This is a genomic window from Kitasatospora sp. NPDC093550, assembly GCF_044764985.1.
Lineage (GTDB): Bacteria > Actinomycetota > Actinomycetes > Streptomycetales > Streptomycetaceae > Kitasatospora.
Genome location: NZ_JBIWJF010000014.1, coordinates 57672 through 112114 on the forward strand (window position 1 = coordinate 57672; position 54443 = coordinate 112114).

The 54443-nt window shown below is 73.2% G+C and carries 54 protein-coding genes, 2 tRNA genes and 1 riboswitch (2 of these 57 cut by a window edge); of the genes, 37 read left to right on the plus strand and 19 right to left on the minus strand.

What is annotated here, in order from left to right; all coding sequences use genetic code 11:
- Nucleotides 1-488, plus strand: the end of a protein-coding gene (locus tag ACIRD3_RS22760) for a xanthine dehydrogenase family protein molybdopterin-binding subunit (RefSeq protein ID WP_402219530.1). The gene continues 1840 nt to the left of window position 1, outside the view; 488 of the gene's 2328 nt are visible here — the last part of the coding sequence; the start codon falls outside the window, past its left edge; the stop codon is at nt 486-488.
- Between the two features lie 65 nt (nt 489-553).
- Here ACIRD3_RS22760 and ACIRD3_RS22765 read toward each other — a convergent pair.
- Nucleotides 554-625, minus strand: a tRNA-Cys gene (locus tag ACIRD3_RS22765).
- 85 nt (nt 626-710) lie between these two features.
- Nucleotides 711-776: riboswitch (guanidine-III (ykkC-III) riboswitch) on the plus strand.
- Between the two features lie 43 nt (nt 777-819).
- On the opposite strand from ACIRD3_RS22765, the gene ACIRD3_RS22770 reads away from it, so the two are divergent.
- Both ACIRD3_RS22770 and ACIRD3_RS22775 read left to right on the plus strand, forming a co-directional pair.
- Entirely contained in the window at nt 820-1134 is a 315-nt protein-coding gene (locus ACIRD3_RS22770) for a DMT family transporter (RefSeq protein WP_402219533.1), read from the plus strand.
- A 90-nt stretch (nt 1135-1224) separates the two neighbouring features.
- Nucleotides 1225-2664, plus strand: coding sequence for an MFS transporter (locus ACIRD3_RS22775; protein WP_402219535.1), 1440 nt, complete (start codon nt 1225-1227; stop codon nt 2662-2664).
- A gap of 3 nt (nt 2665-2667) precedes the next feature.
- Here the strand turns inward: ACIRD3_RS22775 and ACIRD3_RS22780 are convergent, their stop codons facing one another.
- The gene (locus ACIRD3_RS22780) at nt 2668-3987 is read right to left on the minus strand and encodes a hypothetical protein (RefSeq protein ID WP_402219538.1); all 1320 of its coding nucleotides are present in this window, start codon (nt 3985-3987) and stop codon (nt 2668-2670) included.
- 413 nt (nt 3988-4400) lie between these two features.
- Here ACIRD3_RS22780 and ACIRD3_RS22785 point away from each other — a divergent pair, with 413 nt between their 5' ends.
- The 3 genes from ACIRD3_RS22785 to ACIRD3_RS22795 are packed head-to-tail and all read left to right on the plus strand — an operon-like array spanning nt 4401 to nt 8937.
- Entirely contained in the window at nt 4401-5045 is a 645-nt protein-coding gene (locus tag ACIRD3_RS22785; RefSeq protein ID WP_402219541.1) for a class F sortase, read from the plus strand.
- The gene (locus ACIRD3_RS22790; protein ID WP_402219544.1) at nt 5042-6364 is read left to right on the plus strand and encodes an alpha/beta hydrolase; all 1323 of its coding nucleotides are present in this window, start codon (nt 5042-5044) and stop codon (nt 6362-6364) included. Before ACIRD3_RS22785 ends, ACIRD3_RS22790 begins: the two co-directional genes overlap by 4 nt.
- Nucleotides 6331-8937: a bifunctional lysylphosphatidylglycerol flippase/synthetase MprF gene (locus ACIRD3_RS22795; protein ID WP_402219547.1), complete on the plus strand. Its 2607-nt coding sequence runs from the start codon at nt 6331-6333 to the stop codon at nt 8935-8937. Before ACIRD3_RS22790 ends, ACIRD3_RS22795 begins: the two co-directional genes overlap by 34 nt.
- A 44-nt stretch (nt 8938-8981) precedes the next feature.
- Here ACIRD3_RS22795 and ACIRD3_RS22800 read toward each other — a convergent pair whose 3' ends face one another.
- On the minus strand, nt 8982-9407 hold the full coding sequence (locus tag ACIRD3_RS22800; protein ID WP_402219549.1) for an SsgA family sporulation/cell division regulator: 426 nt from the start codon (nt 9405-9407) through the stop codon (nt 8982-8984).
- A 308-nt stretch (nt 9408-9715) separates the two neighbouring features.
- Here ACIRD3_RS22800 and ACIRD3_RS22805 point away from each other — a divergent pair, with 308 nt between their 5' ends.
- From ACIRD3_RS22805 to ACIRD3_RS22815, 3 genes are all read left to right on the plus strand, one after another.
- The gene (locus ACIRD3_RS22805; protein ID WP_402219978.1) at nt 9716-11548 is read left to right on the plus strand and encodes a DEAD/DEAH box helicase; all 1833 of its coding nucleotides are present in this window, start codon (nt 9716-9718) and stop codon (nt 11546-11548) included.
- A gap of 360 nt (nt 11549-11908) precedes the next feature.
- Nucleotides 11909-12559: an IclR family transcriptional regulator gene (locus ACIRD3_RS22810; protein WP_402219552.1), complete on the plus strand. Its 651-nt coding sequence runs from the start codon at nt 11909-11911 to the stop codon at nt 12557-12559.
- Nucleotides 12560-12663: 104 nt separating this feature from the next.
- Nucleotides 12664-13470, plus strand: a complete 807-nt coding sequence (locus ACIRD3_RS22815; RefSeq protein WP_402219555.1) for a S16 family serine protease — start codon at nt 12664-12666, stop codon at nt 13468-13470.
- Nucleotides 13471-13496: 26 nt separating this feature from the next.
- Here ACIRD3_RS22815 and ACIRD3_RS22820 read toward each other — a convergent pair whose 3' ends face one another.
- Nucleotides 13497-13979, minus strand: coding sequence for an Lrp/AsnC family transcriptional regulator (locus ACIRD3_RS22820; RefSeq protein WP_402219558.1), 483 nt, complete (start codon nt 13977-13979; stop codon nt 13497-13499).
- Nucleotides 13980-14247: 268 nt separating this feature from the next.
- Here ACIRD3_RS22820 and ACIRD3_RS22825 point away from each other — a divergent pair, with 268 nt between their 5' ends.
- Nucleotides 14248-14835, plus strand: a complete 588-nt coding sequence (locus ACIRD3_RS22825) for a VOC family protein (RefSeq protein WP_402219561.1) — start codon at nt 14248-14250, stop codon at nt 14833-14835.
- Nucleotides 14836-14871: 36 nt separating this feature from the next.
- Here ACIRD3_RS22825 and ACIRD3_RS22830 read toward each other — a convergent pair whose 3' ends face one another.
- On the minus strand, nt 14872-15414 hold the full coding sequence (locus ACIRD3_RS22830; RefSeq protein ID WP_402219564.1) for a hypothetical protein: 543 nt from the start codon (nt 15412-15414) through the stop codon (nt 14872-14874).
- 133 nt (nt 15415-15547) lie between these two features.
- Here ACIRD3_RS22830 and ACIRD3_RS22835 point away from each other — a divergent pair, with 133 nt between their 5' ends.
- The 4 genes from ACIRD3_RS22835 (at nt 15548) to ACIRD3_RS22850 (ending at nt 21222) form a co-directional block, all read left to right on the plus strand.
- Nucleotides 15548-16252: a response regulator transcription factor gene (locus tag ACIRD3_RS22835; protein WP_402219567.1), complete on the plus strand. Its 705-nt coding sequence runs from the start codon at nt 15548-15550 to the stop codon at nt 16250-16252.
- Between the two features lie 17 nt (nt 16253-16269).
- Nucleotides 16270-17685: a sensor histidine kinase gene (locus ACIRD3_RS22840; RefSeq protein ID WP_402219981.1), complete on the plus strand. Its 1416-nt coding sequence runs from the start codon at nt 16270-16272 to the stop codon at nt 17683-17685.
- Nucleotides 17686-17977: 292 nt separating this feature from the next.
- Nucleotides 17978-19552 (plus strand): cellulose binding domain-containing protein, encoded by a 1575-nt coding sequence (locus ACIRD3_RS22845; protein ID WP_402219570.1) that lies wholly within the window; start codon nt 17978-17980, stop codon nt 19550-19552.
- A gap of 257 nt (nt 19553-19809) precedes the next feature.
- A complete protein-coding gene (locus tag ACIRD3_RS22850) occupies nt 19810-21222 on the plus strand; it encodes a glycosyltransferase 87 family protein (RefSeq protein ID WP_402219573.1) in 1413 nt (470 codons plus the stop codon).
- A gap of 164 nt (nt 21223-21386) precedes the next feature.
- Here the strand turns inward: ACIRD3_RS22850 and ACIRD3_RS22855 are convergent, their stop codons facing one another.
- The gene (locus tag ACIRD3_RS22855; protein ID WP_402219576.1) at nt 21387-21803 is read right to left on the minus strand and encodes an SsgA family sporulation/cell division regulator; all 417 of its coding nucleotides are present in this window, start codon (nt 21801-21803) and stop codon (nt 21387-21389) included.
- A gap of 389 nt (nt 21804-22192) precedes the next feature.
- Between ACIRD3_RS22855 and ACIRD3_RS22860 the strand changes: the two genes are divergently transcribed.
- Nucleotides 22193-23758 carry an RDD family protein gene (locus tag ACIRD3_RS22860; protein WP_402219578.1) on the plus strand — a complete coding sequence of 522 codons (1566 nt, stop codon included), beginning with the start codon at nt 22193-22195 and terminating at the stop codon, nt 23756-23758.
- 110 nt (nt 23759-23868) lie between these two features.
- Complete coding sequence (locus ACIRD3_RS22865; protein WP_402219581.1) at nt 23869-24645, plus strand: RDD family protein; 777 nt, start codon at nt 23869-23871, stop codon at nt 24643-24645.
- Nucleotides 24646-24681: 36 nt separating this feature from the next.
- On the opposite strand, the gene ACIRD3_RS22870 is transcribed toward ACIRD3_RS22865, so the two are convergent.
- Entirely contained in the window at nt 24682-24966 is a 285-nt protein-coding gene (locus tag ACIRD3_RS22870; RefSeq protein ID WP_402219584.1) for a hypothetical protein, read from the minus strand.
- A 222-nt stretch (nt 24967-25188) separates the two neighbouring features.
- Between ACIRD3_RS22870 and ACIRD3_RS22875 the strand changes: the two genes are divergently transcribed.
- From ACIRD3_RS22875 to ACIRD3_RS22895, 5 genes are all read left to right on the plus strand, one after another.
- Nucleotides 25189-25935 carry an endonuclease V gene (locus ACIRD3_RS22875; protein WP_402219587.1) on the plus strand — a complete coding sequence of 249 codons (747 nt, stop codon included), beginning with the start codon at nt 25189-25191 and terminating at the stop codon, nt 25933-25935.
- 94 nt (nt 25936-26029) lie between these two features.
- Entirely contained in the window at nt 26030-26500 is a 471-nt protein-coding gene (locus ACIRD3_RS22880) for a hypothetical protein (protein ID WP_402219590.1), read from the plus strand.
- Nucleotides 26501-26539: 39 nt separating this feature from the next.
- Complete coding sequence (locus ACIRD3_RS22885; RefSeq protein WP_402219593.1) at nt 26540-27949, plus strand: hypothetical protein; 1410 nt, start codon at nt 26540-26542, stop codon at nt 27947-27949.
- A gap of 86 nt (nt 27950-28035) precedes the next feature.
- Nucleotides 28036-29229 (plus strand): type VII secretion-associated serine protease mycosin, encoded by a 1194-nt coding sequence (mycP, locus tag ACIRD3_RS22890; protein ID WP_402219595.1) that lies wholly within the window; start codon nt 28036-28038, stop codon nt 29227-29229.
- A 95-nt stretch (nt 29230-29324) separates the two neighbouring features.
- Complete coding sequence (locus ACIRD3_RS22895) at nt 29325-29924, plus strand: DinB family protein (RefSeq protein WP_402219597.1); 600 nt, start codon at nt 29325-29327, stop codon at nt 29922-29924.
- 57 nt (nt 29925-29981) lie between these two features.
- Here ACIRD3_RS22895 and ACIRD3_RS22900 read toward each other — a convergent pair whose 3' ends face one another.
- Nucleotides 29982-30422, minus strand: coding sequence for an RNA polymerase sigma factor (locus tag ACIRD3_RS22900; RefSeq protein WP_402219598.1), 441 nt, complete (start codon nt 30420-30422; stop codon nt 29982-29984).
- Nucleotides 30423-31025: 603 nt separating this feature from the next.
- Nucleotides 31026-31679: a hypothetical protein gene (locus ACIRD3_RS22905; protein WP_402219600.1), complete on the minus strand. Its 654-nt coding sequence runs from the start codon at nt 31677-31679 to the stop codon at nt 31026-31028.
- A 256-nt stretch (nt 31680-31935) separates the two neighbouring features.
- Here ACIRD3_RS22905 and ACIRD3_RS22910 point away from each other — a divergent pair, with 256 nt between their 5' ends.
- On the plus strand, nt 31936-32940 hold the full coding sequence (locus ACIRD3_RS22910; RefSeq protein WP_402219603.1) for a hypothetical protein: 1005 nt from the start codon (nt 31936-31938) through the stop codon (nt 32938-32940).
- Nucleotides 32941-33025: 85 nt separating this feature from the next.
- Here ACIRD3_RS22910 and ACIRD3_RS22915 read toward each other — a convergent pair whose 3' ends face one another.
- On the minus strand, nt 33026-33616 hold the full coding sequence (locus tag ACIRD3_RS22915) for an isochorismatase family protein (protein WP_402219606.1): 591 nt from the start codon (nt 33614-33616) through the stop codon (nt 33026-33028).
- Nucleotides 33617-33906: 290 nt separating this feature from the next.
- Nucleotides 33907-35241 (minus strand): nicotinate phosphoribosyltransferase, encoded by a 1335-nt coding sequence (locus ACIRD3_RS22920; protein ID WP_402219608.1) that lies wholly within the window; start codon nt 35239-35241, stop codon nt 33907-33909.
- 140 nt (nt 35242-35381) lie between these two features.
- Here ACIRD3_RS22920 and clpS point away from each other — a divergent pair, with 140 nt between their 5' ends.
- The 7 genes from clpS to ACIRD3_RS22955 all read left to right on the plus strand — a co-directional run bounded on the left by clpS (nt 35382) and on the right by ACIRD3_RS22955 (nt 40320).
- Nucleotides 35382-35675 carry an ATP-dependent Clp protease adapter ClpS gene (clpS, locus tag ACIRD3_RS22925; RefSeq protein WP_402219611.1) on the plus strand — a complete coding sequence of 98 codons (294 nt, stop codon included), beginning with the start codon at nt 35382-35384 and terminating at the stop codon, nt 35673-35675.
- 56 nt (nt 35676-35731) lie between these two features.
- On the plus strand, nt 35732-36304 hold the full coding sequence (locus tag ACIRD3_RS22930) for a DUF2017 domain-containing protein (RefSeq protein ID WP_402219613.1): 573 nt from the start codon (nt 35732-35734) through the stop codon (nt 36302-36304).
- Nucleotides 36305-36631: 327 nt separating this feature from the next.
- The gene (locus tag ACIRD3_RS22935) at nt 36632-38074 is read left to right on the plus strand and encodes an amino acid permease (RefSeq protein ID WP_402219616.1); all 1443 of its coding nucleotides are present in this window, start codon (nt 36632-36634) and stop codon (nt 38072-38074) included.
- A 100-nt stretch (nt 38075-38174) separates the two neighbouring features.
- The gene (locus ACIRD3_RS22940; RefSeq protein WP_402219619.1) at nt 38175-38606 is read left to right on the plus strand and encodes a Mov34/MPN/PAD-1 family protein; all 432 of its coding nucleotides are present in this window, start codon (nt 38175-38177) and stop codon (nt 38604-38606) included.
- Between the two features lie 139 nt (nt 38607-38745).
- A complete protein-coding gene (locus tag ACIRD3_RS22945) occupies nt 38746-38865 on the plus strand; it encodes a putative leader peptide (protein ID WP_317621128.1) in 120 nt (39 codons plus the stop codon).
- A gap of 118 nt (nt 38866-38983) precedes the next feature.
- Nucleotides 38984-39262 (plus strand): MoaD/ThiS family protein, encoded by a 279-nt coding sequence (locus ACIRD3_RS22950; RefSeq protein ID WP_030257420.1) that lies wholly within the window; start codon nt 38984-38986, stop codon nt 39260-39262.
- 89 nt (nt 39263-39351) lie between these two features.
- Nucleotides 39352-40320 carry a PLP-dependent cysteine synthase family protein gene (locus tag ACIRD3_RS22955; protein ID WP_402219623.1) on the plus strand — a complete coding sequence of 323 codons (969 nt, stop codon included), beginning with the start codon at nt 39352-39354 and terminating at the stop codon, nt 40318-40320.
- A gap of 86 nt (nt 40321-40406) precedes the next feature.
- Here the strand turns inward: ACIRD3_RS22955 and ACIRD3_RS22960 are convergent, their stop codons facing one another.
- Nucleotides 40407-40865 carry a type II toxin-antitoxin system PemK/MazF family toxin gene (locus ACIRD3_RS22960; protein ID WP_402219625.1) on the minus strand — a complete coding sequence of 153 codons (459 nt, stop codon included), beginning with the start codon at nt 40863-40865 and terminating at the stop codon, nt 40407-40409.
- Between the two features lie 185 nt (nt 40866-41050).
- Here ACIRD3_RS22960 and ACIRD3_RS22965 point away from each other — a divergent pair, with 185 nt between their 5' ends.
- Complete coding sequence (locus ACIRD3_RS22965; RefSeq protein WP_402219628.1) at nt 41051-41242, plus strand: MerR family transcriptional regulator; 192 nt, start codon at nt 41051-41053, stop codon at nt 41240-41242.
- Nucleotides 41243-41491: 249 nt separating this feature from the next.
- The gene (locus ACIRD3_RS22970; RefSeq protein ID WP_402219631.1) at nt 41492-42238 is read left to right on the plus strand and encodes an MBL fold metallo-hydrolase; all 747 of its coding nucleotides are present in this window, start codon (nt 41492-41494) and stop codon (nt 42236-42238) included.
- Nucleotides 42239-42342: 104 nt separating this feature from the next.
- On the opposite strand, the gene ACIRD3_RS22975 is transcribed toward ACIRD3_RS22970, so the two are convergent.
- Nucleotides 42343-43257 carry a branched-chain amino acid transaminase gene (locus ACIRD3_RS22975; protein ID WP_402219634.1) on the minus strand — a complete coding sequence of 305 codons (915 nt, stop codon included), beginning with the start codon at nt 43255-43257 and terminating at the stop codon, nt 42343-42345.
- Between the two features lie 228 nt (nt 43258-43485).
- Between ACIRD3_RS22975 and ACIRD3_RS22980 the strand changes: the two genes are divergently transcribed.
- Entirely contained in the window at nt 43486-44511 is a 1026-nt protein-coding gene (locus ACIRD3_RS22980; RefSeq protein ID WP_402219637.1) for a response regulator transcription factor, read from the plus strand.
- 18 nt (nt 44512-44529) lie between these two features.
- Here the strand turns inward: ACIRD3_RS22980 and ACIRD3_RS22985 are convergent, their stop codons facing one another.
- The 4 genes from ACIRD3_RS22985 to ACIRD3_RS23000 form a co-directional block, all read right to left on the minus strand.
- Complete coding sequence (locus ACIRD3_RS22985; RefSeq protein WP_402219639.1) at nt 44530-45816, minus strand: LLM class flavin-dependent oxidoreductase; 1287 nt, start codon at nt 45814-45816, stop codon at nt 44530-44532.
- Nucleotides 45813-46865 carry an LLM class flavin-dependent oxidoreductase gene (locus ACIRD3_RS22990; RefSeq protein WP_402219641.1) on the minus strand — a complete coding sequence of 351 codons (1053 nt, stop codon included), beginning with the start codon at nt 46863-46865 and terminating at the stop codon, nt 45813-45815. The genes ACIRD3_RS22985 and ACIRD3_RS22990 overlap by 4 nt, the downstream gene beginning before the upstream one ends.
- 433 nt (nt 46866-47298) lie before the next feature.
- Nucleotides 47299-48570, minus strand: coding sequence for a PTS transporter subunit EIIC (locus tag ACIRD3_RS22995; protein WP_402219644.1), 1272 nt, complete (start codon nt 48568-48570; stop codon nt 47299-47301).
- Nucleotides 48571-49116: 546 nt separating this feature from the next.
- A complete protein-coding gene (locus ACIRD3_RS23000; RefSeq protein ID WP_402219647.1) occupies nt 49117-50406 on the minus strand; it encodes a PTS transporter subunit EIIC in 1290 nt (429 codons plus the stop codon).
- A gap of 403 nt (nt 50407-50809) precedes the next feature.
- Here ACIRD3_RS23000 and ACIRD3_RS23005 point away from each other — a divergent pair, with 403 nt between their 5' ends.
- The 4 genes from ACIRD3_RS23005 to rdgB all read left to right on the plus strand — a co-directional run bounded on the left by ACIRD3_RS23005 (nt 50810) and on the right by rdgB (nt 53076).
- Nucleotides 50810-51043 (plus strand): glucose PTS transporter subunit EIIB, encoded by a 234-nt coding sequence (locus tag ACIRD3_RS23005; RefSeq protein ID WP_030060521.1) that lies wholly within the window; start codon nt 50810-50812, stop codon nt 51041-51043.
- 110 nt (nt 51044-51153) lie between these two features.
- The gene (rph, locus tag ACIRD3_RS23010) at nt 51154-51879 is read left to right on the plus strand and encodes a ribonuclease PH (RefSeq protein ID WP_402219650.1); all 726 of its coding nucleotides are present in this window, start codon (nt 51154-51156) and stop codon (nt 51877-51879) included.
- 170 nt (nt 51880-52049) lie between these two features.
- Nucleotides 52050-52439: a hypothetical protein gene (locus tag ACIRD3_RS23015; protein ID WP_402219652.1), complete on the plus strand. Its 390-nt coding sequence runs from the start codon at nt 52050-52052 to the stop codon at nt 52437-52439.
- A 31-nt stretch (nt 52440-52470) separates the two neighbouring features.
- Nucleotides 52471-53076: an RdgB/HAM1 family non-canonical purine NTP pyrophosphatase gene (gene rdgB, locus ACIRD3_RS23020; protein ID WP_402219655.1), complete on the plus strand. Its 606-nt coding sequence runs from the start codon at nt 52471-52473 to the stop codon at nt 53074-53076.
- A gap of 75 nt (nt 53077-53151) precedes the next feature.
- On the opposite strand, the gene ACIRD3_RS23025 is transcribed toward rdgB, so the two are convergent.
- A tRNA-Leu gene (locus ACIRD3_RS23025) sits at nt 53152-53238 on the minus strand.
- 13 nt (nt 53239-53251) lie between these two features.
- Nucleotides 53252-54112, minus strand: a complete 861-nt coding sequence (locus ACIRD3_RS23030; protein ID WP_402219658.1) for an HNH endonuclease signature motif containing protein — start codon at nt 54110-54112, stop codon at nt 53252-53254.
- A gap of 214 nt (nt 54113-54326) precedes the next feature.
- Here ACIRD3_RS23030 and ACIRD3_RS23035 point away from each other — a divergent pair, with 214 nt between their 5' ends.
- Nucleotides 54327-54443, plus strand: the 5' portion of a protein-coding gene (locus ACIRD3_RS23035; RefSeq protein ID WP_402219660.1) for a chitinase C-terminal domain-containing protein. The gene runs 2337 nt beyond the window's last position; the window shows 117 of its 2454 coding nt (coding positions 1-117); it begins with the start codon at nt 54327-54329; the stop codon falls past the right edge of the window.

A 54443-nucleotide genomic window follows, 5' to 3' on the forward strand; every position in this document is an offset into this window, starting at 1 on the left:
GCCGCCCGCACCCCACCGAGCCGCTGGACGACGCCGGGCACGGTGACGCCTTCGTCTCGATCTCGTTCTGCGCGATGCGCGCGGTGGTGGACGTGGACATCGAGCTGGGCGCCGTGCGGGTGGTCGAGATGACGGTCGCCCAGGACGTCGGCCGGGCGCTGAACCCGCGGCAGATCGAGGACCGGATCGAGGCGGGCGTGGCCCAGGGCGTCGGCCTGGCGCTGCTGGAGGACCTGCGCACCGAGGGCGGCGTGCTCCAGAACCCCTCGCTGACCGGCTACCGGCTGCCCACCGCGCTGGACACCCCGGAGGTGCGGATCGCCGCGCTGCTGGAGGAGCGCGACGTGGTCGCGCCGTTCGGTGCCAAGGCGGTCGGCGCCGCGCCCGCGGTGGTCGCCCCGGCGGCCGTCGCCGCGGCCGTCCGCGCCGCCACCGGTCTGCCGGTCGGTCGGCTGCCGATCCGGGCGGAGGACGCCGTCACGGCCTGAGCGGGGAAATGCGAAAAGGGAATTGCCGGTCGACTTCCGAGTCGACCGGCAATTCCCTTTCTCCGAGGCCGTGGCGGGAATTGAACCCGCGTGCACCGCTTTGCAGACGGTCCCCTGAGCCACTCGGGCACACGGCCAGTGAATTCATGGTGGCGGATCCCGGGGGGAGGGGTCAATGACGTTGTGTAAATTCTGTATGGCAATGTGTGCTACGGTCGAAGAGCGGTGGCGGCATTCTCGCCACCCCGGACGAGCGCGTCGTACCCGGTCACGACAAGACGGCGCAGTTCAGCGGCGATCCGGCCGCTGTGGACTGCGGAGGTACGTCGTCATGGCCTGGCTCGTTCTGATCGTCTCGGGTCTCCTGGAAACCGTCTGGGCGGTCGCCCTGGAATCGTCCAAGGGCTTCTCCCGCCTCGTTCCCACCCTCGTCTTCGGCGTCGCGCTGCTGTTCAGCATGGGCGGTCTGGCGTACGCGATGCGCACCATTCCGATCGGCACCGGGTACGCGGTCTGGGTCGGCATCGGCGCGGTCGGCACCGCGCTCTACGGCATGGCCGTCCTGGGCGACGCGGTGACCGTGGCGCGGATCGCCTGCCTGCTGCTGATCGTCTCCGGCGTGGTGGGCCTGAAGGTGCTGCACTGAGGCCTGGGCCTGGGCCTAGGCCTCCGGACGGAGCCGATCAGCGACTCCGGTCAGGGGTCATCGCGGCGGACGGCTCTTACGATGTCATCCATGACCACAGCCTCCCCCACCTCGGTCGACTCCGTACCGATACCCCTGGACGACGACCCCGGCGGCGGGGTGCTCGGCGGCCGCTACCGCGCGCTGACGCTGGGGATCGTCTCGGTGGTCCTGGTGATCGCCTTCGAGGCGACGGCCGTCAACACCGCGATGCCGACGGCGGCCCGCCAGCTGGACGGCCTCGGGCTGTACGCCTTCGCCTTCTCCGGCTACTTCACCACCACGCTGTTCGCCCTGGTCGTCTCCGGCCAGTGGTGCGACCGGCGCGGGCCGCTGCGACCGCTGTTCACCGGCATCGCGGTGTTCGGCCTCGGCCTGCTGGTGGCCGGGACGGCGCCCGGGATGTGGGTGTTCGTGGCCGGGCGGGCGATCCAGGGGCTGGGTGGCGGGCTGGTGATCGTCGCGCTCTACGTGGTGGTCGGCCGGGCCTATCCGGAGCGGCTGCGGCCGGCGGTGTTCGCGGCGTTCTCCTCGGCCTGGGTGCTGCCGTCGATCGTCGGCCCGCTGGTCGCCGGGGCGGTCACCCAGCACCTCGGCTGGCGCTGGGTGTTCCTGTCCGTCCCGGTGCTGATCCTGCTGCCGCTGGCGGTGATGGGCCCGGCGCTGGCCCGGTCCGAGCGGGAGCACCCGGCGCCCAGGGGCGCGGACTTCGACCGTCGGCGCACCCGGCTGGCCGCGATGGCCGCGGTCGGCGCCGGGCTGCTGCAGTACGCGGGCCAGCGCCGCGACCTGATCGGGCTGCTCCCCGGGGTGGTCGGTGCGGCGCTGCTGGTGCCGGCCGTCCTCGGGCTGTTGCCGGAGCGGACCCTGCGGGCCGGGCGGGGGCTGCCGACGGTGATCCTGCTGCGCGGGGTGGCGGCGGGGGCGTTCTTCTCCGCCGAGGCCTTCGTCCCGCTGATGATGACCAGCCAGCGCGGCCTCTCGCCGACGCTGGCCGGGCTCACCCTGACCAGCGGCGGGCTCACCTGGGCGCTGGGCTCCTGGCTGCAGGGCCGGCCGGGGGCCGAGCGCTACCGCGCGGCGATGATCCGGGGCGGCTTGGTGCTGAGCGCGGTGGCGATCGGCGGCGCCGCGCTGGTGCTGGTCCCCGCGGTGCCGGCCTGGGTGGCCGCGGTGGCCTGGGGCGTCGGCGGCCTCGGACTGGGACTGGCCATTTCGAGCATCAGCGTGCTGATGATGAAGCTCTCCCCGCCACAGGACGCCGGCGCCAACTCGGCCGCGCTGCAGATGAGCGACGCGCTGGGCACCGTGCTGATGACCGGCCTGGCCGGGGTCCTGTTCGTGGCGCTGGGCGGCGGTTCGATGGCCGCCGCCCACGCCGCGGGCGAGGGCGGGGGTTCGCCCGGGGCCTTCGCGGTGGTTTTCCTGACCGGTGCCGGGGTGGCCCTGCTGGGAGCGCTGCTCTCCGGCCGGGTCCGCGGCCGGGCCTGACGGTCAGCCGGCGGTGGCGGTGGCGGTGGCGGTGGCGGTGGCGGCGGGCACCGGCGGCGCCGCCGGGGTGCCGAGGAAGGACTCCCAGCCGCCCGCCGGGGACTGGCCCGGGGCCAGGGTCTGCAGCTTGCGCAGCACCGCCGGGTCCTGGGCGTCCAGCCAGTCCACCAGCTGGCGGAAGGAGACCAGCCGGACCTCGGGCTTGCCGGCGATGGCCTTGAGGGCGTCCTCGACGGCGTTCATGTAGATGCCGCCGTTCCACTCCTCGAAGTGGTTGCCGATGATGTACGGCGCCCGGTTGCCGTGGTAGGCGCGGTCGAAGCCCATCAGGTAGGCGTCGCGGGCCTGGGCCTGGAAGCCCGGGTGGAGCGCCGGGTCGGCCTTGGTGTTGGGGCCGCACTGGTTGTACATGATGTTGTAGTCCATCGAGAGCACCTGGAAGGTGTGCCCGGGGAAGGGGATGGACTGCAGCGGGAGGTCCCAGAGCGCGCCGCCCTGGATCTTCTGCGGCCACACCTGGGTGCCGTTGCCGCTGCTGTCGTAGCGCCAGCCGCGCTTGACCGCGGTGGGCAGCAAGTTGCGCTGGCCCTCCAGGCAGGGGGTGCGGCTGCCGATCAGCTCCTTGCGGTAGTCGAAGGGCAGCGAGGGCAGGTCGGTGAAGCCGGTGTTGGTGCGCCAGTTCGTCACGAAGTCCATCGCCTGCTGGATCTCGCTGTCCCACTCCTCCGGGGACCACCTGCCGACGCCGGTGGCGCCGCAGAAGTGGCCGTTGAAGTGGGTGCCGATCTCGTGGCCCTCCAGCCAGGCCGCGTGCAGGTTGGACAGGGTGTCGCGGATGTGCTGGTCGTTCAGGTAGCCGATGTCGGAGGCGCCGACCTTGTGCTGCGGCGGGCGGTAGAGGTCCTTCTTGGACTCGGGCAGCAGGTAGAGGCCGCTGAGGAAGAAGGTCATCTTCGCGTCGTGCTCCTGGGCCAGCCGGCGGAAGCGGGCGAACAGGCCGTTGTCGAGTTCGCCGGCGCCGTCCCAGGAGAAGACCACGAACTGCGGCGGGCGCTGACCGGGCTGCAGCCGCTCGGGGACGGGCTGGTGCGGCTGGGCGCCGGTGTCCGAGGTGGAGCCGTCGCCGATCAGGACGGCCTGCGGCTTGGGCACCGGGGCGGGGGTGGGGGTGGCGCTCTGCCCGCCGTCCGCGCCGCTGGTGGGTTCGGCGGAGCCGGTCGCGCGCTCCCCGCCGGTGGCGTGGTTGCTGCCGCAGCCGGCCGTGAGCGAGGCAGCGGCGGCGGCGCCGGCCGCCAGCAGGGTGCGGCGGGAGAGAGCGTCCATGGTCACTCCGTTCATCAGGCGTTCAACGGCGTCCGGCAGCGTGCGGGAGTGCGGGTCCGGTCGGACATCCGGATGGTCGAACCCGTGACCGCGTCAGCATGGCATGTGGGCGGAGACGGTCGAAGAGGCGCAGCGAACGGTCATAAGTGATCGCTCGAACGACGCAACCGAATCCGTCCGTCAAACCGTCGGTAGGTCGTGTCGGGCGTGGGTCCCGCGGTGATCGCCGGTGGGGGGAGGTCGTCGCGTTCCGCGACCGGGCGCACACCCGGCGCAGGGAAGCCGTCGGCAGCCCTGCCGATCGGCGGGTGTCAATACGACCATCGTATGGACGTGCCTTACAGTCCGATCCGGTTGAATTGTTCCCAGGAAACTCCCAGGAATCGGGATTCCGTCGGCAGAGGGGAGCGCCCGTGGGCGTCCAGCAGAGCAGGGGCCCCTGGCCGGGCACCCTGGCGGCGGGTGCCGCGCTGGTGCTCGGTGCCTGGCTGCTGCACGACGGGGGCTCGCCGGTGCTGCCGCCGGCACCCGGCGCCGGCCAGGCCCAGGCCGGCATCGCGCCGGTCTCCGTCGTCCCCCCGCTGGGGCCGTCCGCGCCGACCCGGATCCGCATCCCGGCCGTCCGGCTGGACGCCCCGGTCGCCGCGCTGGGGCTGGACGCCGAGGGCCACCTGCAGGCCCCGCCCGAGGCGGACCGCAACCTGGCGGGCTGGTACCGGGGCGGCGCGAGCCCCGGCCAGCGCGGCACCGCGATCCTCGCGGGGCACGTCGACAACAAGGCCGGTCCGGCCGTCTTCTACCATCTGGGAGCGCTCCGTCGGGGGGACCGGATCGAGATCGCCCGGGCGGACGGCGCCACCGCCGTCTACCAGCTGTACGCCATCGAAGTGCACGACCGAAAGGACTTCCCGGACGATCGGGTCTACCGTCAGGCCACTGACGCGCAGCTGCGGGTGATCACCTGTGGCGGCGCCTACAGCGCGGAACACGGCTACGAGGGCAACGTCGTCGCCTACGGGTTCCTGGCCGACACCACCCTGCCGGGCAAAGCCGCATGACCACGCTCACCCTCGCCACCCGCTGGAACCCGATCGACTGGCCGCTCACCGAGGGCCCGATCCCGCACGCCGTCCTGCTGGCCGGATGGGCGGCACTGTTCGCGCTCGCCGTTGGCCGCGGCCGGAGCTGGTGGCGGTTCCGCCTGCCCGCCGCGCTGTTCACCGCCGCCGCGCTCAGCCTGCTCCTCGAGGTCGTCGTCGACGGCTGGTGGCACCCCTTCCCGGAGGGCACGCCCGAGTACGTCACCTGGTGGATAGCCATCGCCCTGCTGGGGTTCTGCCTGGCCGGCTGGCGGCTCCGCCGGCTCACCTGGCGGCGGCGCGGCCTCGCGCTCGGCCTGAGCGGGCTGGTGCTGCTGATGGCCGCCTCCGAGGTCAACATCGGCTTCGGGCAGTTCCCGAGCGGGCGCGTGATGCTGGCGCCGTGGCTGACCAAGACCGACGGACTGGTCCCCATGGCCGACCGGACCGTGGCCGCCCCGGCGGACAAGGTGCTGGACGAGGTCTGGCAGCCCCCGGCGGACCTGCCCGCCAAGGGCACCGTCTCGGTGGTGTCGATCCCCGGCCTCCGGTCGGGCTTCAAGGCCCGGGACGCGTACGTCTACCTCCCGCCCGCCTACCAGGCCAACCCGCGGCCGCTGCTCCCGGTCGTCGTGATGCTCACCGGCCAGCCCGGGGCGCCGGGGGACTGGGTGCTCTCCGGGCAGATCAACGAGGTGCTGGACGCTTTCGCCGCCAAGCACGGCGGGCTCGCGCCGATCGTGGTGATGCCCGACCACAACGGCTCCACCTGGGGCAACTCGCTCTGCATGGACTCGAAGATCGCCAAGACGCAGACCTACCTGGCGTCCGACGTCCCGTTCTGGATCCACCAGAACCTGCAGACCGCCACCGGCCGCAAGGCCTGGGCGATCGGCGGCGCCTCGATGGGCGGCACCTGCGCGCTCCAGCTCGGCGTCAACGCGCCCGACGTGTACGGCACCGTCCTGGACATGTCCGGGCAGGAGGAGCCGACCCTCGGCACCCGGGACCAGACCGTGAAGGCCGCGTTCAACGGCGACGGCAAGAGGTTCGACGCCGTCGACCCGGTGCAGGTGATGAACCGCAAGAAGTTCCCGGACACCAGCGTCGCCTTCCTCGTCGGCGAGACCGACGCGGAGTTCAAGCCGCAGATGGAAAAGGTCTACCGGGCCGCACAGGGGGCTGGGATGAAGACGAAGTTCGAACTGATGCCGGGCGGTCACGGCTGGGTCGTGTTCCGCCCCGGCATCGTCCAGCAGATCCCGTGGCTCGCCCAGCAGACCGGGCTGACCCGGTGACCGGGACGGGCACCGCCGTCGCCGTCGGCGAGAGCCGGCCGAAGTCGGAGCGGGTCGCCGCGCAGCGCGGCGCCGAGCCGGGCGCGGACCGCGCACCGGTCACCCGGACACCGGAGCCCCGCCCGCAGCGGGCGAGGCGGGCGGCCCGGGCGCTCGGCACCCGGCTGCGCGCGGCGCCGCTGACGCTGGCCCTGCTGGCCGGGCTCTGGCTGCTCGGCGCGGCCACCGGCAGCCTGCGCCACGGGCCGTCCGAACGGCTCCTGGAGCGGGTCGGGGTCGGCCTGCCCACGCTCGACGAGGGCCACTGGTGGACGCCGCTCACCTCGGCGTTCTGGTGCTCCGGCACCGGCTCGTACGTGTTCACCACCCTGCTGCTGCTCCTGGTCGGCCCGGCCGCCGAGCACCGGCTCGGCCGGCTGCGCACCCTCGCGGTGCTGGTCGGCGGGCAGATCGCCGGCACCCTGCTGGGCGCCGGGCTGATCGCCTTCGGCTCCTCGGCCGGGGAGCAGTGGACCGCCTCGGTGGCCGACCAGATCTCGGTCGGCCCCGGCGTCGGCCTGTTCGCCCTCGCCGGGGTGCTCGGCTACCGGCTCACCGTGCTCTGGCGCCGGCGGCTGCACCTGCTGGTGCTCCTCCTCCCGCTGGTGATGACGCTGTACGTCGGCCACCTGCAGAGCGTCCAGCGCTGCGCCGCCGCGGTGGCCGGGCTCGGCGTGGGCGCGCTGCTCAGCCGCGGCCGCCCGTCCCTGCGCTCGCACCGCTCCTCGCACTCCGAGACCCGGGTGCTGGTCGCGCTCTGCCTCGTCGCCGCCGCCTTCGGGCCGTTGATCGCCTCGCTGTACGACAACGCCAGCGGGCCGTTCAACACCTTCTCCGAGCTCTACTTCTCCCACCGGCTCAGCCCGGACGAGGTCGCCGACCTCTGCGCGCTCTCGGCCCACGACTGCGCCCGCGCGCACGCCGTGGTCCGGATCTTCGACACGCCCGGTCGGCTGATGGCCGCGCTGTTCCCGGCGCTGCTGCTGGTGCTCGCCGAGGGGCTGCGCCGGGGCCTGCGGTTCGCCTGGCGGGTCACCGTCGCCACCGAGCTGCTCTGGGTGGCCCTGCTGGGCTGGCTGTACCTGGACGCCGGGCCGGTCAGCCAGGACGTCGTGCAGTACTTCGTCGAGGCGATGCTGCTGCCGCTGCTGACCACCTGCCTGCTGCTGGTCACCCACCAGCGGTTCCGGCTGCGGCTGTCCGGCCGGTCGGTGCGCCGGCTGGCCGTGGTGGTCGGCGGTGCCCTGCTGCTCACCTCGGCCGCGTACGTGGGGCTCGGCCGGCTGGTGGCCGGTCAGTTCGAGCCGGGGGCGACCGTCCGCCGGCTGCTGCACGGGCTGCCCGCCCAGTTCCTGCCGCCCGCGTACAACGACCTGACGCCGGACTACCCGATCGCGGTCGGTCCGCTGGCCCGCTTCCTGGAGACCTACTGCGGTCTGGCGTTCTGGCTGGTGGCGCTGGTCGCGCTGCTGTCGGCCTTCCGCCGGCCGGTGCTGCACACCGACGCCGAGGCGGTGGCCAGGGCCAGGGCCCTGCTGACCGAGCACGGCGGCGGGACGCTGTCGTTCATCACCACCTGGGACGGCAACCACTACTGGTTCGACGAGCAGGGCCGGGCGGCCGTCGCCTACCGGGTGGTCGGCACCGTCGCGCTGACCACCGGCGACCCGTTCGGCGCGCCGGAGGACCGGGCCCGGGCGGTGGCCGGGTTCGCCCGGTACTGCGACGCGCGCGGCTGGACGCCGTGCTTCTACAGCGTCTGCGCGCAGACCAGGGAGGCCGCCGCGGAGCTCGGCTGGCGCTCGGTGCAGGTCGCCGAGGACACCGTGGTCGCGCTGCCCGAGCTGGCCTTCACCGGCCGCAAGTGGCAGGACATCCGCACCGCGCTCAACAAGGCCGGCAAGCAGGGCATCACCGCCGAGTGGTGGGCGTACCACGAGGCGCCGCTCACGCTGCGGGACCAGATCCGGGCGATCTCCGAGGAATGGGTCTCCGAGAAGGGCCTGCCCGAGATGGGCTTCACGCTCGGCGGGCTCGAGGAGCTGGACGACCCCGACGTCCGGGTGCTGGTCGCGGTCGACGAGCAGGGGGTCGTGCACGGCCTGACCAGCTGGATGCCGGTGTACGAGGACGGCGTGCCGGTCGGCTGGACGCTGGACTTCATGCGCCGGCGCTCCGACGGCTTCCGCGGCGTCAACGAGTTCCTGATCGCCTCGGCCGCGCTCGGCTTCAAGGAGGAGGGCGCGCGGTTCCTCTCCCTGTCGGGTGCCCCGCTGGCCCGCACCGGGCAGAACGAGGAGCCCACCGGGCTGCAGCGGATGCTGGACTGGATGGGCAAGGTGCTGGAGCCGGTGTACGGCTTCCGCTCGCTGCTCGCGTTCAAGGCGAAGTTCCAGCCGGAGTACCGGCCGATGTACATGGCCTACCCCGACCCGGCCGCGCTGCCCGGCATCACCCGGGCGATCGGCAAGGCGTACCTGCCGCACCTGACGGCGGCGCAGGGCGTCCGGCTGATGCGCAAGCTGTCGGGCTGAGGAGGCCGGCGGAGGGCCGTGCGGGCGCAGGACCGCCACGGCCGTCAGCCCAGGAGCTGGGCGAGGGCGCGGTCGGCGTCCAGGTGCAGGTGCTCCTCGCCCTCGGGGACGAGCAGTCGGCTGCGCCACAGGAAGCGGCGCAGGTCTCCGGTCTCGAACCGGAGCAGCGCGGTGCCCTCCGGGGCCCGCAGCTCGACCATGGTGCTCCGGGCGGGCGAGGGCCGGACGTGGACGTCGCCGACGCCGGTCGGCAGCTCGATGCCCTCGGAGAGCAGCCGGCGCGCGAAGACCCAGACCACGTCCTCGGCGTCCCGGCCCTCCTCCGTCCCGTCCAGGGAGAACTCGGCGGGGAAGGCCATCCGGACGGCCAGCGGGTCCTCCGGCAGGTAGGACAGCACCACCCGCAGGCGGGCGGAGCGGTGGGGGGAGAGGATCAGGCGGGCCTGGACGGTCTCTTCGACGGTGCGCACGGGGGGTCCCTTCGGGTCGATGCGGGGCCGCGCTCACGGTGGTGGGGTCGGCGCGGCCTCACCTGGTGAGAGCCCGGTCGGCTGCCGTGATTACCGGGTTCCGGGAGCAGGAGGACGTGATCCGCGTCACATCGATTTCCGGCCGTACGGTCCCGGCGCGGAGCCTCTCCTGGAGGCTCGAACGGCGCCGGGCCGGTAGGCTGGGCGGGTTGTCCGATCGCCGCCCGACCGCAGGACGGGGCCGCAAAACCGCCTCTGACCTGCGATGATCCCCCTCGGAGACCGTGAGTACTGCCGCCGCCTCCTCGATGCCGCTGTTCTCCGACGCCCCGGAGCCGCAGGCGCCCGCCCGGTCCGTGGGCCACGCCGCCCCGGCCGGCTCGCACCACCTCTCCCCGGCCTTCCCCGGCCGTGCCCCCTGGGGCACCGCGGGCAAGCTCCGGGCCTGGCAGCAGGGTGCGCTGGACAAGTACATCGAGACGCAGCCGCGCGACTTCCTCGCGGTCGCCACCCCGGGCGCGGGCAAGACCACCTTCGCGCTCACCCTGGCCTCGTACCTGCTGCACAACCACCTGGTGCAGCAGGTGACCGTGGTCGCGCCGACCGAGCACCTGAAGAAGCAGTGGGCCGAGGCCGCCGCGCGGATAGGCATCAAGCTGGACCCGGGGTACTCCTCCGGGCCGCTGTCCCGGGAGTACCACGGCATCGCGATCACCTACGCGGGCGTCGGGGTCAACCCGATGCTGCACCGCAACCGGACCGAGGCCCGCAAGACCCTCGTGATCATGGACGAGATCCACCACGCCGGTGACTCCAAGTCCTGGGGCGAGGCCTGCTTCGAGGCCTTCGAGCCGGCCACCCGCCGCCTGGCGCTGACCGGTACGCCGTTCCGCTCGGACACCAACCCGATCCCGTTCGTCCAGTACGAGGCCGGCAGCGACGGCATCCGCAAGTCGGTGGCCGACTACACCTACGGCTACGGCAACGCGCTCGCCGACCACGTCGTCCGCCCGGTGATCTTCCTCAGCTACAGCGGCAACATGCGCTGGCGCACCAAGGCCGGCGACGAGCTGGAGGCCCGGCTCGGCGAGCCGATGACCAAGGACCTGATCGCCCAGGCCTGGCGCACCGCGCTGTCCCCGCAGGGCGAGTGGATCCCGGCCGTGCTGCAGGCCGCCGACCGGCGGCTGAGCGAGGTCCGCAAGGCCATCCCGGACGCCGGCGGGCTGGTGATCGCCACCGACCAGACCGTCGCCCGCTCGTACGCCAAGATGCTGCGCGAGATCAGCGGCGAGAAGGTCACCCTGGTGCTCTCGGACGAGGCCGAGGCGTCCAAGCGGATCTCCGACTACGCGGCCGGGACCTCGCGCTGGATGGTCGCGGTCCGCATGGTGTCCGAGGGCGTCGACGTGCCCCGGCTGGCCGTCGGGGTGTACGCGACCTCGATCTCCACCCCGCTGTTCTTCGCCCAGGCCGTCGGCCGCTTCGTGCGCGCCCGCAAGCGCGGCGAGACCGCCTCGGTGTTCCTGCCGACCATCCCGATGCTGCTGAGCTTCGCCAACGAGATGGAGGTCCAGCGCGACCACGTGCTGGACCGGCCGAAGAAGGAGGGCGAGGGCCTCTTCGACGAGGAGGACCGGCTGCTCGCCGAGGCCGAGCGGGCCAACGACGGACCGGACGGTGCGGGCGGCGAGGAGTTCTCCTACGAGGCGCTGGGCTCCGACGCGGTCTTCGACCGGGTGCTGTACAACGCCATGGAGTTCGGCATGCAGGCCCACCCGGGGAGCGAGGAGGAGGAGGACTACCTCGGCATCCCGGGCCTGCTGGAGCCGGACCAGGTGCAGATGCTGCTGCAGAAGCGCCAGCACCGGCAGATCCAGCGCTCCAAGGCCAAGCCGGCCGAGGAGGCCGACCTGCTGGAGCTGCCCGCCGAGGAGCGGCCGGTCGTCACCCACCAGGAGCTGCGGGAGCTGCGCAAGGAGCTGAACGCGCTGGTGGCCGCGTGGCACCACCGCACCAGCCAGCCGCACGGCACCATCCACAACGAGCTGCGCCGCCAGTGCGGCGGGCCGCTCACGGCGCAGGCCACCGCCAACCAGCTGAAGGCGCGGATCGCCAAGATCCGGGAGTGGGCGAAGTAACGGTCCGGCAGGCGGTCCCGGGAGGGGCCGTCTGCCCCGGTGTGTCCGGACTTCGGACCGAGGTCGAACTTGTGCGCTGATGTGCCGGTGGATTCGGGAGGGTTTGTCCTGTTTCTACGGCGCCGTTGAAGTCGATCACGCCCGAATTTTGGACAACCACTTCCGCCGCGACATTTACTTCACTACCTTTCCCCCACGCTCTACCGCCGGGCCACCCCCGCGGGACGGCGCCGCAGGGCCGTACGGGCGTCAAGGAGGACGCCACGCGCGGCCCGAGCGCGGCCACCCCCACCTGCGCGCGACACCGACCTTGGACCGGCGCCGCGCGCCCCGCGAGCGCCGCGGAAAGGATTGCCCGTCGTGACAGCCGAGACCTCCCAGACCCTGGACCGCGGTGTCCGGGTCCTCAAGCTCCTCGCCGACTCCGAGCGTGGGCTCACCGTCACCGAACTGGCCGCCCGGCTGGCCGTCAACCGCACCGTCGTCTACCGGCTGCTGGCCACCCTGGAGCAGCACGGTCTGGTCCGCCGGGACATCGGCGGCCGCGCCCGGGTGGGCCTCGGCGTGCTGCGGCTCGCCCACCGGGTGCACCCGCTGCTGCGCGAGGCCGCGCTGCCCGCCCTGCGCAGCCTCGCCGAGGACCTCGGCGCCACCGCCCACCTGACCCTGGTGGACGGCAACGAGGCGCTGGCCGTCGCCGTGGTCGAGCCGAGCTGGACCGACTTCCACGTCGCCTACCGGACCGGGCTGCGCCACCCGCTCGGCGAGAGCGCGGCCGGCCGGGCGATCCTGGAGGCCCGCACCTTCCCCAGCCAGCGCCGACCCGAGCAGGGCTTCGTCATCACCCGCGCGGAGGAGCAGTCCGGGGCCTGCGGGGCCGCTGCCGCGCTGCTCGGGCTGAGCGGCATCGAGGGCAGCGTCGGCGTGGTGATGCTCAACGGGATGGTGCCCGAGCGGGTCGGCCCCCGGGTCGTGGAGGCGGCGACCGAGGTGGCCGACGCCCTGCGGTAGCGCCGAGGCGAGCGGGCGGGTGACGGCGCGCGCCGGAGGTGAGCGGGTGAGCCCCCGCCCCGGAGGTGAGCGGGCGGGCAGCAGGGTGTGTTTGGATTCCCCTTGTGTCCGACACCAAGCTCTCCAAGGCCCTCACCGCCCCGCGGACCCGCGCGCTCGCGCTGTGCGGGGTGCTGGTCGCCGCGCTCTTCGGCGTGGCCGCCTTCGTCCCGCTGCCGTACACCCTCACCTGGCCGGGCCTGACCGCGGACACCCTGGGCACGTACCAGGACAAGCCGGTGCTCACCATCACCGGGGCGCCGCTGCGCACCACCGAGGGCCAGCTGCGGATGGTCACCATCTCGGCGACCAACCCGGACCAGCGGAACACCTTCCTGCGCTCGATGCAGGCCTGGTTCGACCCTGCGGAGGCGGTGCGCCCGACCGACACCGTGTACCCGCAGGGCAACCCGGCGAAGGCGGAGGAGGTGACGGCCCAGCAGATGGCCGAGTCCCAGGACAGCGCCACCGCGGCCGCGCTGAGCTACCTCCACCTGTCGCCGGACCAGGTGAAGGTCAAGGTCGACCTGGGTGACGTCGGCGGCCCGAGCGCCGGCCAGATGCTGGCGCTGGGCATCGTCGACAAGCTCGCCGGCGACGGCCAGGGCGGCGACCTCACGGGTGGGCTGAACATCGCGGGCACCGGGACCATCGACAAGGACGGCACCGTCGGCCCGGTGGGCGGCGTCCCGCTGAAGACGCGGGCGGCCGCCCGGGACGGCGCGACGGTGTTCCTGCTGCCCAGGGACGAGTGCGCGGACGCGAAGGTCAACACGCCGACGTCGCTGCGGCTGGTGCCGGTCGGCACGCTCGCCGAGGCGGTGTCGGCGCTGCAGGCGCTCAAGAGCGGCGGCAGCGTCCCCGCCTGCTGACCGGACGGGCTCCGCCGCCGCCCGCCCTACTCGGCGGCGGCCTGGTCGACCAGCGGCAGGATCCGGTACGGCACCGGGTTCTCCAGCACGATCGCGGTGGACGAGCGGACGATCCCGTCGAAGCCCACGACCCGGTCGATCACCCGCTGCAGATCGGCGTTGGAGCGGGCCACGATCCGCACCATCATGTCCCCGATCCCGGTGATGGTGTGCAGCTCCAGCACCTCCGGCACGGCCGCGAGGTGCGCCCGCACGTCGGTGCCCTGGCCCTGGGAGATCTCCAGGGTGGCGAAGGCCGTCACCGGGTAGCCGATCGCCGCCGGGTCCACCTCGGGGCCGAAGCCGCCGATCACCCCCTTGGCCTGCAGCCGGTCCAGCCGGGCCTGCACGGTGCCGCGGGCGACCTGCAGTCGGCGCGAGCACTCCAGCACCCCGATCCGCGGCTCCTCGGCGAGCAGCCGGATCAGTCGGCCGTCCAGCGCGTCGATGGTGTCGTTCGTGCTGCCCACGATCGAAGTGCCTTGCGGAGCAGCAGGGTTGGGCGAGCCGGGGGAGCTCGGGGAGTGGGCGGGGGGCATCGCGGCACCGTCCTCCGGTGGGCATTCTGTACAGCGGTGCGGCCGATTCTCCCGCTCCGGGGCGCAGCTTGGCCAGGAGGAAACGGAACAGTTGCGCGCAGGCCGTCTCGGCGCCACCCTCCAGCCACGACCCCGTGCCCGGGCCCCCACTCCGGCGCCGGGGCCCCAGCGTGGTCCGTACGCCTACCGGGAGGCCGTCATGACCGACACCGCCGCCGAAGCCGTCCTGCTCGGGGCAGGCCTCCTTCCGGGCAGCGCTCCGGGCTCGGCCCCGGGCGCCGCTCCCGACCCGGGTGGACCGGGGGCGCCGGCGGTGGGCCACGCCGACGCGGTGGTGTTCGCGGTCGGCGACGCCGAGCGGGCCGCCCGCCGCTACCGCGCCGCGCTCGGGCTGCGCTGTACGGCGTACGCGGGACCGGAGACCGGTGAGCCCGATACCGTCTCGTACGTGCTCGCCGCGCCGGGGACGCGGATCGTGCTCACCTCGCCGGTGCGGGTGCTCGGCCCGCTCGGCCCGCGCGGGCGGGAACTGGCCGCGTACCTGGAGCGGTACGGGGACGGGGTGCTGGACGTCGCGGTGAGCGTGCCGGACGTCTACTACGCCTACGACTACGCGGTCGACCGCGGCGCGCTGTCGCTGGCCGAGCCGTACGAGACCCGGGACGCGTACGGCGCGGTGGTGCTGGCCACCATCGGGGTGCCGGGCGGGACCAGGCACACGCTGGTCGACCGGGCCGGCTACGCGGGGCCGTACCTGCCGGGGTTCGTGCCGTACGACGGGTTCTGACCGGCGGGCGGCGCGGGCGGGGCACGGCGACGACCCCTAGCGGACGGCCGTCTCCACCACGGGCGGGTGCCCGTTCCAGTAGACGAAGACCGAGTTGGCCTGGTCGTCCTTGGTGAAGTCGATCCGCATCCACTGGACGCCGTTCCACACCTGCATCTGCCAGCCCGGGTCCGGGGTGGCGGACACCAGCGAGGCCCGGTCGGGCTTCAGGTCCAGCGCGACCTTGCCGCCCGGGATCGGGTAGCTCTTCACGGTGGACGTGGCGGTGGCCGTCGGCGTGGGCCGGCGGGTCGGCGGCGGGGTGGTGGTGACGGGGGCCGGTCCGTGCGTGGTGGCGGCGGCCGGGGAGGTCGGCGGGGTCGGGGCCGGGGGTGCGGACTGTTCGGCCGATTGCGGCTGCTCGGCGGCGGTGGTCGGCGGGAGCGGTGCGCCGTCGGCCTTCGGGGCGGGCAGCGGCAGGGCCGTCGGCCGCTCGAAGGCGGCGCCGGTCAGCACCGCGTGCACGCCGAGCCAGGACAGCGCCACCGCCGCCCCGGTGGCCGCCGCCCAGGCGCCGAGCTGTACCAGTCCGTTCCGCATCGTCCGCACATCCTGCCGCATTTCCGCCCTGTCCGAACCGGCACCCCCGGTGTTCGTCAGGGCAGTTGCGCGATGTCCGGACCGCCCCCCGAGGTACAGACCACTGCCCGCCGATGGCGTACCGTGCAGGGCCATGGCAACAGTGCTCGTGGTCGAGGACGACCCCTTCGTACGTTCCGCCCTCATCCGCCACCTGACCGACACCGGTCACGCGGTCCGCAGCGTGGGCACCGCCCTGGAGGCGCTGCGGGAGGTCGCCCAGGTCGGCTGCGACCTGGTGATCCTCGACCTGGGGCTGCCCGATCTGGACGGCAGCGAGGCGCTCAAGATGATCCGGGGCCTGACCAATGTGCCGGTGATCATCTCCACCGCCCGGGACGACGAGGCCGAGATCGTCCGACTGCTCAACGACGGCGCCGACGACTACTTGGTGAAACCTTTCTCCGGTGAGCACCTCAGCGCCCGGATGGCCGCCGTGCTGCGCCGGCTCGGCAGCGGCGCCGCCCCCGTCGCGCAGGTCCTGCGGGTCGGCGGACTGGCCATCGACCTGCAGCGGCGCGAAGCCTCCCTGGACGGGCGGCTGCTCGACCTGACCCGCCGTGAATTCGACCTGTTGGCCTTCCTGGCAGCCCGGCCCGGCGTCGTGGTGCCCCGCAAGGAGATCCTCGCCGAGGTCTGGCAGCAGACCTACGGCGGTGACCAGACCATCGACGTCCACCTCTCCTGGCTGCGCCGCAAGCTCGGCGAGACCGCTTCCAACCCCCGCTACCTGCACACCGTCCGGGGCGTCGGCGTCCGGCTGGAAGCCGTCGGAGGCGCGGCGGGGCACCGGACATGAGGAGGTTCGGTCGCTCGCTGCGCTGGGCCCTGATCAAGGCCGCCGTGGCCGGGACCACCATGGTCGCGCTGGCCTTCCTCATCCCGCTCGGCCTGATGGTCCAGCAGACCGCGCGGGACCGGGCGTTCACCGCCGCCGAACGGCAGGCGGCGGCGCTCGGGCCGGCCCTGGCGATCACCACCGACCAGGACGCCGTCACCCGGGCCCTGGCCAGTACGGACGCGGGCGGACAGGGGCGGATGGCGGTCCACCTGCCCGCGGCGGGGCAGTCCGAGGCCCCCGGGACCGGCGGACCCGTCGGGCCGACCCTGGGGGAGGGCCGGGCCGCCGCCGGCGACGTGGCCACGGCCGGCGGGCAGGGCCGCTCCTTCACCGTGCAGGTCCCCGGCGGCTACGCGCTGCTCCAGCCGGTCGCGGTGGACACCGCACGGACCGCCGTGGTCGAGGTGTACGTGGCCGAGAGCGACCTCACCCGGGGCGTCTCCACCGCCTGGCTGGTGCTCTCCGCCGTGGCGCTCGGCCTGGTCGCCATCTCGGTGCTGGTCGCCGACCGGATGGGGACCAGGATCGTCGCCTCCGCCCGTCGCCTCGCCGGCGCCGCCCGCTCGCTCGGCGCCGGCAACCTCGCCGTCCGGGTCCCGGTGACGGGGAAGCAGGTCGACGGCAGCCCCGAGGAGCTGCGCGAGGCCGGCCACGCGTTCAACACCATGGCCGACCGGGTGGCCCAACTCCTCGCCGCGGAACGGGAACTGGCCGCCGACCTGTCGCACCGGCTGCGCACCCCGCTGACCGTGCTGCGGCTCAACGCCGCCTCGCTCGGAGACGGCGACGCGGCCGACGCCACCCGGCACGCCGTCGCCCAGCTCGAACGCGAGGTCGACCAGATCATCCGCTCCGCCCGCCGCGCCCCCGAGGACGCGCCCGCCGTCGCGGTCGGCTGCGACGCCGCCGAGGTGATCCGGGAACGGGTCGGCTTCTGGTCCGCGCTGGCCGAGGACGAAGGGCGCCGCTGGCAGCTGGCCGGCGCCGAGCGCGCGGCACCCGTACCCGTCCAGCGCGGCGACCTGGCGGCCGCCGTCGACGCGCTGCTCGGCAACGTCTTCCGGCACACCGCCGTCGGCACCGCCTTCTCGGTGGACGTCCTGGCCACCGACAGCTCGGTGATCGTGCTGGTGGGCGATGCCGGACCGGGGTACGACGACCCCGCGGCCGCCCTCAAGCGCGGCGAGGGCCACGGCGGGGAGGGCTCGACCGGCCTCGGCCTGGACATCGTCCGCAAGCTCGCCGAATCCACCGGCGGGGACCTCGCGCTCGGCCGCTCCGCGGTCCTCGGCGGCGCCGAGACCCGGCTGCGGCTGCGCACCCGGCCGGAGGTGGCGGGGCCGCTGCGGGCCGGGCGGCGGCGCAACCGGGGGGCGCTGTTCTCGCGGTGACGGCGGGTCGGTGGTGAGGCGGCGGGGGCGTCGGTGGTGACGGTGGGTCGGTGGGGGCTCGGGTGGTGACGGCGAGTCGGTGGTGAGGCGGGTTCGTGGTGATCCGGGGCTCTTCCTTAACTGCGGCCTAAGGGAGTTCTACCCCTCGCTCAGCCCGCCGTTCCGGCCCCCGGTCCGCCGCTAGCGTCGGTCGCGCCGGTCACCCGACCGAGCCGGGCCGGCCGCCCGGAGGTCCGCAGGCACCCGTGCCCGGACGGCGGCCGACCGAAGGCATCCGCGGAGGTAACGCGCCATGACCACCCAGCCCACCCGTCGCTCCGGCCACCGCAGGCGCAGCCGCAAGGGCGCGATCGTCGGGGCCGCCGCGGTCGCCGCCGCCCTCGTCGCGGGCGGGACGGTCGTCCTCGCCTCCTCGGCCAGCGCCGCCTCGCTCGGCGCCGTCTACAGCCGGACCAGCACCTGGGACGCCGGCTACACCGGCCAGTACCTGGTCACCAACCCGGACCGCAGCCCGATCGAGGACTGGACGCTCAGCTTCGACCTGCCGGCCGGGGCGACGATCGACTCGCTCTGGAACGCCACCTTCACCGCCCAGGGGCAGCACATCACGGTCAAGCCGGAGGCCTGGAGCAAGCGGCTGGAGCCCGGCAAGAGCGTGGTGGTCGGCTTCGTCGCCCGGGGCGCGGGCGCGGCCCAGGCCGAGCCGGCCCACTGCCTGATCAACGGTTCCTCCTGCAAGGCCGGCGACGGGACCCCGCCCACCCCCTCGGGGCGTCCGACCGCCACCGCCTCTCCCACGGCCACCCCGACCGGCTCGCCGACGGTCACCCCGACCGCCACCGCCAAGCCCAGCCCGACCGCCACGACGAAGCCGACCACCCCGGCGCCGACCGCCACCCCCACCGCCACTCCCACGGCGACCGGTGGGCCCGTCCCCCCGGCCGGCGCCGGAGCCGGCTTCGCCCCGTACGTGGACACCTCGCTCTACCCGCCGTACGACCTGGTGGCCACCGCCAAGGCGAGCGGCGTGAAGAACGTCAACCTCGCCTTCGTCGTGTCCGGCGGCGGCTGCGTGCCCAAGTGGGGCGGGGTCAGCGACCTGTCCGCCGACGCGGTGGCCGCGCAGATCGGCGCGCTGCGCGCGATCGGCGGCGACGTCCGGGTCTCCTTCGGCGGTGCCAACGGCAGCGAACTCGCCCTCGTCTGCGGTTCCACCGCCGACCTCACGGCCGCGTACCAGAAGGTGGTGGACGCGTACGGCGCGACCAAGCTGGACTTCGACGTCGAAGGCGGCGCGATAGCGAACACCGCCGCCAACACCCGGCGCGCCCAGGCGATCGCCCAGCTGCAGAAGAACGCCGCCGCCAAGGGCAAGGCCCTCGACGTCTCCTACACCCTGCCCGCGCTGCCCTCCGGCCTGACCCAGGAGGGCGTCGACCTGGTCGCCGACGCCAAGGCCAACGGCGTCGCGATCGGTGCCGTCAACATCATGGCGATGGACTTCGGCGACGGCGTCGCCCCCAACCCGCAGGGCCGGATGGGCACGTACGCGATCGCCGCGGCCACCGCCACCCAGGCCCAGGTGAAGAGCGTGCTGGGGCTGGACGACGCGACCGCCTGGCGCAGGGTCGCGGTCACCCCGATGATCGGCGTCAACGACGTGGCCAGCGAGGTCTTCACCGTGGCCGACGCCAAGCAGCTCGCCGACTTCGCCAGGACCAAGCACCTCGCCTGGCTCGCCATGTGGTCCGGCACCCGGGACAAGGCCTGCGAGGGCGGCGCCAAGGCCTACGCGGACGCCACCTGCAGCAGCATCGTCCAGCAGCCGCTGGACTTCACCCGGGCCTTCGGGGCGTACACGGGCTGAGGCCCGCCGGGTTCCCGCGCGGCCCCGGCCGTCCGTGCTCAGTCCGCAGCCGAGCACGGGTGGCCGGGGCTCACTCCTTCGCTCCTCCGTTCGCGGCCGGGCGGGGTGGCCGGGGCTCGCTCGTCCGCCGCTCCGTTCGCGGCCGGGGCCGACCGCTCGGGGCGCCTTGGCCACGTTCCGTAGTCACTCGTGTCCGGCTCCGTTCGGGTGGCATCCGGTATCGTCGCTGGTTGGCCGAGCGGTGGACGGAGTGGACAGTGACAGCGGTACAAGACGAGCGCAGCCCGGTGCGGACCGCACCCGACCCCGCGCCCGCCTCCCTGTCGGACCGGCTGCTCCGGGCACTCGGCGCTCCCGTCCGGGCCCTGCGCGAAGCGCCCCGCCGGCCGCTGCTGGCCGCCTCCGCGCTGGCGCTGCTGTCCCTGGTCGTCTACGCCGTGGTGCGCCACTTCGTGCACACCTCCATGGTGGACATGATCGTCTACCGGGCCGAGGGTGCCGCCGTCGCCGACGGCGCCGACCTGTACGGGCTGCGCGTCACCGAGTGGAGCCTGCCCGCGACCTACCCCCCGTTCGCGGCGATGCTGTTCGTCCCGACCACCTGGTTCCCGGTGCCCTTCCTCCGGGTGGCGATCACTCTCGGCAACCTCGGGCTGCTCGCCCTGCTGACCCACCTGTCCTTCAAGCTGGTCGGCTGGCCGCGCCGTGAGCTGCGGCCGGTCGGCGTGGTCCTGGTGACCGGGCTCGGGGTCTGGCTGGAGCCCGTCTTCACCACGCTCCGCTACGGCCAGATCAACCTCGCGCTCGCCTGCCTGATCCTCTGGGACCTCACCCGTTCGGATGAACGCCGCAGCAAGGGCGTGGCCATCGGCATCGCCGCCGGCATCAAGCTCACTCCCGGCCTGTTCGCCGTCTACCTCCTGATCACCGGGCGGGTCCGGGCCGCCTTCGTGGCCGGCCTCACCTTCCTGGGCACCTTCCTGCTCGGCGCCCTCGTCCTGCCCGACGCGACCTGGGGCTTCTGGACCAGGTACCTCTACGACTCCTCCCGGGTCGGCAAGACCTGGATCGTCGACAACCAGTCGCTGCGCGGCGCCTTCGCCCGCCTGCTGCACTCCGCCGAACCCGGCACCGTCGCCACACTGGGCGCGGGCCTGGTCGCGCTGGCCGGCCTCGCCGTCGCCGCCTGGGCCGCCCGCAGCGGCCGCTGGCTGCCCCGGGCCGAGGCCTGGGGCGTCTGCTGCGCGGCCGTCACCGCCGTGCTGATCTCGCCGATCAGCTGGACCCATCACTGGGTCTGGTGCGTCCCGCTGCTCGTCCTGCTCGCCGCCGAGGCCTCCGTCGAGCATGCCCGCCCGGTCGGCGTCCGCCGACTGCGCTGGCGGGCGGTCTTCTGGGCCACGCTGGTGGCCTTCCTCTCCTTCGCGATGTGGGCGGCGAAGCCGGTCGGCACGGCCGTGCTCCACCTGTCACCGTGGCGCCAGCTGCCGACCTCGGTCTACCCGTGGGTCGGGCTGTGCTTCCTGCTCGCCGCCGCGATCCGGATAAGGGCGCGCCGTCGCTCCGCCGGCGCGCCGCTGGTCCGGCTGCCCGGACAGCGCGACGGCGGTGGCGATGGTGGCGGCCCGGACGCCGCCCGCGGTCGTCAGCAGGCCCCCGCGGCCCGCTGAGCCGGCGGGGGCGCCGCTCCCGCTCCCTCGATCGATCCGGCGGTCGACCCGAGGATCGCTCCGCCGGTCGCCCTGTCGGGGGCTCTGCGGGTCGTTCCCCCGGCCGCCGTGTCGGTCGGGTACGTGTCGGTCGGGTACGCGCAGGTGCACGTTGCCGCGCACGCCTAGGCGAGCAGCTCGGCGAGCGAGCCGTCCATGTCCAGCGCGGCCATCTCGCTGCCCGGCGGGACCAGCCGGTGCGCCCGCTCCAGCCAGGCCGCGACGGCCGGCAGCGGTGCCTCCAGCAGTGCGTCCCCGGCGGGCGAGCTCAACGCCAGGCAGAGCACGCTGCGCCGGCCCGAGCGGGTCGGCCAGATCCGCACGTCGCCCTGGCCGCACGGGCGGAAGGTGCCCTCGACCAGCAGCTCGCGGGCGAACACCCAGGTCACCGGGGAGCCGGTGTCCAGGTGGAAGGTGATGTAGACGGCGTACGGGTCGTGGCTGCCGTAGGACAACCGCGCCGGGACGGGCACGCTGTGCTCCGGCGAGAGCACCAGGTTGAGCTCCAACTCGTGCTCGACGACGCTGACGGGGCGCTCCATGATCGTCTTCCTCTCTGTCTTCGGGTCGTACCCGGTTCCGGGCCCTGTGACCTTTGAGAGGGCGGTCCGCACCGGCTCTTACACACGTTTCCGGGATTTCTTCGGGACGTTCGGTGGGGGTGGCGAACGGGCGGTCACGCGGCGCGCGAGGGCTTGCCGCGCGCCTGGTTCCTTACCGTGAGCGGCCCTCCGCTGTCCGGGGATTCGCGAACTTCCCGTCGGGGGTTCGGCGAGGTACTACCCTTTGTGATTGCCCGACGACTGTCCGCCCATCGGTCGCGCCCCCACGCGCGCCGAGCGCCGGGTGGTGCGCGCGGGCGGATGTGCCGCAGTCGGTCTACCGGCTCCTTCCTTGCCCTCGTCAGGACCTGCCAGGAAAGAAGACCCCCATGACGGACCGCTCCTTCGCCGACGGCGGCGACCCGGCCGTCGCACCCGGGCCGGGGTACTACCCCGACCCCTCCATCCCCGGCTTCGTCCGGTACTGGGGCGGCTCCGCCTGGGTACCCGGCACCAGCCGGCCCGCGCCCGCCGAGGGCGAGGTGCTGGAGCCGCCCCGGTACGCGACCCGGCGGCCCGCCCCGGGCGCCCGCCCGGCGCGGGCGGTGCCTCCCCCGGTGGTTCCGGAGGCCGCGGCGCCCGTGCCCGAGCCGACGCCCGTGTCCGCGCCGAGGCCCGTGCCCGTGTCCGTGCCGGAGGTGGAGCCGTCCGTCGGAGGCGGCGACACCGGGCCGGTGTACTTCGACCAGACCTCGGGCGGGGCGTCGTTCGTGCTCGGGCCGCGGGTGGCGGAGGTGATCGGCGGGCCGGTGTTCCGGACGGTCGGGCCGACGGCGGGCGGCGGGGCTCCCGGGCTCTCCGAGGTGGCGCTGGGCTCGGACGTACCGCTGGGCGCAGGGGCTCCGGCGGGCGGGGGCACGCCGGCCGGGGCGGTGCCGATCGGGACTGCGCCTACCGGGGCGGCGTCGACCGGGACTGCGCCGACCGGGGCCGTCGAGGGTGCGGCGGTCGGCACGGTGGCCGCAACGACTTCCGGAGCTGCGCCCGAGGAGTCGGGATGGCAGGCCGATCCGCGGGCACAGCGGGGCCTGATGGAGACGGGCGGTGCGCCGCGCTGGGTCTCCTGGGGGGTGCTTCCGGGGGCGCCCGAGGCGGAGGAGGGGCGTGCGGAGGCGGAGCGTGCTCCTGTTGCCGTCGAGCTGGCCACCGCCGTCGCGCCGGCCATGGCGGTGGCGGTGCGGGAGGCTCCGGCCGTCGAGGCCTCCGGCGCGGTGCCGGTGGTCGCGCAAGCGGCGGTGACGGGGGCGAGGGCGAAGCAGGCGAGGGCCGAGGACGCGGCGGCTGCGGAGGCGGGGCGCGGGGCGGCCACCACCGCCGTACCCACCACGCCGATGCCCGCCGTGCGTCAGGCCCGGCAGACCGCCGTCCGTCGCCGATCCGCCTCGCGCGCCGCCGTTCCGGCCGGGCTGGGGCGCCGGCTGGCGGCCCGGGCGGTGGACACCGCCGTCCTGTTGGTGGTCGCCGTCGCCGCCGGGATCCCGCTCGCCGCCTCCGTCTCCGACCACATCCAGGAGAAGCTCGACCAGGCCCGGATGGCCAGCGCCCTCACCCGTCGCCAGGTCCAGGTGTGGCTGGTGGACGACGTGGTGGTGGGCAAGATCGCTGTGCTGATCGGCATCCTGCTCTTCGTCAGCCTGCTCTACGAGGTGCTGCCGACCGCCCGCACCGGCCAGACCTTCGGCAAGCGACTGGCCCGGATCCGGGTGGTGGACGTGGCCGCCCCCGGTACTCCTGCGGCCAGGGCCGGGCTGAGCCTCGGCCGGTCCCTGACCCGGTGGGTCGTCCGGCAGGTGGGCACGGTGCTGCTGCTCGGCCTGGTCTGGCCGGTGTTCGACCGCCCGGCCCGGCGCGGCTGGCAGGACCGCGCCGCCCGGACCAGGGTGGTACGGGCCTGAGGAGGGCCCCGCGACCCCTCCCTTTGCCGCCGGCGGCCCCTTCCGGCCAACGGCAGCAAAACGGGCAAAATATCCCAAAGCTTGAGAATGTGCGATGTTCTACTCGGGGAATGAGCACCCACGACCCCTCAGGCCCCCAGCCGGAGGGGGGCGGCAAGCCCTCCTTCGACAAGCAGTCCCCGCAGCCGGGCGGCGGCACGCCGGAAGGCGAGCCGTCGGGCCCGACCCCGTCCGAAGGCCCCGGCGGAGGCTCGTCCGGAGGTTCGTCCGGAGGTTCGTCCGAAGCGCCGGACGACGGCCCCGGCGCGTACCAGGGCACCTACGGCGGGAGCCCGTACGGCGGCCGGACCCACGGTCAGAACCCCTATGGCCAGAACCCCTACGACCAGCCCCCGCCCGGCTACGGCACCGGTTACGGCCCCGGCGCGTACGGGACCCCCGGCGCCGGGCCCGTGCCCGGCATGCCGCCGATCGGCACCTGGCCCAAGCGGATCGTCGCCCGGCTGATCGACTACCTCATCATGCAGATCATCGCCGTGGTCGTGGTGGCGCCCTTCGCCGACCTCAGCGAACGCAACGGCTCCACCGAGGCGTTCTGGCTCGCCTGCGCCCTCTACCTCATCTACGAGGCCCTGATGGTCAGCCGGGACGGCCAGACCCTCGGCAAGAAGGCGATGAAGATCCGCGTCGCCATGCTCATCGACGGCAACACCCCGACCCAGGCCGCCGCCTGGACCCGCGCGGCGGTCTTCATCCTCCCGGCCGTGCTCTGCTGCGCCGCGCTCTGGTGGATCATCGACGGGCTGTTCGGCGTCTTCGACAAGCCGTACCGGCAGTGCGTCCACGACAAGGCCGCGAAAACCGTGGTGGTCACCACGGAAGTCTGAGCGGCGGCACGGAACGCGCCCGCGCCCGGCAGCGGATCAGCGCTGCCGGGCGTACGCGCGTTCGGCGGGTGCTCCGGCCCCGGTGGCGGACTCGGCGGCGGCCCCGGTGGTCGCCGGGGCGGCGAGCGGGCCGGCGGGGGAGGCCATGGACGACGCGGACAGCGAGAGCACCGTCACCACGGTGCCGAGCGCCAGCGCGAACACGACCAGCACCGCCACCGCCAGGACGCCATCGGCGCCCGAGACGGCCAACAGTGCCACCGTGGAGGCGACGACGGTGAACGAGCCGAGGCAGACCTGGGCAGCGGAGGGACGCGGCATGGCGGAGATCCTTCGCACGTCGGGGGAACGGGCGCGGGTTGGGGCCGGTTCCAGGAGTCCTACCCGGCACGGGAGTTCGGGAACTCCAGGCTAGGCCACCCGTCCGGGGGCACAGGGGGCGCACGGGCTCACCCCGGGGTCGTCCGCCCCGGTCTGTACGGTGAACCGGAACCTGTCCGCACCACGCGCCGCACGCACCACCACACACCGGGGGAACCGACCGTGCCCATTCCCGCCGACTGGCCCGCCACCGAGGCCGAGGCACTCGCCGAACAGCAGCGGCTGCGCCCGCTCGTCCAGGCCCACGACGACGAGGTGCGCGGAGGGGAGGCCGGGGCCGGCGGAACCCGGGACGGCGACGCGAGCGTCGGCCGGCTGATCGCCGGCGTGGACGTCGCCTACGACGACGACCACGACCTCGTCGTCGCCGCCGCCGTCCTGCTCGACCGGGACACCCTGGACGTCGTGGAACAGGCCACCGCCACCGGCCGGATCGCCTTCCCCTACGTCCCCGGACTGCTCGCCTTCCGCGAACTCCCCGCCGTCCTCGACGCCCTGGCCGCCCTCACCCGCACCCCCGACACCGTCGTCTGCGACGGCTACGGCCTCGCCCACCCCCGACGCCTCGGCCTCGCCAGCCACCTCGGCGTCCTCACCGGACTGCGCACCCTCGGGGTCGCCAAGACCCCCTTCACCTTCGAGCACCACGCACCCGACGCCCCCCGCGGCTCCTGGACCCCCCTCACCGACCCCGCCACCGGCGAAGAAGTCGGCCGCGCCGTACGCACCCGGCCCGGCGTCAAACCCGTCTTCGTCTCCGTCGGCCACCGGATCGGCCTCGACACCGCCGTCCGAACCACCCTCGACCTCGCCCGCCGTTACCGCCTCCCCGAGACCACCCGGCACGCCGACGCCCTCTGCCGCCGTGCCCTCACCGAGGCCCTGCACGGCCGGACGACCGCGAACTGACCAAGCCCGGGGCGGGATTCGGGCCCGGTGTGTTAGACATGAGACACCGGGGCCCGGCCCCGACCGCCGAGAACGGACGCACGGGGGTGCCGACATGGGATCAGGCACGGGCACGGGTTCCGGCACGAGCACGGGTACCGGCTCCACCGGCGGCGCCGGCCAGGGCTACCGCGTCGAGGTCGAACAACTCCGCACCTTCGCCGGCCAAGTACGGCTCCTGCTCGCCGACTTCCAGAAGCACGCCGACGGCACCGACACCCACGGCCGCAGCGGAATCGGCAAGAACGCCTTCGGCACCTTCGCCGAAGCCACCGAGATCCACGGCCGCTACAGCACCATGCGGGACGCGCTGCGCGACGTCCTCAACCAGCTCCAGGACGCCGTGGACGAAGCCCAGCAGAAGGCCGACCTCACCGCCACCAACTACGAGGAACACGACCAGCACACCGCACAGAAGCTCAAGCTCAGCGGTGACGGCTGGTCCGTCGACCACCCCTCCGCGACCAGCCAGGCCGCGCGCGAGAAGAACCTCACCCCGTCCCACCGCGGCAACGCCACCATCTGACCGCCGCCCGCCCGGACCAGAACGGAGGCCGTCCCGCCCGTGGTCTACACCGACTTCACCAAGTACAGCCACGCCCAACTCCGCACCATGGCCCAGGCCCTCGACCCCGGCGCGGTCATGGCCGCCGGCGACCCCTGGCGCACCGCCGCCGACACCCTCAAACGGATCCGCCTCACCCTCACCAAAGCCAGCACCGAAGCCGCCACCACCTGGGAAGGCACCACCAGCGACGCCTTCCACACCCGCATGCTCAACCTCGCCGCCAGCATCAACAACGCCGCCGCCTACGCCAACGACGCGGCCAACATCCTCCACAGCGTCTCCGAAGCCATGGCCAAGGCCAAACGCGAGATGCCCGAGGAACCCGGCACCTGGGACAAGGTCAAGGACAACGTCGGCGACGGCGTCTCCGCCCTCTTCGGCGACGGCGACGACGAACACATCCCCATCGCCGACCGCAAGAAGGCCGAAGCCGCCACCGTCATGCAGACCCTCGCCATGCACTACCGCATCGCGACCCCGGCCCTGAAGGCTCCGCCACTGACGGCGACCGGAAAGGTCGAGAAGCCAGCTGATCCGGGATCGCAGGACGACGCGGGGAACGTGGCCGCAATGGTGTCGGCGGTGGTGTCGGGCACCTCGTTCGGAACGGGGGGAGCACCGGCGCGGTCGACGACTGCCGCTACACCGCAACGGGCCAACGCCTCGCGGCCTTCGGTGACGGCTGGTTCCGCGGGGAGGCAGGCGGCAGCCCCGACCGACCCCGGTGTCAAGGGTGGGACGGCGCAGGCCCCGCCGAAGCCTTCGACCACGACGAGCCGCGGTCCCGATGCAGGCATCTCCGGTACTCCGGTGCCCCGTCCGAGCGGGAGCGTGCCGAGCCCCCCGACCTCCGGCACCCAGACCTCCGGATTGGGCGGGGTGCCGGTCACGGACCCCGCGCGTGGACCGATCTCGGGTGGAGGAGGGCAGACCGTGGTCAGCCCTTCGGGGCCGACCACGCAGGGTCCGCCCGGCCCGCCCGGATTCGGCGGTAGCGGTGAGATGCCAGTACAGGGCGCCGGGTCGCGCGGGGGCCGGGCTGTCGCCGTCGGTGGGGAGGAGTCCCATCCGGCGCTCGGAGCCGGGCGCGGTGGTGTGTCCGGGGCAAAACAGGGCGGTGGGGCCGTGGCGGGGCCCGGGGGTTCCGTCCGGCAGACACCGTATGACATTGGGGCGCGCGGCAAACAAGCCTTCACGGAGGGCGGCTCCGGGCTGGGGGCGCGAGGCCGGCTCAGGGGTGAGCCAGGAGGCACGGGTGCGAACGGCATGTCGCCTGGTGTCCCACTGAGTGGGGCACCAGGGCGGAAGAAGGACGGGGAGAAGGGCGGCAAGCGACCGGACTACCTCGTCGAGGACGAGGAGACCTGGGCGTCGAACAAGCCGGCCAACCCGAACGTGGTGGAATGAGGCCGGTCCGTAGACGGACAGGTGATCTGATCGCATCCCGCAGGTCGGTGATCTGCGGGATGCCTCGTTACGTGAGGTGACCGGGTTTGGCGAGCCGTCAGGTGGCGCGTGGTACGGCGGCCCTTGCTGCTGGGGCATTGGCCTGGAGCGTCGTGGCACCGGCGGCATCCGCGGATCAGATCAGAGACCAGCAGTGGGCCCTGAAGACCTTCGAAGCCGAGACGAAGGTCTGGCCGATCAGCCAGGGCGAGGGTGTCGTCGTTGCGGTGATCGACAGCGGGGTGAACTCGGAGCATCAAGACCTCACCGGTCAGGTGCTGCCCGGTGCCGACTTCTCCGGTACGCGATCGGACGGGCGCATTGACGCTGATGGCCATGGCACCGGTATGGCGAGCCTGATCGCAGGACACGGGCACGGAGCGCAGGCCGGAGTGATTGGTCTGGCCCCGAAGGCGAAGATTCTTCCTGTGAGGGTGAGGACGAGCGAAGGCGGTCCCATCCCGGAGCAGAACGATCTGGCGACGGCAATCCGCTTCGCCGTCGACCGCCAGGCGAGGGTCATCAACATCTCCCTGTCAGGTGGTTCGCGATTCGACTCGCAGACGCGAAAGGCCATTGCGTACGCAATCTCCAAGGACGTCGTACTGGTCGCCGGAACGGGCAACGATGGTTCCAGCAGCGGCGTGGGGTATCCGGCGGCCTTTCCCGGAGTGGTGGCCGTGGGGGCGTTGGACTCCACGGGAATCGTGTGGGACGAGTCCACGTCGGGTTCCGAGACGACGCTCGTCGCGCCTGGCGTAGGGATCAATCACGCCTCGGCGAAGTCGCCGACGAGTTATGCGACCGGGAGCGGCACCTCGGATTCCACCGCTTACGTATCCGCCACTGCCGCGCTCATCCGTTCCAAGTACCCCAACCTGTCGGCCGGGCAGGTGATCAATCGGATGATCAAGTCGGCCACTCCTCCCGCCAACGGGACGGTGGTGCCCAACAACCACTACGGCTACGGGATCCTCGCGCCCGCGAAGGCGCTGGAGGCGAATCCTGCCGTGGACAGCGGGCCTCTGGAGAACCCGCTCGTGAAGCGGTCGGAGTCGCGGGGTGTCCCGCCGGCGGATGACGCGACGGACGAGCCCACCGCGGAGCCGCCGGTGCCGGAGGCCAGTGGTGGCCGGAGCGGTGACGACACCGGGCTCGTGATCGGTGCGGTGGCGGCGGGTGCGGTGGTGCTCGCGTTGTCGGCCGTCGCGGTGGCGCGGGCCCGGCGGCGGAGGGGGTAGGGGGCGGTCGGGTCGGTGGGGGGTGGCAGCAATTCGGTGGGGGGTGGCGGCATTGCCGCTGGTGGGGCGGTCGGGGTGGCGGCCATGCTGGGCGCATGAGCACTTCTGAGAACGCGACCGACGCGACCGGTACCGCCCGCGCCGCCCGTACCGTCGGTGCCGGGGGGATCGTCCCGGACACCAAGGACTGGACCTGGGTGCTCGAACGCCCGTGCGCCGAATGTGGGTTGGACACGCCGAAGGTGGTGTGCGAGGACGTCGCGGGGATGGTGCGGGCGAACGCGGGGGCCTGGGTGGCGCTGCTGGCGGGGGACGAGGGGGCGCTGCGGCGGCGGCCGGAGCCGGGCGTCTGGTCGGTCCTGGAGTACGCGTGTCACGTCCGGGACGTCTTCCGGCTGTTCGACGTCCGGCTGGGGCTCATGCTGGACCAGGACGACCCGTTGTTCGCGAACTGGGACCAGGACGAGACGGCGGTCGCCGAGCGCTACGGGGAGCAGCTGCCGGGGGTGGTGGCCGGGGAGCTGGCGGAGGCCGCCGAGCGGCTGGCCGCGGCGTTCGAGCGGGTGGCGGGCGAGCAGTGGCGGCGGACCGGGACGCGTGGCGACGGGGCGCGGTTCACGGTCGAGTCGTTCTCGCGGTACCTGATCCACGACCCGGTGCACCATCTGTTCGACGTGACGGGCGAGCGGGTCTGAGACGGCCCCGGGGCGGGGAGGCGCGCGAGGCGTTCGGGGGGCGCGTGCGGCGCGAGGTCACCAGCCGGAGGCCTCGCGCAGCATGGTGCGGCGCAGTCGGCCGGCGACGCTGGCGGCGTCGGTGCCGATGACGTCGGCGATCTCGGGGGCGGCGAGGCCGACGACGTAGTGCAGGATGGCCAGGTCGTCGTCGGCGGGGTGGCGGTCCGGGTCGGGCGTCTCACGCCGGGTGTGCTCGGCCACGGTGCCGCGCAGGATCTCCCAGGCGTGCGCGGTGGGGTTGGAGCTGCCCATCAACTCGCGCCAGTGCACGGCGATTTCGGCGAAGGCCTGCTGGACGGCGCCGGCCGCGTCGCTGTGCTCGGTCAGCCACACCCGGGCGTAGCTGAGGTACCGGGGGCGGTGGAGCTCGCAGAACGCGGTGAACTCCAGGGGTACGTCCTCCGGCTCGCCGGGCCCCGGGGGTGGCTCGGCGGACGTCGCATGACGGTTGGTCATCTCGTCTTCTCGGCAAGGGAGATGGATTTCTGACGGTCGATCATCTGTGCTCACTCTACGGTAGGCCCTCGGTGCGCTGGGTGACCAATCCGATGGAATGCCCGGAACCCGCCGCCGTCCGTCCGGTTCCGGTGACGACCGGGTGCGGCGGGGCGGCTGAGCGGCCGGGCAGGAGCCGGCGGGGGACCGGCGCGGGCCGGCGGGGTGGTGCTGCGCAGTGGCGGGGGAGGCGTAGTTGCGAGCGTGTCGCAGCTGGTCAGAGGGTGTAGGACGACTATGACTGCAAGGCAGTTGATGTGCCACCGTAGGGCCTGGGGAGGCTGACGTCCACGCCCACGGCGCGAAGGCGCTCCCGCACAACCGTCCGCGCAACCGCGCTCGCAGCCGGGGCGGCGGTGGTGTGGCCGCGAGCCCGGCTGTGGGTACGGGCGGGGGCGTCCGCGGTGTCACGACCACACGCATGGCGGTATCCGGGACTGCGGGGGTCCGGTCGGCCGGGGTGCCGGCGGGTGCCGGGCGGGTGGGCCGTGCCCCGGCGGCCTGAACGTGGCCTCGGCGGCCGGGGCGGAGGGACGGGCCGTGCGGTCGCCCGTCGGGGTGTCGTCAGGAGGTCGTCCGGGCCTCCGACGGGGAGGCCTGGTCGGCGGCGGTGTCCCGTTCGAGCTGGGTGGGGAAGGATTCGACGGCCCGCCGCCGGGCCGCCTGCGCGGCCGCCGCAGCCGCGACCGCTGCCGCCGCTCCGGGGGCGGCCTCCTCGCGCTCGCACCGGAGCGCCGGACCGGTGGCGTGCGGGACCGCGGCGTGCGGACCGGTGGCATGCGGGACCGCGGCGTGCGGGTCGGCGGCGTGCGGGTCGGCGGCGTGCGGAACGGTGGCCAGCGGGCCGCCGGCGTGGCCCGCGGCCCGGCCCGAGGCCGCCCGGCGGCGGCGGCCGACCGCGGCCCGGGCGGCGTGTTCCTCGGCCGCCTGTCTAGCGGCCAGGTAGGCCTGCACCGCCGCCATGCCGTAGACCGGCTGGATCAGCTGCTGGCCTTTGAAGAACGGTCTGGCGGGGGCGAACCCGGCGGCGACCACGAGGTCGCGGATCTCTGCTATCTCGGCCTCACTGCGGGCGGTGAAGCGGACCTCCCAGCCCTTCTTGTACGTATGGCCCTTCTCGCCGCTGCGGCGGGCGGGGTCCGGGCGGCGGACGTATCCGGGCAGGCGGCCGAGGCGGAGCTGGGCCGCGCGGAGGCCGGCGGTCTCGTCACGTGACATGACGCAAGCCTAGGCAATCCCCGGGGCGGGATTGACGCCTGGAGGGTCCCTCGCCGTATGCCCTTGGTCACTCTGGGTCAGACGACCAGGTCGGTGATCGTTTTCGATCAGGTATGACAACCGTATGAGCGTCAATTACTCCAAATGGGTGAGGGTATGAGGACTTTAGTGCGGGCTGGTCCCGGTTTCGCGACGGTTGGGTAACAGTGCGTCAGGCTCCCGGTCGCAGGTCCGGGTCGTTGGGGATGGTGTCCGCATGAGCTACCGGATCCCCTCCCCTCCGCCGTCGCTGGAGGAGCTGGCGAAGCGTCAGCAGAACGTCGTCACCGCGAGCCAGCTGCGCGCCCGGGGCGTGCCGGCCCGGGTCATCACCGAGCACTGCCGCCGGGGCGGTCCCTGGCAGCGGATGCTGCCGCGGGTCTACCTGCTGCAGTCCGATGGTCCCACCCCGGAGCAGCGGATCTGGGCCGCGCTGCTCTACGCCGCGCAGAACGGCCGCGAGGAGGGCCGCCGCGAGGGCGCGGTGATCACCGGCGCGGCCGCGCTGGCGCTGTACGGCTTCGCGGCCGTGCCGCGGCTGCCCGCGGTGACCGGGGTGGACGTCCTGGTCCCCCGCCAGCGCCGGCTGAAGGACGTCGGCGAGGTGCGGATCCGGCGCACCGAACGGGAGTTGGTGGCCCGCTCGGTGCACGGACTGGCCTGCGCGCCGGTGGCCCGGGCGGTCGCGGACGCGCTCGGCGAGTGGACGGCGGACCCGCATGCCGCGGCGCCGGTGCGCGAGGTGCTGCGGGAGGCCGTCTCCCGGCCGGAGAACGGCTGCACGGTACGGGAGTTGGCCGCCGAGCTGATCGAGTCCGGGCTGACCGGCGAACCGCGGGTGCGTGCCGCGCTGGACGAACTCCTGGCCGCCGAGCGGGACTCGGTGCTGGAGCGGGTCGGCCACCTGCTGGACGAGTGGCTGCTGCCCGTCCCGCTGAACGCCCCCGAGCTGCGGATGCGCGGCGGCACCTACATCGCCGTCCCGGACCTCTACTGGCCGGAGCGTGGCGTCGCGGTGGAGGTGGACTCGGACCTGCGCTGCGTCAGCGAGGGCGAGGCCGCCTGGGTGCGCGGCGGGCAGCACCGGATGGAGTACCTGGGCATCCGCGTGGTGTACGTCTCCGGCGCACGGCTGGCCGCCGACCCGGACGCGGTCGGCGGCGAGCTGCGCGAGGCGTACCGGTTCGGCGGTACGGACGTGGTGGAGCTGCTGGTGGTCTGAGCCCCGCGGCGCCGCCGGTGCGCTGCCGCGGGGGTCCGGCGCCGCTGGGGTCGTGGCGTCGCGGGGCGTCCGGCGCCGCGAGGCGTCAGGAGCGGACCACCGGGGTGCCGACCAGCTCGACCCCGGCCGCCCGCAGCTCCTCCAGCGCGGCGGCGGTGGTCTCCGGCGCCACCCCGGCGGTGAGGTCCAGCAGGACGCGGGTGGTGAAGCCGGCCCGGACGGCGTCCAGCGCGGTCGCCCGGACGCAGTGGTCGGTGGCGATCCCCACCACGTCGACCTCGTCGACCTGGCGCTCGCGCAGCCACTCCACCGGGCCGCGGGCGTTCTCGTCCAGTCCCTCGAAGCCGCTGTACGCCGCCGAGTGGGCGCCCTTGTCGAAGACCGCCTCGACCGCGCCGGAGATCACGGCGGGCGCGAAGTTGGGGTGGAAGCCCACGCCTTCGGTGCCGGCCACGCAGTGGACGGGCCAGCTGTGGACGTAGTCCGGATCGGCGGAGAAGTGTGCACCCGGGTCGATGTGGTGGTCGCGGGTGGCGAGGATGTGCTGGTAGCCGGGGGAGGACTCGGCGATCAGGTCGGTGATGGCGGCGGCCACCTCGGCGCCGCCGGCGACGGCCAGGCTGCCGCCCTCACAGAAGTCGTTCTGAACGTCGACGACGATCAGTGCCCGGTGCATGGCTCGCATCCTCGGATGTCGGGGGCCCGCCGGCGGCGGCGCCCCGGTGGGGGAGCCCTCGGGAGTACTCGGCCCGGCGGTGCGGGGCTCGGGGGGTTCTCGGGGAGCTCCGGGGGAACTCTACGGCTGACTCTAGGGAGTGCCGCGCGGGGGCGGAAGTCCCGGGGACCGCTCGGGTGGCCGGACCGGGGTCTCCCGCCCGATCGCGGGTCCCGCCCGGTCGCGGGACCCGTGCGGGTCAGGACGCTGCGTCAGGGCAGGCCGTCAAGGCAGGCCGTCAGGGCAGGGCGTCAGAGCACCACGTCGGACGGCAGCAGCAGCTCGGTCGGCAGCACCGGGTCGCCCTTGGAGAGCTGGGTGGCCGACAGCGGCAGCCCGGCGCGGGCGCGGACGTGGCGATCGCGGGCGGCGGTCAGCGGCTCCCGGCCGACGGTCTCGCCGGCCCGGACCAGCGGCACCTGCAGCAGGTGCGGCCGCAGCTCCGCCGGGACGGGCCCGGTGCCGACCACCTCGGCCTCGGCCACGCCCTCGGCGTCGGGCCGGCGGGCCGCCCACTTGCGGCCGCCGATGCTGGTCTTGCCCCCCGCCGCGCGCTTGGCCACCGGCACCAGCGGCCCGCCGTCGGCCCCGGCGCGGGCGACCAGCTTGTAGACCATCGCGCAGGTGGGGTGCCCGCTGCCGGTGACCAGGCTGGTGCCGACGCCGTAGCCGTCCACCGGGGCGGCGGCCAGCGCGGCGATCGCGTACTCGTCCAGGTCGGAGGTGACGATGATCCGGGTCTTCTCGGCGCCCAGCTCGTCCAGCTGGCGGCGGACCCGGTGGGCCAGCAGGGTGAGGTCGCCGGAGTCGATCCGGACGGCGCCCAGCTCGGGGCCGGCCACCTCGACCGCGGTGCGCACGGCCTCGCGCAGGTCGTAGGTGTCGACCAGCAGCGTGGTGCCCTTGCCCATCGAGGCGATCTGCGCGGTGAAGGCGTCCCGCTCGCTGTCGTGGACCAGGGTGAAGGCGTGCGCGGCGGTGCCGGTGGTCGGGATGCCGTGGGTGAAGCCGGCCTCCAGGTCGGAGGTGGCGGCGAACCCGGCCACGTACGCGGCCCGGGCGGCGGCCACGGCGGCCTGCTCGTGGGCCCGGCGGGCGCCCATCTCGATCACCGGGCGGCCGCCGGCCGCGGCGGTCATCCGGGAGGCGGCGGCCGCGATGGCCGAGTCGTGGTTGAGGATCGACAGGATCACCGTCTCCAGGATCACGGCCTCGGCGAAGCTGCCCTCGACGGTGAGCAGCGGGGAGCCGGGGAAGTAGACCTCGCCCTCCGGGTAGCCGTGGATGTCGCCGCGGAAGCGGTAGTCGGCGAGGAAGCGCAGCGTGTCCTCGTCGACCACGCCCTGGCCGGCCAGCCAGTCCAGCTGGGCGGTGGAGAAGCGGAAGTCCTCGACGGCGTCGAGCACCCGGCCGGTGCCGGCCATGACGCCGTAGCGGCGGCCGCTCGGCAGGCGGCGGGTGAACACCTCGAAGACGGAGCGGCGGTGCGCGGCCCCGCTGCGCAGGGCGGCCTGCAGCATGGTGAGCTCGTAGCGGTCGGTGAGCAGCGCGGTCGAGCCGGCCGCGCGCACTGAAGTGGCGTCCATGAGGATGATGCTACTACCACTTAGCGTCAGAGTGACGATTTCTCGCCGGGCGGACCGGGCCGGAATCGCCCGGGTGTCCCCCGGATGGCAGCATGGGGCGTGAGGAGCAACGGACGAGTGTGCAGCGAGGAGGACCCGGCGTGAGTGTCGCGCCCGCGGAGATCGAGCGCCCCGAGGTCGAGGGGCTGCCGGTGGCAGAGCCGGACACGCCCTGGGTGACCATCGTGCACAACGACCCGGTCAACCTGATGAGCTACGTCCAGTACGTCTTCCAGGCCTACTTCGGCTACCCGAAGGACAAGGCCAGGGAGCTGATGATGGACGTCCACACCAAGGGGCGGGCGGTGGTCTCCAGCGGTTCCCGCGAGGAGATGGAGCGCGACGTCCAGGCGATGCACGGCTACGGCCTCTGGGCGACGCTGCAGCACGACTGACGCCGGAACCGCCGGCCGTACGACCGAAGACGACGAAGACGGGCTGACCGATACAGATGGCTGGGTTGTTCGAGAGCACCGGCGGTGGCGGCGCGGCGATCGCGCTGGACGAGTGGGAGGTCTCCATCCTCCGCTCGCTGGAAGTGCAGTTGCTGGAGCTGATCGGCCCCGGTCCGGGCGGGGAGGGCGGCGACCCGCTGGCCGCGCTGTTCGCCGAGGGGCCCACCGAGGCGCCCGCCGACCCGGTGCTGGCCCGGTTCTTCCCGGATGCCTACGGCGACCCGCAGAAGACGGAGGACGACGAGTCCAAGGCCGCGTCCGGGGAGTTCCGCCGCTTCACCGAGCTGGACCTGCGGGCCCGCAAGCGGGACGACGCGCTGTTCGTGGTCCGGGCGCTCGACGGCCTCGGCGGCGACGGGGTGCTCAAGCTGGGCACCCCCGAGTGCCTGCGCTGGCTGGGCGCGCTGAACGACCTGCGGCTCGCGCTCGGCGTCCGGCTGGAGGTCACCGAGGAGGACGAGGAGGGCCTCTACGCGCTGCCGGACGGCGACGAGCGCAAGCCGCTGGTGATGGCGTACCTGTGGCTGGGGGCGATGCAGGAGTCGCTGCTGGAGGCGATGGGCGACTGAGCCGCCGCGGGCGCGCGGCCCGTGCCGCCGGGCGGCGGGGTCGGGCGGCGTGCACCGGGGTGAACGGGCCATGGATCCCGGAGGATCCGTAGGTGAACGGGGAGCGGCCGAGTCCGCTCCCGTTCGCGTTTCCGGGGCGATCGTGCCCGGTTTCGGGCAGGAGTCGGCGCTTTCGTCCAGCATGTGGACGATCATCCTGAGCTTTTCCGGTCAAAATGGGACGAATGTGAGCAGGTCATGCTCAGATAACGCTCAGATGGACACCGCTATCCGGATGGTGCGTGGTACGACTTCTCCACCCCAGAGACCGACCAGGACGGTGCACCCATGGCCGAGAAGCCGTACGACCACGTGGTCGACACCACGCCGGACGAGGAGGGCTACGAGCGCGGGCTCGGCAGCCGCCAGATCCAGATGATCGCGATCGGCGGAGCGATCGGCACCGGCCTCTTCCTCGGCGCCGGCACCGCCATCTCCAAGTCCGGCCCGAGCCTGATCCTGTCCTACGCCGTCGCCGGCGTGGTGATCTTCGCGATCATGCGAGCCCTCGGCGAACTCCTCACCTACCGCCCGGTCTCCGGCAGTTTCGCCGAGTACGCGCGGGAGTTCCTCGGCCCCTTCGCCGGCTACGTGACGGGCTGGACGTACTGGCTGTTCTGGGTCGTCACCGGCATGGCGGAGACCACCGCCGCCGCCGTGTACGTGAAGTTCTGGGCGCCCGGCATACCGCAGTGGCTCAGCGCGCTGACCTTCCTGGTCGTCCTCTACGCGGCCAACCTGATCTCGGTGAAGCTGTTCGGCGAGATCGAGTTCTGGTTCTCCATGGTCAAGGTCACCGCCATCATCGGCATGATCCTGATCGGCGTCGGCGTGCTCACCCTCGGCTTCAGCAAGGCCGGTGACACCGCCTCGATCACCCACCTGTGGGAGGGCGGCGGCTTCTTCCCCAAGGGCATCGGCGCCACCGTGATGACCCTTCAGATCGTCATGTTCGCCTACCTCGGCGTCGAGCTCGTCGGCGTCACCGCGGGCGAGAGCGAGGACCCCGAGAAGACCCTGCCGCGCGCCATCAACACCCTGCCCTGGCGGATCGTGCTGTTCTACGTCGGCGCCCTGGTCGTCATCCTCTCGCTCGTGCCGTGGACCGAATTCCAGCCCGGCGTCAGCCCGTTCGTCGCCGCCTTCGGCAAGATCGGCATCCCGGCCGCGGCCGGCATCATCAACTTCGTGGTGCTCACCGCCGCGCTCTCCTCCTGCAACTCCGGGATGTACTCCACCGGCCGCATGCTGCGCGACCTCGCCCTGCGCGGCCAGGCCCCCGGCCGGCTCACCAAGCTGAACTCCCGGCGCACCCCGGCCTTCGCGATCACCGTCTCCAGCCTGCTGATGGGCGTCGGTGTGGTGCTCAACTACCTCGTCCCGGCGCGGGCGTTCGAGTACATCACCTCGGTCGCCACGGTCTGCGGCCTGTGGACGTGGGCGATGATCCTGATCTCCCAGATCCGCTACCGCAAGGCCTGGAAGCGCGGCGACCTGCCGGCCCCCTCCTTCAAGGCCCCCGGCGGCGCCTGGGTCAGCTGGGCCGCGCTCGCCTTCCTCGCCCTGGTCGTGGTGCTGATCGGCCTGGACGAGGACAGCCGGATCTCGCTGTACGTCTTCCCGGCCTGGGCCGTGCTGCTGGTGGTCGGCTACCGCCTCCTCAAGAGCCGCAACCCGCAGGCCGTCGACGGCCCCGCCGAGGACCGCCAGTACGCGCACGAGGGCGGCTGAGCCCGGCCCGTACGGACACCGGGACCGGCCCGCGGACACCCGCTGACCGCGCCTCGGACGCCCCGGCGGACACTCGCCGGGGCGTGGCTATCCTGACCGCATGCTGACCATCACCCGAGAAATCCGCGACCGGATCGTGGCCCACGCCCGCGCCGACCACCCGGACGAGGCCTGCGGCGTGGTCGCCGGACCGGCCGGCAGCGGACGGCCCGAGCGGTTCATCCCGATGCTGAACGCCGCCCGCTCGCCCACCTTCTACGAGTTCGACTCGGGCGACCTGCTCAAGCTCTACCGCGAGATGGACGACCTCGACGAGGAGCCGGTGATCGTCTACCACTCGCACACCGCGACCGAGGCCTACCCCTCGCGCACCGACGTGAGCTACGCCTCCGAGCCGTTCGCCCACTACGTCCTGGTCTCCACCGCCGACGGCAACGGCGAGGAGGACCCCTACCAGTTCCGCTCGTTCCGCATCGTGGACGGCGAGATCACAGAGGAAGACGTCCAGGTCGTCGAGGCCTACCAGGCCTGACCGGTGACCGCCCGGACGTGGCCCGCCGACCTCCCAGCACGGGTCGGCGGGCCGCCGTCGTCTCATCCCTGGGAACGGAAACATCCGGATCCCGAGACGGGCATGTCGGTGCGGGGCCGGGAATCTATACGATGAGCCCATGCGTTCCGTCGATGTGAGCAACCAGGCCCCGGGCACCCGCCTCGTGGCGCGCCTGCACATCGACCTGTGCCGGCACGCCGGTGCGATCTGTCCCGGCACGCCCGCGCGCTCGCGCTGAGAGCCGCCCCGCCCCACCCGGGCCCGCCGCCCTCCGGCGGCGTCGAGCCCCGGGCACCCTCCGCCCTGCCGCGCCCCTCGCGGCCCACCCACTCCACGACTCGCACAGGAGCGCACCCATGGCCATCGAGGTCCGCATCCCGACCATCCTCCGCACCTACACCGACGGCGCCAAGGCCGTCGAGGGCAACGGCAGCAACCTCGGGGAACTCTTCGCCGACCTCGACGCCCGCCACCCCGGCATCGCCGCCCGCCTGGTCGAGGGCGGCGAGCTGCGCCGCTTCGTCAACGTCTACCTGAACGACGAGGACGTCCGGTTCCTGGAGGGCATCTCCACCGCCCTCGCCGACGGCGACAGCGTCACCATCCTGCCCGCCGTGGCCGGCGGCGCCCGCTGACCTCCCGGTTCCCCCGTCGCCGGCGGGGGAACCACCTCTCGTGACCCTCACCGCCGTGTGACCCTCACCGCCGTGGCCGGAGGCCTCCCTTGCGTTACGACAGTCCGCTCGAAGCCGTCGGCAACACCCCGCTGGTCCGCCTGCCGCGGCTGTCCGCCGCCGTCCCCGGCAACGCCGACGGCCTGGTCAGCCTCTGGGCCAAGCTGGAGGACCGCAACCCGACCGGCTCGATCAAGGACCGTCCGGCGCTGCACATGATCGAGCGCGCCGAGGCCGAGGGCCGGCTCACCCCGGGCTGCACGATCCTGGAGCCCACCAGCGGCAACACCGGCATCTCGCTCGCCATGGCCGCCAAGCTCAAGGGCTACCGGATGGTCTGCGTGATGCCCGAGAACACCAGCGAGGAGCGGCGCGAACTGCTCCGCATGTGGGGCGCCGAGATCATCCCCTCCCCGGCGGCCGGCGGCTCCAACACCGCCGTCCGGATCGCCAAGGAGATCGCCGCGGAGCACCCCGACTGGGTGATGCTCTACCAGTACGGCAACCCCGACAACGCGGGCGCCCACTACACCGGCACGGGCCCCGAGATCCTCGCCGACCTGCCGACCGTCACCCACTTCGTGGCCGGCCTCGGCACCACCGGCACCCTCATGGGCGTCGGCCGCTACCTGCGCGAGAAGGTCCCCGGCGTGAAGATCGTCGCCGCCGAACCGCGCTACGACGACCTGGTCTACGGGCTGCGCAACCTGGACGAGGGCTTCGTCCCCGAGCTCTACGACGCCGAGGTGCTCACCACCCGCTTCTCGGTCGGCTCCGCGGACGCCGTCCGCCGCACCCGCGAACTCCTGCAGCAGGAGGGCATCTTCGCGGGCGTCTCCACCGGCGCCATCCTGCACGCGGCGATCGGCGTCGGCCGCAAGGCCGCGGCCGCGGGGGAGCGCGCGGACATCGTCTTCGTGGTCGCGGACGGCGGCTGGAAGTACCTGTCCACCGGCATCTACACCGCCGAGACCACCGAGGCGGCGGTCGAGGCGCTGCAGGGCCAACTCTGGGCCTGATCCGGCGGGCCCGACCCGGGGTGGCCCCGGCTGGTTCGGCACCTCCGGCACGATCCGAAAGAGGACGATCCGAAAGCGACAGGCCCTTAGTTCAGCACCTTCTGCGCCCGGGCCCACACCTGCCGGTCCACCGTGCCGGCCCGGCGGCGGAAGGCCGACAGCGGTACCTCGCGAAGCTCGTCGGTCTCCAGCCAGCTGGCCCGGCCCTGCCGGTCGCCCACCGAACCGGGCGGCAGCGGCAGCACGCCGGGGCGCTCGGCGTGGTGCTTGCTGGTGATCTTCGCGACCGTCGCGGTCCGGCCGCGCACCCGCAGCACCAGGCACGGGCGGTCCTTGGACCCGGGGCCGTCCTCGAACGGCACCTCCGCCCACCAGATCTCCTGCGGCTCCGGCCCCGCCTTGGTGCTCGGACGCGGCCGCGGGCCGGTCGGCCCCGCCGGGCGCGGCGCCGGGCGGGTGCGCCGCACCAGCACCGCCGTGACGGCCGCCATCAGCGCGATGCCGGCCAGCGCCAGGACGACCCAGGTAGCAGTCATGCCGTTCATGCGGCGAACCGTACCGGGCCCGGGGTGAACGCCACCAGCGTGACGGCTGTGACAGTTGAGTATTTGTCCGCGCGTTGCTCCCGGTTCGTCACGGAACCGCCACCGTGCCCGTGCTGCGGCGGACACTCCGCCCGCACCCGGACAGGCTGCGTCACGAACGTCCGCCCCCGTTCCGGAGGTGCCCCGTGGTTCGTAGCGCCGAGCTGTGGTCCTACACCGAGATCGCCCGCCACATCAACGTCCAGCCCGAGACCGTCCGCACCTACCGGCGGCACGGTCTGCTGCCCGACCCGGACCTGACCGACGACACCGGCCACCCGCGCTGGTACCCCGACACCATCCGCGCCTGGGCCCGCAACCGCCCCCGGCACCGCTGATGCCCGCCCGCGCCCGCTGATGCCCGCCCGCGTCGGCTGATTCCCGCCCGCGTCCGCGCCCCCGTTCCCGTCCCCCGGCGTTCTGGTGATTCCAGCCACAGCCCGGCACGGGGACGGGGGCAAAGTGCCGCTCCGCCCTTACCCTCGACACACCAACGCAGTGCTACCGGCCGGTCCACCGGCCCGGCCTGCCGTTTTCCATGCCGTTTTCCAACAGCAGCCAGGACGTGTCGGGGCGGAGGGGCTCGGATGAAACTGACCGTGGTGGGGTGCTCGGGGAGCTTCCCGTCCGCCGACTCGCCCTGCTCCAGCTACCTGGTCGAGGCCGAGGGCTACCGCGTCGTCCTCGACCTCGGCAACGGAGCCCTCGGCGCCCTGCAGAAGTACACCGGCCTCTACGACGTCGACGCCGTCCTGCTCAGCCACCTGCACGCCGACCACTGCGTCGACCTGTGCGCCTACTGGGTGGCCCGCAACTACCGCGCCGAGGGCTGCCCGGAACTGCTGCCCGTGTACGGCCCGGCCGGCACCGCCGAGCGGCTCGCCCGCGCCTACGACATGCCCGAGAACCCGGGGATGAAGGAGGTCTTCGAGTTCCGCACCCTGCACCCCGGCCGCTTCGACCTCGGCCCCTTCCGGATCGAGGTCGTCCGGGTCAACCACCCCGTCGACGCCTTCGCCTTCCGCCTCGAACACGGCGGCCGCTCGCTCGTCTACAGCGGCGACACCGGCGAGAGCGCCGAACTCGTCGAACTCGCCCGCGACACCGACCTCTTCCTCTGCGAGGCCGCGTACATCGACGGTCGCGACACATACCAGGCCGTCCACCTCAACGGCCGCGAGGCCGGCGAGCACGCCACCGCCGCCGGCGCCCGCAGACTCGTCCTCACCCACATCCCCCCGTGGACCGACGCCGAGCACAACCGCCGCGACGCGGCCGCGGCCTACGCGGGCCCGGTCGAGATCGCCCGCGCGGGCGCGGTGTACGAGCTCTGAGTCCCGAGCTCGGAGTCCCGAGCCCTGGGTCCCGAGCCCTGGGCCCTGAGCCCTGGGTCCTGAGGTCTGGGCCCTGAGCTCTGGGCCCTGACCGGGTCGGCAGGTCAGACCACCGGGGTCAGCCAGTGCCGGTAGCGCGGGTCGGCGCCCGTCACGGCCGCGAGGTAGGCCTCCCGCAGCCGGGTGGTGACCGGGCCGGGGGACTCGGGCAGGGCGCGGTCGTCCAGGGCACGAACCGGGACGACGCCCGCGGCCGTACCGCAGACGAACACCTCGTCCGCCGCGTAGAGGTCCGAGCGCAGCAGGCCCTCGACCCGGACCTCCACGCCCAGGTCACGGGCCAGGGTGAGCACCGTGTCCTGGGTGACGCCCTCCAGCGCGCCCGCGCTCGACGGGGGCGTGCGCAGCACCCCGTCGCGCACGGTGAACACGTTCTCGCCGGTGCACTCGCTCACCGTGCCGTCCGGGCCGAGCAGCAGGGCCTCGTCGTAGCCCGCGTCATTGGCCTCCCGGCGGGCGAGCACCGCGTTCAGGTACGGGCCGGTGGCCTTCGCCGCGGGCGGCACCGCGTTCGGGTCGTTCCGCCGCCAACTGCTCGTCTTCACCGTGATCCCGCCCTCCGCGTGCGGGAGTTGGCCCAGCCACTCCCAGCTCGCGATCGACACCTCGACCGGCGAGGCCCGCATGTCGATGCCCATCGAGCCGTAGCCGAGGAACGCGAAGTGCCGCAGATAGCACTCCCGGTGGCCGTTGGCGCGCACCAGGTCCACCGTCGCCTTGGTCAAGTCGGCCAGGTCGTAAGGGAGTTTCATCCGGATCATCCGGGCGCTGCGGTCCAGTCGGCGCAGGTGCTCGGGCAGCCGGAACACCGCGGGGCCGTCCGACGTGGCGAACACCCGGGTGCCCTCCAGCACCCCCGTGCCGTAGTGCAGACCGTGCGTGAGGACGTGCACCCGGGCCTCCTGCCAGGGCACCAGGGAGCCGTCCAACCAGATCGTCGAAGCTTCGGGAAGAGCCATGCCGCCCATCCTGCGCGCCGACGCGCCGCCGGTCAGCCCGCCCGGGCCGACCGGAACCGGACCTGACCGGGAGCGGAAACGCCGTACCGAAAGCCGGACTCCGCCGCACCGGCGCCAGGACTTCGCCGCACCGGAGGCCGGACTTCGCGCTGCCCGGGGGCGGCCGGGGCCGTCTCGCGGAGCGGAAACCCCCGACCGGCCCGGGCCCGCCCTCACTAGGCTGCGCCGATGGAGAGCCCCACCGGCACCCGCCCCACCAGCCCGGCCGGCCCGGCCGACACCGACGCCACCCGGCTCTACGCCCGGCTGCTCGCCGAACCCGGCCGCCCGCCCGAGGCCCTCGGCCTCGACTGGGACGCGCCCCGGCTCGCCGCCGCCACCGCCGAACTGCGCGCCCTCGGGCTGCTCCAACCGGCCGCCGCCCCCGACCCGGCCCCCGCCGACACCGCCGTCTCGGTCGACACCGCCGTCCGCCAACTGCTGCTCGACACCGACCGCCGGGTCACCGCCCTCGTCACCGCGCTGCGCCACGCCCGCGACTCCGTCGACCGGCTGCACACCGGCTACCTGCCCGTCCAGCAGCACCACCGCACCGGCACCGGCCTCGAACTCGTCCGCGGCGCCGACCGGATCGCCGCCCTGCTGGAGGACGCCGCCCGCGGCGCCCGCACCGAAGCCCTCTCGCTGCGCCCCGGCCAGGACCTCTCCGGCCCCGCCCTGGCCGGCAAGCTCGCCCGCGAACGCCTCGCCCTCGCCCACGGCGCCGCGCTGCGCACCATCTACCCGGCCGCGGCGCTGCGCCGCCCGGCCGTGCTGGCGCACGTGCGGGAGCTGACCTCGGCCGGGGCCAGGATCCGGGCGGCGCACTCGCTGCCGCTCTGGCTGATCGTGGTGGACGCCCGGCTGGCGATCCTGCCCGCGCCCGGCTCCGGACCGGACGGCGGCGGCCCGGCCGCGGCCGCGGTGGTGGTCCGCGAGCCGGCGCTGGTCGCCCTGGTGGCGGAGCTGTTCGAGTACTTCTGGTCGGCGGCCTGGACACCACCCGAACTCGCTCCCGAGGAGCGGGAGGTGACGGACCGTCAACTCATTGTGCTGAGGATGCTGGCGGCCGGGCTGACGGACGCGGCGATCGCCCGGAAGCTGGAGGTCTCGGAGCGTACGGTGCGCCGGCTGGTCGCCGAACTGACCGCCGGCCTGGGTGCGGAGAGCCGCTTCCAGGCCGGCGTGCACGCGGCGCGGCGGGGATGGATCTAGCCGGACCCCAGGACCCGCTCAGCGTCGCCCGGGGACGGGCAGGCCGAGGTGGTCCCGCAGGGTCGGGCCGGTGTAGTCGGTGCGGAACACCCCGCGTTCCTGGAGCAACGGGACGACCCGGTCGACGAACTCGTCCAGGCCGCCCGGGGTGAGGTGCGGGACGAGGATGAAGCCGTCGGCGGCGTCCTGCTGCACGAACTCGTCGATCCGCGCGGCGACGGTGGCGGGGGAGCCGACGAAGGACTGCCGGCCGGTCACCTCGATCACCAGTTCGCGGCTGGTCAGCCCCTTCTCCGCGGCGACCGCCCGCCACCGGGCGGCGACGGCGAGCGGGTCGCCGAGGCCGACCCGGCCCCGGGCCAGGGCGCCCTCCGGGTCGGGGTCGATGTCCGGCAGGGGCCCGTCCGGGTCGTGGTCGGACAGGTCGACGCCCCAGACCTGCTCCAGGAAGGCGATCGCGGTCCGCGGTCCGACCTGGGCCCGGCGGATCTCGGCGGCGCGCTCCTGCGCCTCGGCGTCGGTGTCGCCGAGCACGAAGGTGGCCCCGGGCATGATCTTCAGCTCGTCCGGCTTGCGCCCGTACGCGGCGAGCCGGCGCTTGACGTCCGCGTGGAAGGCCTGGCCGGCGGCGAGGGTGGAGTGCCTGCTGAAGACCACGTCGGCGGTGGCGGCGGCGAACTCCCGGCCCTCGTCGGAGTCCCCGGCCTGGATCACCACCGGGTGGCCCTGCGGCGGACGCGGCAGCGAGAGGCGGCCCTCGACCTCGAACTGCGGGCCGCGGTGCCGGACGACGTCCTCCCCGGCGTCCCAGAACTCCCTGGCCAGCTGGACGAATTCGGCGGCCCGGGTGTAGCGGTCGGTGCGGTCCAGGTAGCCGCCGCGGCGGAAGTTCTCCCCCGTGAAGGCGTCCGAGGAGGTGACCACGTTCCAGGCCGCGCGGCCGCCGGAGAGGTGGTCCAAGGAGGCGAAGCGGCGGGCCAGTTCGTACGGTTCGTTGAAGGTCGCGTTGACGGTGGCGGCAAGTCCGAGCCGCTCGGTGACGGCGGCCAGCGCGTTCAGCACGGTGATCGACTCGGGCCGGCCGACCACGTCCAGGTCGTGGATGCGGCCCTTGTGCTCGCGCAACCGCAGGCCCTCGGCGAGGAAGAAGAAGTCGAACTTCCCGCGCTCGGCGGTCCGCGCGAGGTGGCGGAAGGAGTCGAACTCGATGTGGCTGCCGGAGGCCGGGTCGCTCCACACCGTGGTGTTGTTGACGCCGGGGAAGTGCGCGGCGAGGTGGATCTGCTTGAGCGGTCGGTCCGTCATCGGGTCACCTCGGCGAGCGCGGGGGAGGCGGTGGGAACGGCGGAGGCGGCGGCGTAGCGGCTGGTCGGCCGGGCCAGGCCGAGGTGGTCGCGCAGGGTGCGGCCGGGGTACCCGGCGCGCAGCAGGCCGGCGTCGCGCAGGGCGGGGGCGATCCGGTCGGCCAGGACGGCCAGGTCGCGCGCCGGGTCGGCGGGGACGAGGTGGAAGCCGTCGACGCCGGTGCCGACGGCGGTGAGTTCGGCGAGCAGGCGTTCCTCGGCGGCCCGGTCGGGCAGCGCGGACAGGGCGGCGTCGAGCCGGGCGAGGATCCGCAGGTTCTCGCCGGCGCGCAGCCGCAGTTCGGTGGCGGCGGTCAGCCGGGCGGCCCGGTCGGAGGCGTCGAGCAGGACGACGTCGGCGTGCCGGATCGCGGCGGCGACCCGGGCACGCCCGTCGGCCGGGGCGTCCGGCGCGAGGTCGGCCGCGGCCACCGGCACCACGACGACCGGGCGGCCCTGTGGCGGGCGCGGGGTGATGGACGGCCCCCGGACGGAGAAGTGCCGGCCCTCGAAGTCGACGTAGTGCAGCTTGTCGCGGTCGATGAACCGTCCGGTGACGGCGTCGCGGATCTCCGCGTCGTCCTCCCAGCTGTCCCAGAGCCGGGCGGCGACCTCGACGGCGTCGGCCGCCTCGGCCCACAGCTCGTCGGCGGGGGCGACCGGGCGGCGGCCGAAGGCCCTCGCCTCGGCCTCGGTCGCGGAGACGCCGACCAGCCAGCCGGCCCGGCCCCGGCTCACCCAGTCCAGGGTGTTGACCGCGATCGAGGTGTGGAAGGGCTCGGTGTGGGTGGTGGTGACGGTCGGCACCAGCCCGACCCGGTCGGTGAGCGGGGCGATCCGGGCGAGGGCGGCGAGCGCGTCCGGGCGGCCCGGTTCGGCGGTGAAGGAGTCGTCGAGGGTGACGAAGTCCAGGGTGGCCCGTTCGGCGAGGCCGGCGAGGGCGGCGTAGTGCCCGGCGTCGAAGCGGCCGGGGCTGTCGAGGGCGGCGGACAGGTGGAGCTGGCGGGGCATGGCGAGCCTGACTTTCCTCGTGCGGACGCGTGCGCGGACGTGGGCGCGGACGGGGGCGCGCACCGGCCGGTACGGAGCGGCGGGGGTGCGCGGCGGCCCGCGGAACACGCGGATGCGCGGTGACGGCCCGTGGGCGGGAGCCCGTCCGGGCGGGGGGAGGAGGAGCCGGCGCCGGCGGGACGTCAGCCGGGCGGCGGGGGAACGGTCAGCTCAGCCGCGACACGCCGCGGACCACACGCGACCGAAGTCGATGTGGCTGCGGGTGACCAGCGGGCACGAGGCGTTCACCGCCTCAGTTGACCAGGGCCCGCGGCGGTTCGTCAACCGTGCTTTCCGCGCCGCGGACCGTCCGGACACGCCGAGGGCCCCGTCCCGCCGCTGGGGGGGGGGGCAGCGGCGGGACGGGGCCCTGGTGGGGGAGTGGCGCGGGGCGTCAGGCCTTGGTGACGTCCTCGATCTCGTCGTCGTCCTCGCGACCCGGGGTCTTGATGTTGAACTTGGTGATCGCGAAGCGGAACAGGAAGTAGTACAGGGCGCCGAAGACCAGGCCGATCGGGATGATCAGCCAGGGCTTGGTGGCCAGGTTCCAGTTCAGCAGGTAGTCGATCAGGCCGGCCGAGAAGCCGAAGCCGTCGTGCACGCCCAGGCCCCAGGTGACGGCCATCGAGAGGCCGGTGAGCACCGCGTGGATCAGGTAGAGCACCGGCGCGATGAACATGAACGAGAACTCGATCGGCTCGGTGACACCGGTCACGAAGCTGGTCAGCGCGACCGAGATCATCATGCCGAGCACGGCCTTGCGGCGCTCGGGGCGCGCGGCGTGGGCGATCGCCAGGGCGGCGGCCGGGAGGCCGAACATCATGATCGGGAAGAAGCCCGACATGAACTGGCCGGCGGTCGGGTCGTGGTGGAAGAAGCGCGGGATGTCGCCGGTCCAGGTGGCGCCCGACGGGTCGGTGAAGCTGCCGACCTGCTGCTGGAAGAAGGTGTTCAGGAACTGGTGCATGCCGACCGGGATCAGCGCGCGGTTGGCGACACCGTAGATGGCGGAACCGCCGGCGCCCAGGCCGGTCAGCCAGTCGCTGGCGTGGGTCAGGCCGGTGCCGATCGGGCCCCAGAGCAGGCCCATCAGGACGCCGAGCAGGGTGCCGACGAAGGCCATGATGATCGGGACGAGGCGGCGGCCGTTGAAGAAGCCGAGCCAGTCGACCAGCTTCTTGCGGTGGTACTTCTGCCAGATCACGGCGCTGAGCAGACCGACGACGATGCCGCCGAAGACACCCGGGTTCTGCGGCTTGCCGGCCGGCAGCGCCGCGGTGACGGTGCCGTCCATCGGGAAGACGGTCAGCACGTTGTGGAAGACCAGGTAGCCGACCAGGGCGGCCAGCGCGGTCGAACCGTCGGCCTTCTTGGCGAAGCCGATGGCGACACCGACGCAGAAGAGCAGCGGCAGGTTGGCGAACACCGCGTCACCGGCGGTCGCGAAGACCTCGGCGACCTTCCCCCAGCCGAGACCGTCCTTGCCGAAGACGTCGGGCTGGCCGAGCCGGAGCAGGATGCCGGCGGCCGGCAGGACGGCGACCGGCAGCTGGAGGCTGCGGCCGATCTTCTGCAGACCCTGGAGTAGGTTCTGGCCGAACTTCTTGGCGGGGCTTGGCGTGGCCGGAGCCGTGGCGGGCGCCGGTGCCTGCGCAGACTGACTCATGGGGGTGGGTTCCTAACGGCATGGCGGTCGGTCGGGGGAAGGCACAGGGGGCCGAACCGCGAACTGGTCTACACCACGGGTGGTGTAGACCAGTTTTGTAGCACGGGTGGAGAAGGCGGGGAACCCTGGAAAGCGCCGTCGCCGGGAAGCGCTATGAAATCGAAACCTAGGTGCGGAACGACGATCTTGATTACGTGTGCGACGGGTATTTTGGCTATTTGCGCAACAAAAACGGTCGGGCGCCGTACTGCGGGGGCCGGCGGCGCGTCGGGACGGGCGTGCGGGCTCCGGCCGGGGCCGCCGGATGCTCAGCGTGACCGCGGCGTCGCGGAACTGCCTGGTCGGGGCTGCACCGGGCGCGGCCGGGCTGCCGTCGGTGGCGGACCGGATGGTGATTCGGGGGCACGTCGGCGGCGGCCGGATCGCAGCCGAATTACCTTTCGAACGGCCGCCGCGCAGGGAATCGAGTCCTTTCCCGAAATGCCGAAGGCCCCCGGGCCGGTGGGTCCGGAGGCCGTGGCGGGAGCTGCTCGGAGCGGCTCCGTTTCAGGCTTTGGTGACGTCCTCGACCTCGCTCTCGTCCTCCCGCCCCGGTGTTTTCAGGTCGAATTTCACGATGATGAACCGGAAGAGCACGTAGTACACGACGGCGAAGCAGAGGCCGATGACGATGATCAGCCACGGCTTGGTGGCCAGCCCCCAGTTGATCACGTAGTCGATCAGGCCGGCCGAGAAGCTGAACCCGTCGTGCACCCCGAGCCCCCAGGTGACCGCCATCGAGGCGCCGGTCAGCAGGGCGTGCACGGCGTACAGGGCCGGGGCGATGTAGGCGAAGGAGTACTCGATCGGCTCGGTCACACCGGTGACGAAGGAGGTCAGGCCGACCGAGAGCATCAGGCCGTAGATCTCCTTGCGGCGGTGCGGCTTGGCGCAGTGCGCGATCGCGAGGGCGGCGGCCGGCAGCGCGAACATCATGATCGGGAAGAATCCGGACTGGAACTGGCCGGCCGTCGGGTCGCCCGCCAGGAAGCGCGGAATGTCGCCGTGCACGATCGTGCCGTCGGCCTTGGTGAACTCGCCGAACTGGAACCAGACGAAGGTGTTCAGCAGCTGGTGCATGCCGATCAGCAGCAGCGCCCGGTTGACCAGGCCGAAGATGCCGGCACCGCCCGCGCCGAGGTCGGAGAGGTTCTGCGAGAAGTCGTTGAGGCCGCGGCCGATCGGCGGCCAGACCCAGAGCGCGACAACGGCCGTCAGCATTCCGACCAGGGCGGTGATCATCGGCACCAGCCGGCGGCCGTTGAAGAAGCCCAGCCAGTCGACCAGCTTGGTGCGGTGGAACCGCACCCACAGCCACGCCGACATCAGGCCGAGCAGGATGCCGCCCAGCACCCCCGGGTTCTGGTACGTCGCGGCGGCCGCCTTCGCCGAGGTGTAGTCCACGCACTGGTCGCTCACCAGGACCGTGGGCGGCTTGCAGGTCTCCGGGAAGGCGTGCAGCACCCGGTAGTAGACGAGGAAGCCGACCACGGCCGCCAGCGCCGTCGAGCCGTCCGCCTTCTTGGCCATGCCGATCGCCACGCCGATGCAGAACAGCATCGGCAGGCCGAGCGCGGAGTCGAGCAGTGCGCCGCCGGCCGCGGCGAAGACCTTGGCGACGTTGTTCCAGCCCAGGCCGTCCTTGCCGAACACGTCCGGCTGGCCGAGCCGGTTGAGGATGCCCGCCGCCGGGAGCACCGCCACGGGCAGCTGCAGCGAACGGCCCATCTTCTGCAGGCCGCCGTAGAAGGAGTGCCACCACTGCGTCTGCGGGGCCGTGGCTCCTGCCGAACTCATCCTTAGCCTCCGGGACCGGTTGCCGGCCGGTGGCCCCCTGCGGGACCCTCGGGCGGGGCCAGGAACCCCCGGGGTCCTTTCTGCGTTCATCGGAGTACACATATATTGGTGTAGACCACTTTGGGACGCAGGCCGCACTCCGGGACGTAGCCCCGCTGATCGTCATCCTCGGGGGGCGATCCGGAGCCTGCCCGCCGGGATGGGCCATAAGTGGACTAACGTGGCAAACCGGTCCCGCGCGGGTGATGCTGGTCGCGCTGCTCAGCAGCACGACCGCAGCTGAACCCGCGTCAGCCACCGGCACGGACCTCGCCGCTCCACGGCCGAGGGACGACCCCCCACAGCACAGCGCAGGACGGCGCCCGGCAGAGCGGCCGGCGAGCCGAGACAGAGGGAGAGACAGATGGCCAGCAAGGCTGAGAAGATCGTCGCCGGTCTGGGCGGCATCGACAACATCGAAGAGGTCGAGGGCTGCATCACCCGCCTGCGCACCGAGGTCAAGGACGCCTCCCTGGTCGACGAGGCCGCCCTCAAGGCCGCCGGCGCCCACGGCGTCGTCAAGATGGGCACCGCGATCCAGGTCGTCATCGGCACCGACGCCGACCCGATCGCCGCCGACATCGAGGACATGATGTGAGCTGAGCCACCCCGGCTCACCCGCCCCGGCCCGCCGACCCGCCCAGGGGGACGGCGGGCCGCGGCGCACCCGGACCGCCCCACCGCCCGGACCCACTACGCTCAGTGCCTATGTCACGCATCGACGGCCGCACCCCCGAACAGCTCCGCCCCATCACCATCGAGCGGGGCTGGAGCAAGCACGCCGAAGGCTCCGTCCTCATCTCCTACGGCGACACCAAGGTGCTGTGCACCGCCAGCGTCACCGAGGGCGTCCCCCGCTGGCGCAAGGGCAGCGGCGAAGGCTGGGTCACCGCCGAGTACTCCATGCTCCCGCGCGCCACCAACACCCGCGGCGACCGCGAAGCCGTCAAGGGCCGCATCGGCGGCCGCACCCACGAGATCAGCCGGCTCATCGGCCGCTCGCTGCGCGCCGTCGTGGACCACCGCGCCCTCGCCGAGAACACCATCGTCCTCGACTGCGACGTCCTCCAGGCCGACGGCGGCACCCGCACCGCCGCCATCACCGGCGCCTACGTCGCGCTCGTCGACGCCGTCGCCTGGGCCCGCGACAAGAAGCTCCTGCGCGCCAAGGGCCAGCCCATCACCGGTGGCGTCAGCGCCGTCAGCGTCGGCATCATCGACGGCACCCCGATGCTCGACCTCCGCTACGAGGAGGACGTGCGCGCCGAGACCGACATGAACATCGTCTGCACCTCCGACGGCCGCTTCGTCGAGGTCCAGGGCACCGCCGAGGGCGCGCCCTTCGACCGCGACCTGCTCAACCGGCTGCTCGACCTCGGCAGCCTGGGCTGCGCCGAACTCGACGAGATCCAGCGCAAGGCCCTGGAAGGCTGAACCGGCGCGGGCCCCGCAGCCGTGGCCCGGGACGGACGCCCCGCCGCCGGGCCTGCTGTACAGGCCGGGCCCGGAGACCGTACGGTTCCCGCAGCACCCCCGCTGCGGGAACCGCGCACCCCCCGGCGCGCGTCCCCCACCACGGAACCCGCGCCGCACAGGAGGACCGGATGCCGTCCAGCATCGCCCGCCCCACCGCCCTCGCCGTGGCCGGACTGATCGCCATCCTCCCGCTCAGCATGGTGAGTTGCTCCGCCGCGCAGAAGGCCATCGACTGCGGCAACACCGCCGTGAAGATCACCGGCGACATCGCCGACGTCACCCAGGCCTACGACAACGCCAGCAACGACTCCGCGGCCGCCGGCAAGGCGCTGCAGAAGCTCAAGAACGACCTCGACCAGGTCGGCAAGAACTCCAAGAACACCGACGTCGCCAAGGCCGTGACGGACCTGCAGAAGCAGGTCGACAACGTGCAGCGGGCCGCCGACAAGAACGAGGTCCCCGACCTCAAGCCCCTCGGCGACGCGGCCGGCAACCTCACCAAGGTGTGCACCGGCTGACCCCCGCCGGCCTCTGGATAGGGTGGGCGATATGTCCACCCGTCTGATCCTCGCCACCCGCAACCAGCACAAGGTCGCCGAGCTGCGCGCCATCCTCACCGACGCCGGCCTGGACGTCGAACTCGTCGGCGCCGACGCCTACCCCGAGATCCCGGACGTCCCCGAGACCGGCGTCACCTTCGCCGAGAACGCCCTGCTCAAGGCCCACGCCCTGGCCCGCGCCACCGGCCTGCCCGCCGTCGCCGACGACTCCGGGCTCTGCGTGGACGTGCTCAACGGCGCACCCGGCATCTTCTCCGCCCGCTGGGCCGGCAAGCACGGCGACGACCGCGCCAACCTCGACCTGCTGCTCGCCCAGCTCTCCGACATCGCCGAGCCGCACCGCGGCGCCCACTTCTTCTGCGCCGCCGCCCTCGCCCTGCCCGACGGCACCGAGCGCGTCGTCGAGGGCCGCCTCCTCGGCACCCTGCGCACCACCCCGGCCGGCACCGGCGGCTTCGGCTACGACCCGATCCTCCAGCCCCTCGGCGAAACCCGCACCTGCGCGGAGCTCACCGCCGACGAGAAGAACGCCATCAGCCACCGCGGCCAGGCCTTCCGGGGACTGGTACCGGTCGTCAAGGAGCTCATCGGCTGACAGGGCGTCCGCTGAACGTCGAAGGCCCGCCCGAGATCGCTCTCGGGGCGGGCCTTCGAATCTTAGGTGAAAGGCTGGTGCGGCCTGAGGGATTCGAACCCTCACGGGGTTTCCCCCACCGGATCCTAAGTCCGGCGCGTCTCGCCATTCCGCCAAGGCCGCAATGGCCTCTAGTCTAGGGCTTCGATTCCGGCGGGAACACCGCGATTCCGTGTGGCGCATTGCGCTTGTTCTTGTTCCGGCCGCAATAGGTGTCGGTGACGGAGTGGCAGTTCGGGCAGGGCAGTCGGAGATTGTCCGGGCGGTTTTCCAGCCAGTCGCCGTTGATGTGGTCGACCTCCAGGGTCATCGGCCTGCCATGCCACTCGGGTCCGGTGCCGCAGCCCTCGCACAGCTCGGCTCGGCCGAGCTCGGCCAGCGCGCTGCGGATTCGCGACCCGGGAAGCCGTTTGGCGTCTGAGGGGCGCCGGACGAGGAGCTGTTCGGCGGGGATCCTGGTGGGGAACCGCGTGCCGCGGGCGTGGGCCTGCCCGGTGAAGTGGGATGTGTCGATGCCGAGCTCCTTGATCCGCCGTCCGATGTGGCTCTGGGTGCCGCCCGCCTGACGCTGTTGGAGATGTCGCAGGACCCCGGCCACGCTGTGTGACGCCGAGACGGCCTCCTGGAGGAGCTCCCGGGTGTAGACGGTTCCGGCTGAGCGAAAGTGCGAGGTGTCGATCGCGTACTCGGTGAGCTTGCGACGCAGGTACTTCCGTCGGTCGCGATTGGGTTCGCGGCCGAGCGCGACCAGCATGTGGTCGAGCGTGGCTGCGGCAGCTGCCACCTCCGCCAGTAGTTCCCTTGAGTACTGGCGTTGTGCGCAAGCGGGAGAGGCCTCGAAGTGTGAGGTGTCGATGCTGTAGTGCTGGAGTCGCTTGCTCAGGTGGGCCTTTGCCCCGCGCGTCATCGGCACGCCGAGCTTGCGCATCATCTCGTTGACGCTGGTGGATTCGGCCGCGAGCGAGGCGAGCAGTTCGCGGGTGTACTTGACCGGCACGGGTCCCCCTGTGGGCTGGTGGACCCCCTTCCCCGGTGTGTGAACGAGCGGGCTGCGAACAGGTTACGGCTTCCGGTGTTTGGCTGTTGATGACCAATTGGTACAGACCTATTGACCTATGTGGTTCAGACCACATAGCTTCTGCGCCAATTGCAATCCCCCACGTGCGTGCTCCCCCACAGGCACGTGCCGACACTCTCTCCTGGAGGACCGAGTGTTGATCCGAAGCACGGCGGAGCGGCGTCCCACCGCTGCTGTCCGCCGTAAGGGCGCCCGGGCGGGTGTGGCCTCGGTGGCCGCGGCGTCGTTGGCCGGGCTGCTGATGGCGACG

What these genes read in the sequence shown, in the direction of transcription:
- ACIRD3_RS22960 (WP_402219625.1), bottom strand. Translation starts at nt 40,865, where the DNA reads ATGAACGGCATGACTGCTACCTGGGTCGTCCTGGCGCTGGCCGGCATC.
- ACIRD3_RS22990 (WP_402219641.1), bottom strand. Translation starts at nt 46,865, where the DNA reads ATGCCCCGCCAGCTCCACCTGTCCGCCGCCCTCGACAGCCCCGGCCGC.
- ACIRD3_RS22845 (WP_402219570.1), top strand. Translation starts at nt 17,978, where the DNA reads ATGACCACCCAGCCCACCCGTCGCTCCGGCCACCGCAGGCGCAGCCGC.
- rdgB (WP_402219655.1), top strand. Translation starts at nt 52,471, where the DNA reads ATGTCCACCCGTCTGATCCTCGCCACCCGCAACCAGCACAAGGTCGCC.
- ACIRD3_RS22860 (WP_402219578.1), top strand. Translation starts at nt 22,193, where the DNA reads ATGACGGACCGCTCCTTCGCCGACGGCGGCGACCCGGCCGTCGCACCC.
- ACIRD3_RS23000 (WP_402219647.1), bottom strand. Translation starts at nt 50,406, where the DNA reads ATGAGTTCGGCAGGAGCCACGGCCCCGCAGACGCAGTGGTGGCACTCC.
- ACIRD3_RS23005 (WP_030060521.1), top strand. Translation starts at nt 50,810, where the DNA reads ATGGCCAGCAAGGCTGAGAAGATCGTCGCCGGTCTGGGCGGCATCGAC.
- rph (WP_402219650.1), top strand. Translation starts at nt 51,154, where the DNA reads ATGTCACGCATCGACGGCCGCACCCCCGAACAGCTCCGCCCCATCACC.
- ACIRD3_RS22805 (WP_402219978.1), top strand. Translation starts at nt 9,716, where the DNA reads ATGCCGCTGTTCTCCGACGCCCCGGAGCCGCAGGCGCCCGCCCGGTCC.
- ACIRD3_RS22945 (WP_317621128.1), top strand. Translation starts at nt 38,746, where the DNA reads ATGCGTTCCGTCGATGTGAGCAACCAGGCCCCGGGCACCCGCCTCGTG.
- ACIRD3_RS22900 (WP_402219598.1), bottom strand. Translation starts at nt 30,422, where the DNA reads ATGACCAACCGTCATGCGACGTCCGCCGAGCCACCCCCGGGGCCCGGC.
- ACIRD3_RS22770 (WP_402219533.1), top strand. Translation starts at nt 820, where the DNA reads ATGGCCTGGCTCGTTCTGATCGTCTCGGGTCTCCTGGAAACCGTCTGG.
- ACIRD3_RS22995 (WP_402219644.1), bottom strand. Translation starts at nt 48,570, where the DNA reads ATGAGTCAGTCTGCGCAGGCACCGGCGCCCGCCACGGCTCCGGCCACG.
- ACIRD3_RS22985 (WP_402219639.1), bottom strand. Translation starts at nt 45,816, where the DNA reads ATGACGGACCGACCGCTCAAGCAGATCCACCTCGCCGCGCACTTCCCC.
- ACIRD3_RS22910 (WP_402219603.1), top strand. Translation starts at nt 31,936, where the DNA reads ATGAGCTACCGGATCCCCTCCCCTCCGCCGTCGCTGGAGGAGCTGGCG.
- ACIRD3_RS22970 (WP_402219631.1), top strand. Translation starts at nt 41,492, where the DNA reads ATGAAACTGACCGTGGTGGGGTGCTCGGGGAGCTTCCCGTCCGCCGAC.
- ACIRD3_RS22865 (WP_402219581.1), top strand. Translation starts at nt 23,869, where the DNA reads ATGAGCACCCACGACCCCTCAGGCCCCCAGCCGGAGGGGGGCGGCAAG.
- ACIRD3_RS22790 (WP_402219544.1), top strand. Translation starts at nt 5,042, where the DNA reads ATGACCACGCTCACCCTCGCCACCCGCTGGAACCCGATCGACTGGCCG.
- ACIRD3_RS22855 (WP_402219576.1), bottom strand. Translation starts at nt 21,803, where the DNA reads ATGGAGCGCCCCGTCAGCGTCGTCGAGCACGAGTTGGAGCTCAACCTG.
- ACIRD3_RS22980 (WP_402219637.1), top strand. Translation starts at nt 43,486, where the DNA reads ATGGAGAGCCCCACCGGCACCCGCCCCACCAGCCCGGCCGGCCCGGCC.
- ACIRD3_RS22975 (WP_402219634.1), bottom strand. Translation starts at nt 43,257, where the DNA reads ATGGCTCTTCCCGAAGCTTCGACGATCTGGTTGGACGGCTCCCTGGTG.
- ACIRD3_RS22905 (WP_402219600.1), bottom strand. Translation starts at nt 31,679, where the DNA reads ATGTCACGTGACGAGACCGCCGGCCTCCGCGCGGCCCAGCTCCGCCTC.
- ACIRD3_RS23015 (WP_402219652.1), top strand. Translation starts at nt 52,050, where the DNA reads ATGCCGTCCAGCATCGCCCGCCCCACCGCCCTCGCCGTGGCCGGACTG.
- ACIRD3_RS22870 (WP_402219584.1), bottom strand. Translation starts at nt 24,966, where the DNA reads ATGCCGCGTCCCTCCGCTGCCCAGGTCTGCCTCGGCTCGTTCACCGTC.
- ACIRD3_RS22880 (WP_402219590.1), top strand. Translation starts at nt 26,030, where the DNA reads ATGGGATCAGGCACGGGCACGGGTTCCGGCACGAGCACGGGTACCGGC.
- ACIRD3_RS22940 (WP_402219619.1), top strand. Translation starts at nt 38,175, where the DNA reads ATGCTGACCATCACCCGAGAAATCCGCGACCGGATCGTGGCCCACGCC.
- ACIRD3_RS22895 (WP_402219597.1), top strand. Translation starts at nt 29,325, where the DNA reads ATGAGCACTTCTGAGAACGCGACCGACGCGACCGGTACCGCCCGCGCC.
- ACIRD3_RS22775 (WP_402219535.1), top strand. Translation starts at nt 1,225, where the DNA reads ATGACCACAGCCTCCCCCACCTCGGTCGACTCCGTACCGATACCCCTG.
- ACIRD3_RS22935 (WP_402219616.1), top strand. Translation starts at nt 36,632, where the DNA reads ATGGCCGAGAAGCCGTACGACCACGTGGTCGACACCACGCCGGACGAG.
- ACIRD3_RS22835 (WP_402219567.1), top strand. Translation starts at nt 15,548, where the DNA reads ATGGCAACAGTGCTCGTGGTCGAGGACGACCCCTTCGTACGTTCCGCC.
- ACIRD3_RS22780 (WP_402219538.1), bottom strand. Translation starts at nt 3,987, where the DNA reads ATGGACGCTCTCTCCCGCCGCACCCTGCTGGCGGCCGGCGCCGCCGCC.
- ACIRD3_RS22825 (WP_402219561.1), top strand. Translation starts at nt 14,248, where the DNA reads ATGACCGACACCGCCGCCGAAGCCGTCCTGCTCGGGGCAGGCCTCCTT.
- ACIRD3_RS22830 (WP_402219564.1), bottom strand. Translation starts at nt 15,414, where the DNA reads ATGCGGAACGGACTGGTACAGCTCGGCGCCTGGGCGGCGGCCACCGGG.
- ACIRD3_RS22950 (WP_030257420.1), top strand. Translation starts at nt 38,984, where the DNA reads ATGGCCATCGAGGTCCGCATCCCGACCATCCTCCGCACCTACACCGAC.
- ACIRD3_RS22915 (WP_402219606.1), bottom strand. Translation starts at nt 33,616, where the DNA reads ATGCACCGGGCACTGATCGTCGTCGACGTTCAGAACGACTTCTGTGAG.
- ACIRD3_RS22930 (WP_402219613.1), top strand. Translation starts at nt 35,732, where the DNA reads ATGGCTGGGTTGTTCGAGAGCACCGGCGGTGGCGGCGCGGCGATCGCG.
- ACIRD3_RS22920 (WP_402219608.1), bottom strand. Translation starts at nt 35,241, where the DNA reads ATGGACGCCACTTCAGTGCGCGCGGCCGGCTCGACCGCGCTGCTCACC.